This window comes from Collinsella phocaeensis (genome assembly GCF_900119895.1).
Lineage (GTDB): Bacteria > Actinomycetota > Coriobacteriia > Coriobacteriales > Coriobacteriaceae > Collinsella > Collinsella phocaeensis.
The window spans coordinates 56,820-114,490 of record NZ_FQLR01000004.1; the positions used below are offsets into that span (position 1 = coordinate 56,820).

Consider the following 57,671-nt stretch of genomic DNA (forward strand, 5'->3'; position numbering starts at 1 on the left):
CGTGCCAAGACCCACGGCTTCCGTGCCCGCATGGCGACCAAGGGCGGCCGCGCCGTTCTCGCTCGTCGTCGCGCCAAGGGCCGCAAGCGCCTCACCGTCAGCGACAAGTAAACTCGCGCGTCTCGCATGAGGACGATTAAGTCTCGGCAGGATTTCGAACGCGTATTCACGCAAGGCAGGCGCTTCAACCATCCGAACATTCGCATGGTCGTGTCCGATTGCATTCACGAAGGCGACCCCGGACGGGTCGCCTTCGTCGCAGCTAAGCGCCTCGGGTGCGCTCCGCTGCGCAATCGCTCGAAGCGCGTGCTCAGAGAGGTGGCCCGCGCTGTGGGTCTGCCCGCTTCCGGCTGGGATGTCATTCTGCTCGCGACCCCCGCGACGGCATCGTCCTCCCCGCAAGAGATGCAAGATGCCCTGGTGCGCCTGTGTGCGCGAGCCGGTATCGAGCGTACGCATGCTGCGTAATCTGTCGCACCTACCCCGGCGCCTCGTCGTCGGGGCGGTGCGTTTTTATCAACGCGCCCTGTCGCCGCTGTTTCCGCCTGCATGCATCTATACGCCCAGCTGCTCGCAGTACATGATCGAGGCCGTCGCCCGATACGGCGCCCTCCGCGGCATCTGGATCGGGTTGCGCCGTATCGTTCGCTGCAATCCGCTGCACCACGGAGGTTATGACCCCGTGCCGTAAGGGCACGATTCGTATCGGAGGAAACAACACCATGTGGGATTGGATCGTTAACATCCTGTTCGAAATCCTGAAGCTCATCCAGGGTTTCACGGTCGACTGGGGCCTCGCTATCATCATCCTGGTCGTCATCATCCGTCTCCTGCTCACGCCGCTGATGGTCAAGTCGTCCAAGGCTACCGCTCGCATGCAGGTGCTGCAGCCCAAGCTCATGGAGATCCAGGAGCGCTATGCCGACGATCCTCAGCGCCAGGCCGAGGAGATGCAGAAGTTCTATGCGGAGAATCAGTTCTCGCCCCTGGGCGGGTGCCTGCCCCTGCTGATCCAGATGCCCATCCTCGTCGCGCTCTTTACGCTGCTCCGCGACCTGCCGCATTATTTCGGCGGCGAGGTCTCCACCTTCGCCTTCTTTAACATCCTGCCGGATCTTACTGCCACGCCTGGCTCCATGTTCGGCCAAGGTCTTGCCGTCTCCGCGCCTTACATGATTGCCCTGCTGCTGTTCGGCCTGCTCATGATCATTCCGCAGCTGTACATGTCTCGTAATCAGACGGGTGCTCAGGCGCAGACCATGCGCATGACCTCGGTCATCATGACGATCATGATGCTTTGGATGGGCTGGGGCCTGCCCGCGGGCGTTCTCCTGTATTACGACGTATCCTCGACGTGGCAGGTTGTCCAGCAGATCTTCGTCACCCAGAAGGTTATCGACAAGGCCAAGGCCGAAGAGGAGGAGCGACTCGCGAATGCTCCCATTGAGGTCGATGTGGTTCGCCGTGAGCGCAAGGCGCGTCCGCACAAGAAGAGCTAGTCAATACACATACGTGGGATTCGAACTTTGTTTGGTACCTAAGTAATGGAGTTACCATGTCTGAAGAACTCAGCACAGAAGTCGTAGAGGTATCTGGGGCATACCCGGAGATTGCACGTAAGTACAAAGCTGGCGAGGAGCTGACCGATGAAGAGCTTGATACGGTCGCCGATGTTGCCATAACGGTACTTCGAGATTTGCTCGCGTTTTTCGATGCCGCTGATTCCCCTATTGACGAGTATGAAGGCGACGAGGGTGAGCTCATTCTCGATGTTACGGCCCCGGATCTCGCTGTTCTCATTGGACGTCACGGCCGCACCCTTGAGTCTCTGCAGTCTCTGTTCTCTCTTTTAGTGAGCCGTAGGCTTGGATTCCGCTATCCCGTCGCTGTCGATGTTGAGGGTTATAAGTCTCGTCGTCACGACAAGGTTATCTCCATGGCACGGTCTGCCGCTTCTCGTGCTGTCCGTCAGCATGGTTCTGTGAGCCTCCCACCGATGAGTGCGTATGAGCGTCGTCTGGTGCACATTGCTCTGCGTGAGGATGAACGCGTCGATACGCATTCTGAGGGAACCGATCCTGAGCGTCGTGTCGTGATCGTTGCTCTTTAAGCCTCCTTCTATAGTTTCCAAAGGGCGCATCCTTGTGATGCGCCCTTTTTTGTCTCAAGTTCTTGATACACTGATTTCAGTCACTCAACATGGAGAAGGGATCCTTATGGGTGTTACCGATTCACGTCCCATCGTACTTAAAGATCTCGATCAATCACTTGTTTCTTCCTGTACAGACTCCCTGATCTCATTGGTGAAGTACATTTCCCCTACCTGCAATCCTGAGGATTTAAAGGTATGTGTCGAACACTTGCTCTATGTTGAGCAGGTCAATGAATATATCAATCTTACGCGTATTGTTGACTTGGACGATGCGATTGTCTTGCACATACTGGATTCTTTAACCCTTCTTCCGTATGTGCCCTCATCGTCTACCTATATGCTTGATATGGGAACCGGCCCTGGATTCCCTGGTATTCCGTTGGCTGTTATATGTTCGCTTAAGGCTGATCTTCTTGATTCTGTTGGAAAGAAGATCAAAGCTGTCAATGCGATCGTTGATGCGCTCAACATTGATGGTGTTCGCGGTGTGCACGCACGCTTAGAGGATCATGCACGTACGCATCGAAATGCTTATGATCTTGTAGTTGCTCGTGCACTCGCCCCATTAAATGTTCTTCTTGAATATGCATCACCGCTTACCGCCAAAGAAGGGCACCTTATCCTCTCGAAGGGGAACCTTGATGACGATGAGCTCAACCAAGGAGTCAATGCAGCAAAACAGTGCGGTTTCTCCTTGATTGAGCACAATACCTTTGAGTTGCCCGGCGATTACGGACATCGTGAGATTCTTAAGTTCAAGAAGTCTCATCAAGCAGCACTACTGCTTCCGCGTGCCACTGGTCTCGCAAGGAAGAACCCGCTTGCATGATTGTTTCACGTGAAACATAATGATCTGTGATGATCAGTCTGTCTCAAGTGTTTCACGTGAAACATCCAGACATCCAAATACTGCAGAAACATGGGAGGGTGACGTGGGTTTTAGAGACGTCAAGCGATCTAAAAGTGCAAAGGACACCAGAATCATTGCGATCATTAATCAGAAGGGTGGTGTCGGCAAGTCAACGACGGCGGTAAATCTTGCTGCAGCTTTAGGTGAGCAAAACAAGAAGACGCTCGTTGTCGATTTCGACCCACAGGGCAACACGACAAGCGGCTTCGGAATAGAAAAAGAAGAGCTTGAAAACTGTGTATACGATGCCCTGCTTCATGATGTGCCGGCAGAGCAGATCATACAGGATACAGGCTGTAAAAAGGTATTCGTTATTCCAGCAACTATTCAGCTTGCAGGAGCAGAGATTGAGCTGGTCTCCACGATGGCACGTGAGACGCGCTTGAAAGACCTGCTTGGACCGGTTGTTGACGAGTTTGATTTCATATTCATCGATTGTCCGCCTTCTTTGGGCCTGTTGACAATCAATGCGCTTACAGCTGCGGATAGCGTGTTGATTCCGATTCAATGCGAGTATTATGCTCTTGAGGGAGTAACCAAGTTACTTGAATCGATGAGAATGGTCAAAGGCCGAATCAATCGTGAACTCGATACGTTTGGTGTCCTTCTGACGATGTATGATTCGCGTACATCGCTATCGAATCAGGTTGTTGAAGAGGTGCAGAATTACTTTGGAGATAAGGCGTTTAAGACTTGCATTCCGCGTTCGGTAAAGGTCTCAGAAGCCCCATCGTTCGGAATGTCTGTGGTCACGTATGCCCCGAATAATAAGGGTGCGAAAGCCTATGTGGACCTAGCGAAAGAGGTGATTCGTCGTGCCTAGCCCAAAGCCGAAAAAGAAAGCACTTGGACGTGGTCTTGGTTCATTGATACAGGAGGCACAGTCTGAAACAGGCGGTTCAGCGGTGACTGCAGACTCGATGGTGGCCATCGAGTCCATTCATCCGAACCCTAATCAGCCTCGCACACATTTCAACGATGCAGAACTCAATGAGTTGAGTGATTCGATTGCTGAGCATGGTGTGCTGCAACCTCTTCTGGTTCGTAAAGATGCCGAAGGTTATGAGATCATTGCGGGAGAGCGCCGTTACCAAGCTTCCAAAATCGCCGGACTTACAGAAGTACCGGTGATCATCAAAGATGTTGATGATCAGAAAATGCTCGAGATTGCACTGATAGAGAATCTACAGCGATCGGACTTGAATCCCATTGAAGAGGCAAAGGGCTATAAACAGCTCATTAAGCAGAGCGGAATGACACAGGAAGCACTGTCCAAGGCGGTTTCGAAATCCCGTTCTGCAATCACGAATTCCCTGCGACTCCTTGATCTCCCCGAGCCCGTGCAGCAATATCTCTTTGATGGGAGGCTTACGGCTGGACATGCACGTGCAATTCTTGCCGTACCCTATGAAGAGCAGCGTATCAAACTTGCTGAAAAGGTAGTGCAGGAAGGATTGTCGGTTCGTGCGACTGAAAATCTTGCTCCACTGTTTTCAGTCGGAGATACGCCAAAAGCCCCAAGGCCTATCACTCCTCAATCGTTTAAGAAGGCTGCTCGAGTCTTGCGCGGTGTCTTCAATACCAATGTTCGTATCAAGTCGACAAGAGGCAAGAACAAGATCGAGATCGAGTTTAAAGATGAGGATGAGCTGGCTCAAATCCTTGATCGTATGATGAACGGTGAATGATGGTATCGAAGAAGAAGATCATCGGAGCTGGCTGTATCGTGCTTGGAGTTGCATGCGGTGCGGCTGTCGGGTATGCGATTGCAACGAACTCTGAACTTCGTACGGCTATCGGATCGCTAACGCACGGCATATTGAAACGTTCGAAAGATCGGATGAGCGAGATGAGCGAGGAAGTTGCGCTGCATACAGCTCAGGTAACTCGAAATCCAAAATTCAATCAGGATTGGGTTGCAAGCCAGTGGGAATCGATCGGATATTAATACGTCGTTCTTTATAAACAGAGGGGCAGCAATGCCCCTCTGTTTTATAGGATGTCAGGCTTTAGCCCGCGTGCCGTACAGCACGACGCAATATGGGAAGCCACTAGGAGAGATACACTCTTTTCTGTTTGAGCTGACCGCAGGCTGCGTCGATATCGTTACCGCGAGAGTTGCGAATGGTGGTTTCAACGCCATGCATGGTGAGCCTTCTCTGGAGCGTCTCGATTTTGTGGACAGGAGACGGCTTGAGAAGCGAGCCGGGAGTATCGTTAAGCTGGATGAGGTTGACGTGGCAAAGTGTGCCAGCGCAGAAGTCGATAAGGGCATCCATCTCGGGGGTCGTGTCGTTGATGCCATCGATCATGGCGAACTCGTAGCTCGGACGACGGCCGGTCTTTTCCACGTAGGTCTGCAGGGTCTCATGGAGACGTTGAAGGGTGTACTTTCTAACACCCGGCATAAGTTTGTTGCGCGTTGACTGAATGGCAGAATGCAGGGAAATTGCAAGCGTGAATTGTTCGGGAAGCTCCGCAAAACGCTTGATGCCAGGGATAACACCGCAGGTTGAGACCGTAAGGTGGCGCGCACCAATATTGACACCCTCTGGATCGTTGAGCATGCGAAGAGCGGTCACCGTGTTATCGAAGTTGGCGAACGGCTCTCCTTGACCCATGAAGACGACGCTTGTGACGCGCTCGCCGAAATCACGCGCTACATGGTGGACCTGGTCGACGATTTCCTGTGCGCTGAGCGAACGTGCGAGGCCGTTGAAACCGGTCGCACAGAAGACGCACCCCATGGCGCAGCCCGCCTGCGTCGAAACGCAGACGGAGAGTTTGTTTCGCGAGGGCATGCCGACGGTTTCGACAGAGGTCCCATCGGGGAACTCCAACAGATATTTGCGCGATCCGTCGCGGGAGACCTGCTTGACGATTTCCGTAGGCACCCCGAAGGTGAAGCGCTGGGACAGTTCGTCGCGAAGGGTTTTGGGCACATTGGTCATCTCGTCGAACGAACAAACGTTCTTAGAAAAGATCCATTCGTAAATCTGCTTGGCACGGAAGGCTGGCTGATTGAGATCGGCGAGCACCGCTTTGATGTCGTCAAGCGTAAGCGAGCGGACATCCCTCATACGTTTTGTGTGTTCCATAAGCGTCCCTTCAAAGAACGGTCAAGCCATAGTTACCTATACAATAAGGGAATATGACGATCGGCGTACCTGTCTGGTCCATCCGGTCGAGGAAAGAACATCAGCACGTCGCTGGGCGAAAAGGAGCAGGTGATATGGAAAGGGTGAAGCGCGACATCAAGGTTGCGGTCCTTGCAGGAGGGACCTCATCCGAGCGCGAGATCTCGCTTAATTCCGGCAAGAACGCGCAGGCCGCGTTGTGCGAGGCGGGTTACGAGCATGTCGATCTGCTCGATCCGGCCCAGGATCGATTCCTCGATTCCATTCGCTCCGGATACGATGTGGCGTTCCTGGCCTTGCATGGCGCCGGCGGCGAGGACGGCCAGATACAGCATGTGCTCGCATACCTCGGTATCCCCTACACGGGTTCGGATGCCGCGGCGAGCGTGCTCGCTGCGGACAAGGAGCTCTCGAAGGTCATGTATGAACGAGCGGGTATTCCGGTTGCTGCAGGAGTGGCCCTGGAGCGCGACGAGGCATACGACGTAAACGCTGTCGCGCGGGCCGTGGGCGAGCACTCGTTCGTCAAACCAGCCATCAACGGATCGAGCTATGGCGTGAGCAAGGTGGACGACCCCTCTTTGCTGGGGGCAGCTATCGAGCGCGCATTCGAGTACGGTGAGAAGGTGCTGGTCGAAGAGTGCCTCGTGGGAACCGAGATCACCGTCGGTGTCTACGAGGATGGTGATCTGAGGGCTTTGCCGGTCGTGGAGATCAGCTGTCCCGAAGACGCAGACTTCTACAACCTGGATGTCAAGTACGTCGATCCGACGGATATCCATCGCATCCCGGCCCAGATCGACCCGGAGGATTATGCGCGTGCCCAAGAGCTGGCGTGCGCGGCACATCGCGCGCTCGGATGTTACGGGCTGTCTCGCAGCGACTTCATCGTGACCGATCGGGGGCCGGTCATCTTGGAGACGAACACGCTCCCGGGAATGACGGACACCTCGCTGTATCCGGACGAGATTCGCCATGAGGGCATGGTGTTTTCCGATGTGTGCGACGCCCTGATCGCCGGCGCTCTCGCCCGCGCGGGGAGGATGGACGCGGTGCAGGCTTGATGCGCATGGAGGACGCGGTGTGCGCCGGCACGCCGGAAGAGATCGTAGAGCAGTACGGGACGCTCGCCGACCGCGCCCGCACGCGCACGTTCGGCTTGATCGAGGACGATGTCATCGTGCTCGATACCGAGACCACAGGACTGTCGTTTCAGGAAAGCAAGCTGATCGAGATATCCGCCGCGCGCCTGCGCGGACGGGAGGTCGTGGACCGGTTCGACACGTTCGTGCATCCCGGGTGTCCGATCCCCGAGGAAATCACGAAGCTCACGAGTATCACGGATGCGGATGTGGCTTCAGCCCCGTCTGCAGAGGAAGCCGTGGCAGCCTTGGCGGATTTCGTGGGCGGGTGCCCGGTGATCGCGCATAACGCGACGTTCGACCGGACGTTCATCGAATCGGTCCGCGGTGGGGTGAAGGTCAGCGATATCTGGATCGATTCGCTTGCGTTGTCGCGCATCGCGCTCCCGCGGCTGAATTCGCATAAGCTGTCCCATCTCGCCGAGCTGTTCGGCTGTTCTGAGGTGTCCCATCGTGCGAATGATGACGTGGATGCGCTTTGCGGCGTCTGGCGCATCCTGCTCACCGCCCTCGCCGATCTCCCCCGGGGCCTCGCGCGCCGCCTCGCGGATATGCATCCGGAGGTGAGCTGGAGCTATCGACCGATATTCTCCTATCTGGCGGGAGAGGATCCTGATGCCTCGTTCTCCCTCGTGGCGGCGCGGTCGGACATTCTGCGCGCCTCGGCGCCTGTCGAGCGAGCGGATGCCGACGAGCTCCCGAGGACGGATATGCCGACGGGCGATGAGGTCGCTGCGGAGTATGAGCCGGGTGGCCTGGTGAGCCGAATGTATGAAACGTACGAGCCGCGCGCGGAGCAGATTCAGATGGCCTGTGAGGTGCGCGACGCCCTCGCGACCGATACCCACCGCGTAATCGAGGCGGGCACCGGCGTAGGGAAGTCGGTTGCCTACCTCGTCCCCCTCGCCTTCGCCGCCAAGCGAAACAACATAACCGTAGGCGTGGCGACGAAGTCCAACAACCTGGCAGACCAGCTTATGTACCACGAGCTTCCCCGTCTTGCGCGGGAGGTTCCCGGCGGCCTTTCGTTCTGCGCGCTCAAGGGCTACGACCACTATCCGTGCCTGCGAAAGCTGGAGCGTATGAGCAGGGGGACGGCGGAGATCAAGACGACGAAGGACCCTGCCGACACCCTGACGGCGATAGCCGTTATCTACGCGTATGTGTGTCAGTCGCCGTCCGGTGACCTCGACGCGCTCGGAATCCGTTGGAGAAGCGTCAACCGCGCCGACCTCACCACATCGTCGCGCGAGTGTGCGCGGCGCCTCTGCCCGTTTTTCCCCGACCGGTGCTTGGTGCACGGCGCCCGCCGCCGCGCCGCCCGTGCGGACATCGTGGTCACCAACCATTCGCTCCTGTTCCGGAACGTCGCCGCAGACGGCAAGATTCTTCCCCCCATCCGCCACTGGGTGATCGACGAGGCGCATTCGGTCGAGCGCGAGGCGCGAAGGCAATGGGCGTGCACCGTTTCCGCAGATGAGTCGCGCGCGCTGTTCGAGCGCCTTGGCGGAGAGCGCGGCGGGGTCCTCGGCCAGCTGACGACCGCCCTGGCGGGCTCGGATGCCATGACGCTCTACATGGGCCTCTCCGCGAAGGCTGCGGCATCCGCCCATCGCGCGTCGATCGCGATGGGCGGGCTGTTCGACGCCGTCCGGGACGTTTCGCGCGTGGCCCGCGGCGGGTCCTACGACAACGTCAACATGTGGATCGGCCCGGAGGTGAGGGAATCCGATATATGGCGCGATGCGTTTCTGCCCCCGGCGACGGCCGCGGTCGATGCGCTCTACGGGCTGTCTCGCAACCTTGAATTGCTCGTCGAGACCATAGCGCCAGACAAGCCGGAGATGGTCGTGGACGTGGCCGATGCTGCCCGTCGCGTGGCCGAGACGCATGCATCCCTCAAGCTCATCGTCGACGGAGCCGACGAGCGCTATGTGTACTCGCTGCAGGTGAACCGTCGCCTGCGTGCGGGTGGAGAGGCGCTCACGGCCGAGCTGCTGGATATCGGGGAGAGCCTCGCCGCACGTTGGCTTCCCGAGATGAAGAGCGTGATCTTCACGTCCGCGACTCTCTCGATCGCGGGGAAATTCAACCATTTCGCGCGTGCGACGGGTCTTGAGCGGCTGCCCAAGGGGGCGTACCGGGCCCTCCATCTCGATTCGAGCTATAACTTCGACGAGAACATGGCGGTGGTCGTGGCGGGCGACGTGCCCGACCCGCGCGACCGCGATGCATACCTGGCGACGCTCGAGGAGCTGCTGGTCGACGTGCACGTCGCCATGGGGGGCTCGGCGCTCACTCTGTTCACCAACAGGCGCGACATGGAGGACCTGTACGCCCGGGTCCAGCCGCGCCTCGCCGCCGCCGGCCTCGAGCTTGCATGTCAGCAGCGCAACGCCTCGGCACGTCAGCTGCGCGACCGCTTCATCTCCGAGCGATCGAGTTCCCTGTTCGCCCTCAAGGCGTTCTGGGAGGGGTTCGATGCATCGGGCGAGACGTTGCGCTGCGTGGTGATTCCCAAACTGCCGTTTTCGAGTCCGACCGATCCGCTCTCCTGCGAGCGCGGCCTGCGCGAAGAGCGGGCGTGGGCCCAGTATGCGCTGCCTGAGGCCGTGCTCGAGGTGAAGCAGGCCGCGGGCCGGCTCATCCGCACCTCGACCGATGTCGGCGTCTTGGTGCTCGCCGATTCCCGTCTGGTGACCAAGGGATATGGAAAGAAGTTCCTCAACTCACTGCCCACGTCGGGGTATCAGCGCATCGAGAGCGATCGGGTCGGAGCGTATCTCGAGCTGTGGCGCCGATCCCACGGATGATATTCGCCTGTGCCTAGGGGATGAGCAGGTCCCGTGCATAGGCTGCAAACGCGCGCTTCGTCTCGCTCGGGCCCACGAGCTCGATGCGGGGCGAGGCCGCAAGCAGCTGGTCGAAGAGCCAGCGATCCGAGGTGAACGACAGGGATGCCTCGACCGCGCCTTCCACCTCGTGGAGATCGAACAATCCGGCCCATCCCGGAAGGAGCAGCTCCGCGGCGCTCTGCGCCCGTACCGTCGCGATGGACCCGTGGGCCCGTATGCTTTCGGCTACCGCGAGTCCCTCCTCCGCATGCCGCTCCACGGAATCATCCGTGTGGATGACTTCGGCGATCCGGTCCAGTCGGTAGCGGCGCACGCCGTCCTTGTCGATGTCCCAGGCGATCAGATAGGCGTGCTGCCCCGCGCGCTCGATTCGGATCGGGTCGACCGTCCGCGGGACAGCGACGGGGTCGTCTTGGGATCGATACGAGATGCGGCAGCGGATGCCGTAGCCGATGGCCTCCGTAATGGGCAGCAGAAAGTCGCCGTGCTCCCCGCTTTCGGCAAAGGGGGAGGCATCCAGCGCGATTTCGTCGACGGGGCCGAGCGCGGCCTGCACGCGCGCACGCACGTCCTCGGGGACCGAGAGGCTGTCGAGGACGCACGCCAGCGCAAGGGATTCGTTGAGGTCGAGGCGGCGGGGAGCCAGCAGCGAGGCATCGCCGACCAAGACGATGTCGCCGTGCTCGATATAGACGCCGGACCGCGTTCCGGTGCTGAGGTTGGAGAGGGATCCGACGCAATCGACCACATAGGACACCTGCCGCGGGTTGATGCCGAGCGCAGCGCCCGCCTCGTCGAGCGTCATGCGGTGCCCGGGTGCGGCCGTGAGGTCTTCGAGCAGGCGAAGGCTGCAGCGCAGCAGCTCGTCCTGTTTGAGCGTGTCGGATGGTTTAGCCATAGGTCTCGACGACTCCCTTCAGGATATCGTTCCACGCATCGACGAGGGCGCTGGGCGATGCGGGCCTCATGCCCGCGGAGGCGTGGGCGAGTGCGAACCGCGCCGCCGCGTCGATGCTGCGCACGGATATGTTCCACGTGAAAACATCGTGAGGACCGTCAACGATCGTGCCGCGTCCATGCGTGATGTCCTCGATTTCCGCTGCTCCGAGCGTGCGGGGGAAGGAGAACGACACGTTCACCAGCCCCGCGCCGGAGAAGTCGAAGGGGAGGAATCGGTAGTCACGAATGGAGAACCCCTGTGGGATGTCATAGGCTCCCGTCGGCTTGCGCGCCGCGCGCACCCGGTCGCAGCGAAACGTCTTGATGGCGTTGTCCTCGACGTCGCGGCCGACGAAATAGCCGTGACCGGCCTGCGAAAACAGTCCGTAGATCTCGACGGAGTGAGGGCGGGACTCTCCCTTCGAGTCCGTATAGTCGAAGGGCAGGGCCCGGCGCAGGCACCACGCGTTCCATATGGCCTCCAGGCGCGGGTCTATGGAACGCGCGGCGTCTTGCTGCGGAGCGACGTCCATTCGACCCCGTAGGCGCGCCCGGATGGACGATAAGGCCGGCATGAGGGGGCTCGTTCCCCCTTCGGTGGCGGCATCGACTGCGTGGGCGAGAATCTCTGCATCCGAGGCGGATATGAGGCCGAGCTCGGCATGCGTCCTCATCCGGTCCACGGTCCACGTGCTCTGCTCGTTCTGCCTGCCTCCGGCGCCCGTGATCTCGACGATATGGAATCCCTGCTGGGCGAGCTTGTCGCGGTCCCTCTTGAATTTCTTGAGGTCGGAATCGCGAGAACCTGATCCATAGCCCAGGTCTGAGTCGCCGATGATCTCGTCGGTCGTCGGCGGCTCGACGCTCGTGTTGAGGATGAAGAGCAGGTTGAGCAGCCTGCGTGGATAACCGTGCTCCAGGGAGCTCGGAAAAGCTCCGTCCCTATCCTCCATGCGCACCCCTTTCGCGTGGACGAGAAGATACGAACATTCATTCTACGCGATATGGAGATAGAGGGATGAAACGGTCCGATGCCCGGGTTGGTTGGACCTCGAGCGGCCCCGCGCACCGCGCACCGCGCTATACTCTCGACTATATACGGTCAAAATGCGGGACAGCTATGCCCGCGGTACACGATAGATATGATGCGGAGCCCTCATGGCGAACACTCAGAAATATTTGAACCATCTGCTGCAGAACGTCGGCATCACCCCCGCCTGCAGCGAGGAGGAGCGTGCGGCGGCCGACACGATCGCGCGCATCTTTTCGAACCACGGGTTCGAGCCCGAGGTCCAGGAGTTCACGGCGAGCGCTTCGCGCAAGGTGGCTTCGGCCGCGCTGGGTATCGCGATGTTCGTGTCCTGCGTGCTCATGGGGCTCGGCGGCGCGCTCGGTGTCGTGGGCGCGCTCCTGGTCATCGCCTGTTGCGCCGTCTACTTCCTCGAGCGCACCGGGCGCATGAGCTTTCCGCAGATCGGGGGCGGCGGCCTGTCCCAGAACGTGATTGCCTGCCATCGCGCCTCCGGCCCGCTGGCCTCGCCGCGCAACCGCCCGGTCGTCGTGGTCGCCCACTACGACTCCCCGCGTGCCGACCTGTTGAGCCGTCAGCCCTACGCCGGCTACCGCCCGTTCCTCGCGCGCCTGCAGCCGGTCGCCATGGCGGTGCCTGCCGCCGTGGCGGTTCTCGGCCTGTTTCCGTTGCCCGGCGCGGCGAAGGCCGTCCTGTGGATCGCCGCGACCCTGCTGGCCCTCGTCCCGCTCGTTCAGGGTGTGTCCGTCATGCTCAACCGCTTCGTGCTCCCCTACACCTCGGGTGCCGTGTGCAACAAGTCTTCCGTCGCCGCCATGCTCGGCGTCATGGATGCCGTCTCGCCTTCCCGCGCCGCCGTGGAGTTCCCCGACGACCGCCCCTTCGACGAGTACATGGACGAGCAGCGCCGGCTCGTCCACGAGGCAGCGCTCCATGATGAGGATCTTGCCGAGGAAGATGGCAGCGTCGAGGATGAGTGCGAGCCCGTCGTCGAAGTGGCCGCGCGTCCCATGTCCGGAGTCCCTGCCCTCACTGCCCCAGATGACTCGGAGTCCGCGTACGCCGAGGGTGAGCCGCTCGAGGCCCGTTTTGCGTCTACGCCGGCCGACGATACCCCGCTCGCCGAAGACGACATCCCCGCCGAGCCCGGCGCCACGGTCCAGATGGAAGCTCTCCCGGTCGAGGAGGATGGGCTTCCCGTCACGGATTCCATCGAGGAAGATGAGCCCGCGGCTGAGGAAGGGCCCGCACTCGAGGGCCAGTCCAACCCGGAGACCTTCGAGGAGGATTCCCCGGCGCTTCCCGTGAACGCTCAGGGCAACCTCCGTTTCGGCGCCGATGCGATCCGTGCGCTCGGCATGGTTTCCGATACCTGCTCGATCGAGTACGACGAATCGCAGTTCGCATACGATTCCGCCGCTCCCGCAGCCGTTGTCGATGAGGCTTGCGACGACGCGTCGGTTGCCGTCGATGAGAGTCCCGTGGACCTTGGCTTTGAGCCCGCGCTCGATCTCGAGGGCGATTCCGCCCTCGCAGAGCGCCTCGAAGATGGGGACGATTGCGAGAACGCCGTCGAGGATGAGTATCTCGAGGCGGATTTCGAGTCAGCCGACGAGCAGGACGAAGAGCTCTACGCCGAGGACGAAGGCGTTCAGGGCGATGAGGGCGACGCAGATGCATACGATGAGTATTCCGACGACGGGTACCTCGATGAAGAGTATGACGACGGGGAATACGCCGAGGGCGAGTACGCCGAGGATGAGATGACGCTCGGCGAAGACGATATCGAGCAGGCGGAGGAAACTCCCGAAGAGGACTTTGTCGATTGGGGCGTCCTTCCCATGGAAGAGCAGCCCGATGAGGACGACGTCGACATCATGGCAGCTATCTGGGAGCCCATTGAGGATGAAGAGGATGACCAGATTTCCGATGACGTCGATGCCGAGGAGGATATCGAGGGCACGGTGGTCTTCGATGCCGGTCAGCTCGAGCGCACCGTTGAGGCTCCGGTAACCGAGTCGACCGTACAGGTTCCTGCGCTATCGAGTGATGACGAGGTCGCCTACGACGAGGCGGATTCAGATGAAGTCGGCAGCGCCGACGAGGGATCCGAGGCCGTGCTCGAACCCGTTGAGGTTTCCAACACGCTCTTCGACCTCGAGCCTATCGCTCAGGTCGACGAAGAGCCCGCGCCTGCGGATCTCGCCGAAGGCATGTCGGAGGACGGCGGCGAGCAGCCTTGCGCGCCCGAGGCCGAGCGGAAAGCTCCTGCCGATTCGACCATCGCCGCGACCGCGGCGTTCGCGGCTGCGTCTCAGCCGCAGGGAACCCAGGAGTCCAATCCGGTGCTGCAGGGGACGCAGGCCATGCCCGCACAACCCGAGCGGACTGTGGATACCGTGGATGCGCTCATGGCGCAGATCAACGGCGACGTCGCTCCTCAGCGCCCGCTGCGCAAGATAAACGTGCCCTCCGTGAAGGGGCCTGCGGGTATCGATGTGCCCGATCCCGCCGCCCCGGCAAGCCGTGCATCCCTTCTCGACCTGCCGGATCCTGCGAGCGGCGTGACGGACCCCTTCGGTGCCCCGGTGTCCCGTACCGCCGCATCCCGTCCCGCTGCGCCGTCGAAGCCCGCTTCGCCGTCCACCACGCAGTTCACGGTGATCAGCGGCAACACCGGCATGCAGGCTCCCGCGGCCGAGCCGATCGAGACCATCTCGGCGCCCACCCCGGCCCCTGTCAAGAAGAAGCGTGGTTTCGGCGGCCTGTTCGGACGCAAGAAGAAGCAGCGCGAGGACAGCATGAGCGACTGGCTCGGCGTGGAAGACGACTTCGACGCCAAGCGCTCCGGTCGCGATATCGGTTCGTGGGACAACTTCGACGGTGACGATGGCTGGAAGGGCGGTGCGACCTCTTCGGTGGATATGACCGAAGATGAGCTGCGCGATGCCGTGACCTCGATGGGCGACGACGAGCTGCTCGGTCATGACATCTGGTTCGTGGCAGCGGGTGCTTCCGAAAGCGGTAATGCCGGCATCCAGGCGTTCCTCAACACCCATCGAGATCGCTTGCGCGGCGTGTTCCTCATCAACCTGGAGTGCGTCGGCGCCGGTCATCTGGCCATGGTCTCCACCGAGGGCGAGCGTCGCGTGCTCAAGGGCGATAAGCGCATCAAGGGCCTGCTCTCGCGCGTCTCCGCCGATTTCCACCATGAGATCGGTTCGGTTGACATGCCGTACCTCGATACGGACGCCCATGTGGCCATGGAGATGAGCCTGCGCTCCTGCACGCTGGCGGGCGTCGAGGGGACGTCGTTCGCGTTCTCGCACTCCGAGGAGGATATCCCGGCGAACGTGAACGCCGACAATGTCGCGCTTGCCGCCGACATCGTTACCGAGGTCATTCGCCGGTCGTAGGCGAGGGATGTTGAGCATAACAAGAGATCCTATCCACAAGGATGGGACCTCTTGTCTTAACGTGCGGTCAAGGCCGATGGGACGGTCTCTTAGAGCGGGTTGCGTCCCATGTACGCGATGATGTCCGCGGACTCGTATAGGGCCTTGCCGTCGATCACGAGGCAGGGAACCTGTCCCTTGCCGCCGATGGAGATGAGCTCATCGCGCGCGCCGGGCTCGGTGAGAATGTCCTTGCGGGGCAGATCGATCCCGTGCTGCTTCATAAAGGACTCGACGCGACGGCAGAACGGGCACGTGCTCATGGTGTAGAGGGTGTAGCTGTGGGACATGGTGTTCCTTTCAAAGGCAACTCATTTTATACCAGATACCCGCCCCGCACCGTTTCATAATCAATGTACTTCCGCTGCGGCTGCGAGCGTGCAAAGCTGTTAGCATACGGGAAGGTATCCGTCCGGGAGGTTTCTCGTGTTTTCGTTCATGAAGCGTCATAAGGTGGCCTATGCCATCGCCATTGTCCTCGCGCTCGCACTCGGTTTCGGCCTCGCATATGTCGTGGGTGTAAAGGGTTCGACCCCCGAGGCGGAGAGAAGCGAGCATATCTCTCAGGAGCAGCAGGATGTCGACACGAATGACGAGATTGCCGGTACCGTCGATCAAGGCGATGGGACAGAAGACGCCGCCGTCGCATCCGAGTCGGAGTAGGGCCGTCGCGTCTGCCGCGGCGGTGTTTGCGCGCGATTCGTCTACCGCCTCACTTTGCGTCGGCATGCATCATGAACAGGGCGTCGCTGCAGCCCGCTCGACGCTCCGACGGAACCTCCGCTCAACCCAGCTACCCAGCTAGGATGCGAAGATCACCAGTGTGCGCCAGGGTAGCCCAGCCTGTTCGCTCGAGCAGGTAACCAAGGTGAGAATGTGGGTGGCTTTCGCCATAAGGGTTTCGGCGTCGTGTGACCGGGCGGTCGCGTTGCTTACGATGGTCCGGATCCACGAGCGCAGGCCGGCGACCGATATAGTGCCCTGCTCCTGGATGGCCTGGTAGGAAGCGTCGCATCGGAGCGCCGCCAGGGGCCGGTAGGTACGAATCCTACCGGACGGCAGCGCCCACGACGCATCGCCCACGGCGTCGAACGCATCCTGCTCGTAGGCGTCGGACAGTTCGCTAAACATCAGCGTGCTGTCCTGAAGGTGATGTCCGAACACGAGCATGCGGCGGCCGTTTGCCCGCGACCGAGTCCCGAGGTACGGGCAACCGAGGGGATTGGGCTGGTCGAAGATGTCGTGTGTGAGATACCAGCTTTCCTGATCTCTACCGGGTGCCTGGACGACAGGGGAGTCGATGTGCGTGCCCTCGACGGTGAGCCAACCTTTGACATTGGGGTTGATGGACATGATTGCGCTCCAATCGTTTTGAGGTACGTCGGATGGGTTGTGCGATACGGGCGATATCTGGGAAAGATGCGCGCTATGAAGCCCTGCAAGGTCGATGAGGGACGCGTGTACGGCGGAAGCCATGCAGAGCGTGGCCGAGAGCATTGCGGCTGCGCCCGCAAAGGCGCGTCTCGGAGCCGTCCCTCCTCCGACGCTCATCGTTTCCAAGCGGCGATGGCAAGGGCACCGGCGACCGCGGCTCCGGTGACGAGTGCGATGATGAGCGGTTTGACCCCGGTTTGGTCCAAGACCCCGTATGCGGTCTTGGGAGTCTGGACCACGTTGTCGGAATCGTGGTCTTCGAGTCCCTGCCCTCCTCCGTTGCGGAACATATCGAGCCGCGCGCCGTTCTCCAAAGGGGCTCCGTCGCGATATCGGTCGGTGAGCCTCATGTGGAGCAATGCCGGTGCGAGGTCTTTCTCGCCCTGGGCGGTATCGCCCTGGCTCTCATCAAGATGCTCCGCGTCATCGTGGGGATGCTTAAGGTCTTCGCGGTCCCAGCAACCCTCGCGCGTGGTGAAGCCGGCATCGACGCGGCCGTATTCAAGACGGATGGCCGAGACCGTAAGGCCGGGTTCGAGACCGAGGTCCGATACGGAAAGATGGGTCGCAACGGTGCTGTCGATTCCCTTCGCCCAGAGGTGCCAGCCGGAATAGTCGAGCGCCCGTCGGTCATCCCCCAGACCGTTGAGCACCGTCGAATCGTCGAGCCATGGGTTGACGTGTCCGTCATCGGTCGTCGCGTTCGCCGCCGTGTGCTCCACGGTCTCCCCGATAGGCTCCGTCTTGTACCAGACGTTCAGGAGTCCGTCGAAGTCCCCTGTCGCCTGCGGGGTGGTGATGCCCTCAAGAATCACCAGTCCTCCGATGACCCCATCAAGCTCGTCGGTTACCGTGAACTCATCGACCCATGTCTCGCTCTCGTTGCGTGCATCGATCGCGTAATCGAACATGCCCTCTTCCGAGGCGGTGACCTCAGCCCTGTTCTTCCCGTCCCCGTTTTCCGTCGTGTCCTCGGCTACCGGGTCGCCGATTTCCTGACGCTTGTCTATGCTGCCGGAGATTTCCAGGGGTCGGTCGTACATGGTCACGTGCTGGATGGCCCCGGTTTCCTCTACGGTGAAGGCCACGCTGGAGGCCTTGTCGTACGTACGCGGTTCGAGCTCCTCGACAAGGGTGTAGGAACCCGGAGCGAGGCGCTCGATGGGGTGGGGCTCTGTGGTTGAGACCCAGTGCTCGACCACGTTCCCGTCTTCATCGAGGACGGTGAGCCGAGCTCCCTCCAGCTCCTGCTCGTCGGTGATGTCGCGCTTCGATATCATGACGCGCGTGAAATCGTCGTCGACCTCAACCGAGAAGGAGCCTGTTCCCTGAATCGTGCCGTCGTCGGCAACCTCGAACTCGAGGGTATCGGGGGAGACGAGGTATCCCGCCGGTGCGGCGGTCTCGCGAAGTTTCCAAGTTCCCGGTTCAAGATGCGAGTACCGAGCGATACCGGAATCGTCGGTGACGAGCTGCACGGCCTTGCAACCCTCCTTGAGATCGGGTGCCCCCTCACTCGTCTCCGCGTTCTCATCCTCAGCGCGCCAGAGGTGGAACGTGGCGTTGCCCAAGGGGCTGTCGGTGCCCTTGATGGCCTTCTGGATGACGATCTCATTCGGGGTATCGACGCACGTTGCCTGTGCGAAAACGACGGCGCAGGATGAATCTTTGTACGCGAGCGTAAAGGGGATGATTTCCGCATTCAGGGTGTGCCCGGCAGGGGGACGCGTCTCCCTGAAGGCGTAGTGCGCCGTCCCTCCGCCCAAGGGCAGCTCGCGCGTGGTCGCGCGGCCGTCATCATCGGTTTCGACGGTGTCGACGATCTCCCCGGCGTGCGCCTCGACGGATCCGTTCGGGGCCACGATGTCCTCAAGGGCGATGACGTCGAACATGGCGCCCGCAAGGTCGTCACATCCCGCTTCGCAGCGCTTCTCGATGCGGGCGCGTCCCCGCGCTCGCTCGTCTGAGGCCTTTAGGGTCACAAGCGTCTCGTCGTCCTTCGAGGTGACCTCGAACGGCAAATCCTTCGTATTCAAGAGGTAGGGCGCGCTCGCCGCAACTTCCCGCAGGAAGTAGGATCCGGTCTTCAGCCGGTCGGGAAGGATGACGGACCCCGAATCATCTGTTGTGAACGTATCGCTTCCCGACCAGCCGTTCGCCCAGGCGTCGGGGCTCAAGGGCTGCTTGTCCTTATCGAGGATCTGGAACGCGAAGCCTGCGAGCTTGACGGGCTCCTGGCTGGCGGTATCGATTTTCACGATCTGGACGCGCGCCCGCGCTCGATGGTTGTCCACCATGTAGCGAAGGCATGAGCCGTCGGCGATCTGGTCTGCAGAAATGGTCCATGGATCAACGGCTTTGAATCCGTCGGGTACGGTGCTCTCGACCTCGCGCACGGTGTACCCCTTGCGGTCGAAGGGGATGGAGCCCGAGGCGCCTGAGGGGCGAGATCCGCTCCCGAACCAGGAGCCGTCCGTCGACGCGTACCCGTCCTTTCCGGTCGTGATGGTCCCGACAACGTTGCCGGTGGTGTTGGACACGATATCGAAGGATATTCCGGCCAGCGGCTTCTCGGTGCTCTGGTTTCCGGCGGCCCCGCCCTCAAACTTCATGATCTCGATATCGAAGCACACGGGGACCTCCTTGAAATCTTCCGTAGGGGTAAGGGTGATATGGGCTTTTCCGCCCAGCTCATCTGCCGTCACGGTGAAGGAATGGGTCGATGCGTCGAGCACATATCCTTGCGGCGCCTTCGTCTCGGTGACGGCGACGGTTCCAAGAGGGATGTCCGTAAACGTGAGCGTTCCATTTTTGTCGGTCGATCCCGTAGTGGAGAAACCCGGCTTGGATGTGGATATCAGCTTGTATTCGGCTCCCTCAAGAGATGACCCGGGTTGCGCCGGTCCGTTGGTCGCCGCGTCCTTCTTGACGATGGAGAGACGAAACGTCCCGGGCTGATCCTCAAGGGTCACCTCGGTGCCGCCTTGCCCCGTCTTGAATTCGACGCGCTCGTCGTTGAGGAGGTAGCCCGCCGGCGCTTTCGTCTCGACTGCGTAATAATCCGTGTTGGGCGCAAGCGCCACCTGGGCGCTGCCGTTCTCATCGGTTTCGATCGATGCGACCTTGGCCCCATCGTCGCGGCGGAATATGTCGTATCGTGCGCCCTGCGGCGAGTAGGAGGGATTGTCCGCGGTGAGCTCGATCTGGGCGGAGATCTTGGTGAAGCGAACGGTCACCCTCTTCTCGACGGTCACAAGGTCCTGGTAGTCGAAGGTCTGGTTCGATCCGAACGGGGTCTCATTTTTCCACAGGATGGCGCAGCCCTCCTCGATGCCTCCCCCGCCCGCCTGCTTATAGGCGAGTCCTTCTTGGTAGAGCTTCCATCCGGCTTCCTTCGCCTGGGCGTCCCGTGCGTTTTGCCAGCGCTCGAGGTAACCCTTGTTGCCGTGGTAGGTTCCCTCATCGGGGGAGGTGTACGAGAGTACGTCTTCGCGCTGGTCCGCGATGGAAAGCCACGCGGCGTAGGTCGTGGCCGCCTCCGACCGCGTCTCGTTGAGCCCGTATATCGAGGTGACGGTCTTGCCGTCGTAGCCGTGGTAGAGCACGTAATCGAGCTCGGGGATTCCAAGCGCTCCGTATCTCGTGAGCGATTGGCCGACCTTGGGCGTGACAAGCCAGCCCTGGGCGCAGTAGGCGACGGGGGAGGTCGCGCCGTCGACGCGGATGAAGCGGCCCGTGGAGGCGATAGAATGAGGGTTTACCACCAGTTCGCTTACCGTCAGGCGCCCCTCCGCCCCGCCCGCCGCAAGCGGTGCCGTTCCCAATGCGACTGCACAGGCTATGGCCGATATGAGCACGCTCGTCCAACGCGCTCGCCGTGGTGCCGGCAGCCTCCCGAGTACGTTTCGCAGCAGCTGTCTCGCTCGACGCATCATCGCGACCTCCTTCGAATGTGATGGGGTAGCGAGCGTACGTCGCGTGTTGTTACAGGGATGTCGGTGGATCGAACGGGCAGGAGCGATGCGCTGCCGCAGAGTCTCGCCCGCATCGAACAACTGCTGGTCGCTGGCGGACGACCGCTTCGCCTGAGTGGAGGGCCGGTGCGCAGCGCGCCTACAGCGAGGTGGGGTGACCACGAACAAAGCAAAAACCTCTGCCCGGACATCGCCCCGCGTGTCATCAGGGTGCGCCCTTTGGCACGTAGGGCATCGTAAAGAGAGAGTTGCCGTCTCGCGTGTGTGCGCTATACTAGACCCCACGCGGGTATCGCCAAGTGGTAAGGCATCAGCTTCCCAAGCTGACATTCGCGGGTTCGAGTCCCGTTACCCGCTCCAGTGAGAGCCAGGAGCCCGGCGCCATCGCGGTGCCGGGCTCTTTCCGTATATGTGCCGGGGCTCGAACCCGTTGGGGTCGCGAGGCTGAGGAAACGGCGCGAGCCGTTTCCCAGCGAGCGTGCGAGGGCGCGGAGCGCCCGAAGCTGCGGTCGCCGGAGGCGAACGCGAGTCCCTCATGCCCGCTCCAATGAGAGCCAGGAGCCCGGTGCCATCGCGGTACCGGGCTCTTTCCGTATATGCGGGACGAGGCGCCCGCTCTTCATCATCTGCGCCTCGCTCCACCGCGTAAATGCTGCGATACGGTGACAGCACACGTCCGGCGCTCCCCTGCGGGGCGCGTCCAAGTACAATAACGGTGTACCGTCGCGCGCGAACACACACAAAGGAGCCGCTATGATCGATCGCTACACGCGCCCCGAGATGGGCCATATCTTCTCGCTGGAGAACAAGTACGCCATCTGGCAGGAGATCGAGGTCCTGGCTTGCGAGGCCCAGGCGGAGCTCGGCAAGTGCGGCATCACCAAGGAGGAGGCCGCCTGGATCCGCGAGCACGCCGCGTTCGATCGCGCCGAGGTCGATGCCATCGAGGCCGTGACCAACCACGACGTCATCGCGTTCCTCACCAACATGGGCGAGCATATCGACGCCGACGTGCCCGAGGGGGACCCCAAGCCCAGCCGCTGGGTTCACTACGGCATGACCAGCTCCGACCTGGGTGACACCGCCCTGTGCTACCAGCTCGTCCAGGCGACCGACATCATCATCGAGGACGTGCGCAAGCTCGGCGAGATCTGCCGCCGCCGCGCGTTCGAGGAGCGCAACACGCTCTGCGTCGGCCGCACCCATGGCATCCACGCCGAACCCATGACCTTCGGTATGAAGTTCGGCAGCTGGGCTTGGGAGCTCAAGCGCGACCTCGACCGCCTGGTGGACGCCCGCAAGAACGTCGCCTTTGGAGCCATCTCCGGTGCGGTGGGCACGTACAGCTCCATCGATCCGTTTGTCGAGGAGTATGTCTGCAAGCACCTCGGTCTCGTTCACGATCCGCTGTCAACGCAGGTCATCTCGCGCGACCACCACGCGTACCTCGCCGGCGTGCTGGCCACCACCGCGGCGACCTGCGACCGCATCGCGACCGAGATCCGCAACCTGCAGAAGACCGACACCCTCGAGGCGGAAGAGCCGTTCCGCAAGGGGCAGAAGGGCAGCTCAGCCATGCCCCACAAGCGCAACCCCATCACGTTGGAGAAGGTCTGCGGCCTCTCTCGCGTCGTGAAGGCCAACGCCCAGGTCGCGTTCGACAACGTCGCGCTGTGGCATGAGCGTGACATCTCGCACAGCTCCGCTGAACGCGTGGCGCAGGCGGATAGTTTCATCGCGCTGGACCACATGCTCACGTGCCTCATCCGCATCGTTGACGGCCTCATCCTGTACCCGGCGCGCATGCAGGCGAACCTCGACCTCACCCGTGGGCTCATCTTCTCGTCCAAGGTGCTGCTCGCCCTGGTGGACACCGGCATCACGCGCGAGGACGCCTACAAGATCGTCCAGCGCAACTCCATGGCGGTGTGGGACGACGTGCACAACGCCGTCGACGGTCCCAACCTGCGCGAGCGCCTGGAGGCCGATCCCGAGTGCACGGTGAGCGCCGAGAAGCTCGACGAGATCTTCGATCCTTGGGACTTCCTCACCCGCATCGACAGCGTCTTCGACCGTCTGGAGCGTCTCTCCTTCGCGGAGTAGGCGCGCCCGCGCATCACCCATACGCGCGAGATGGCGCCCGCCCGTCCGCTTGCGACGGGCGGGCGCCGTTGCGCCGCCCCGCTTCACCGTGGGTATAATGGCGCACGACGCGAACGATAGGAGGCGTCGGCCGCTGCGTCCCCATGCAGCGGCTTCGTCTTGGGAGGAGAGCCATGCTCACGAACGATTTCAAGCCGCGCGGCGTCTGCTCGCGCAACATCCATGTCGAGCTGTCCGACGACGGCCGCACGATCGAGGCGGTCTCCTTCACGGGGGGCTGCGACGGCAACCTCAAGGCCATCTCGAAGCTCGTCTCCGGCATGGAGGTCGACGACGTCGTGCGTCTGCTGCAGGGCAACACCTGCGGCCCGCGCAAGACCTCGTGCGCAGATCAGCTGACCCGCGCCCTCCTCGAGACCGTTCAGATGGCCGCGCGATGAGGCTTTTCGGCCGCGACGGCATTTCTCGTCGGAGGTTTCTTGCCGGGTCTGCAGCCGCGACGGCGGTGACGGCGGCCTCGCTCGCCCTATCGGGATGCGGCGAGGGCAAGGAGGTCAAGGACACGTCGGGTCAGCCCCAGGTGGTGGATGACGCGTCCCAGATCATCGATGTGCTCGATGAGTACAAAGACGCGGACCTCTCTATCGCCCAGTCGGGCGAGTGGTCCTTGCCCCTCGGTACGCTTCTGTTCCACTGCGAGGGGTCGTGGTCGGCGGCCATGATGACGCCGGAGTCGGCGGCCTCTCCGAACAGCATCGGCGTCCTTTCGCTCGCGAACGGCAGGCTTCTGACGCTGATCGGCTCTCCGACGCTCGGCCGCGCGTACAGCTTCTTCGACGTGCGCTCCGCCTCCGGCGTGTTCTCATGGGTCGAGATCGAGTACGCGACCCTGTCGTGGACCCTGCTCGCCCGCAGCTTCGCAGACGGCTCGCTTTCCGGCGACGCGGTCGAGCTCGACCACGGTGACTCCGATTGGGAGCCTCCGTGCTTCACCTGCACGGGCTCCTCGGTAATTTGGCAGAAGATGCCCAGCACGTCGGGCTCGAAGACCTCGGAGAAAAGTCACTGCTACCGTTGGAGCGTCGGCGACGGTTCATCGAGTGAGGAGATATGGGAATCCCTGGGGCGCTTCGCGACCTCGCCGCGCGTTTCCGAAGGGGTCCTCACCATCGTGCCCCGCGTGCTGAACGACGAGGGGACCTACTACGGTATGACTGCCGTGGATCTGTCGAGCCCCAAGTTCACGAAGCTCGACCAGCTCGTGCTGCCTGCGGGCGTGCGTCCGTTCGAGGCGGTGTACATGGGGGATTCCTTCGCCTTCTCGATCGAGGCGAGCTATGACGGTGTGGGGAGCCTGGGGAACATGGGCACCTTCATCGGTCGAGAGGGAGGGCCGTATGCCTACCTCTCGCGCGAACCCGCCGCCTGCGTGGCGGGTAAGGGCACGCGCTACCTCATGAAGACCCGGGCGTCCCACTGCCTCATCGATACGGCCGAGCAGACGTATGCGCTGCTGGCCTGTCCCGATCGCGCGCTCGACTACGGCGACTACCCTGCGAGCGAGGGCGTGACCGACACGTTCGTGACCTACGCCGCGGTCAAAGACGACCAGGGTGTCCCGGCGAGCGTGACGGCTCGCGCCTTCACGCTCTAGACGTCCCGGTTGCCGCAGGGGAAGGGTCGGAATCCGAGCGCGGTCTGCGCATCGGCCCCTCGACCTTTCGTGCGGGCGGTGGTGCCGCTCGCGTCCTATTCGCAGCTTGGGGAGAGTTGGACGAGGGGTTGCGGCTCCGCATCGCCCGGCGTGATGCGCTTTTCCATCCACGTGATATCGAGCCAGCTGCCGAGTTTGTAGCCACAGGCGGCATGGGTGCCGCAGACGCGGTACCCATGCTTCTCGTGAAACGCGATGGACCCTTTGTTGCTCGAGGTGATGCACGCGATGCTCGTGCGGACGCCTTGAGCCTTCATGCACGCCTCGAGCGTGCCGAGAAGCGTCCCGCCCAGGCCGTTGCCCCGATGCTCCGCTGCGAGGTAGATCGATAGCTCGACAGACCAGGCATATGCCGGGCGCGAGCGGAACGGCCCATAGTACGCGTACCCCGCGATCGATCCGGTCTGCTCGTCGACGGCGACGAGGTAGGCGAACGAGGAGAGGCCCCGCTCGATGCGCGCGCGGAACTCCTCCACGCTGGGGACCTCCGTCTCGAAGCTCACCGTGGTGTCGGTGACGAAGGGTGCATAGATGGCGAGCAGTTCGCCGGCGTCATCGACCCGTGCGGGGCGGATCAGGTAGGGCATGGCATCTCTCCTACTAGAAATCGGCAGATATGGGAATAAGATATCGCACTCGTGCGCAACGGGGCGCCCCGTCCGGCGATGGTTACATTCCCCGGCGCGTCTCGTGCGCTAAAATGAACGGATAGAGCATTTACTCAGGAGATAGGGAGGCCGCCCATGGCTTCGGATGCAAGAAAGATCCTGCTGGTTGAGGATGAGAAGGCGATTCGCGATGCCGTGGCAGCCTACCTGGAGCGCGAGGGCTACTGGGTCGTCGGCGTGGGCGACGGCCAGTCGGCTGTCGAGGAGTTCGAGAAGCACCAGTTCGATCTGATCGTTCTGGACCTCATGCTTCCGAAGCTTTCCGGCGAGCGCGTGTGCCGCGCCATCCGCGACACCTCCGACGTGCCCATCATCATGCTTACCGCGAAGGGAGAGGTCGAGGATCGCATCATCGGTCTCGAGCTCGGTGCGGACGACTACCTGATCAAGCCGTTCTCCCCCCGCGAGCTGGTGGCCCGCGTGCGCGCCCTGTTCCGTCGCACTCACCTGGCCGACGAGCCGCAGGTCGAGGTGCTGGACTTCGGCGACCTGGTGATCGACATCTCCGGTCATAAGATCCTCGTGGAGGGCAAGGAAGTCGACCTGACCGCCTCCGAGTTCAAGCTCCTCACCACGCTCGCCCGTCATCCGGGCCGCGTGTACAACCGCATGGAGCTTGTGGAGAAAGTGCTCGGTTACGATTTCGAGGGCTATGAGCGCACGATCGACAGCCACGTGAAGAACCTGCGCGCCAAGCTCGGCGACGACCCGAAGAAGCCCAAGTGGCTGTACACGGTCCACGGCGTGGGATACCGCTTCGAGGCGCCCGCCGCGCCCGCGGCCGACGGGGGAAGCGCCCAGTAATGCTTCCCGCTCGGTTGGTCATCGATCAGAAGAACAAGCAGCAGAACGAGGCGAGTTCCCGCGCAAGCTGGAACACGCCTCGTTCCGATTCGCGGTCGGGCATGAGCTACGGCTCGCGCATGGCCGTCTCCTTTGCGCTGACGTCCCTCATGACGGTGCTGATTCTCGTATGCGTCGTGTCGGTCGTGTGGGGCAATGCGTTTTCCGACTACACGCGCGCCAACGTGACCGAGATCGCCCACATGGCGGCTTCCCAGCTCGCGGATGGGTACGAGCACGACGGTGGGACCTGGGACCTTGCGACCATCGCCGACCTCGCGGAGTCCGGCCTGGTCTCCGACGACATCGGGATCCAGGTTCTGGATGCATCGGGCAAGGTGGTGTACGACGACACCTGGCCCGCCGCAGCCCTTGCCGCCCAGATCAAGAAAAACGAAGAGCCATCGGGGAGCGAGGAATCCGAATCGGCGTCGGCCGAGGACGTCGCTCCCTCGCACTCGCTGATATCCAGCGCGCCGACCGATAAGGACGGTGCGGTGTCGGCCCCCATCAAGGATTCCTCCGACAGGACGGTCGGTTCGGTCCGGCTATGGATCTTGGGAAGCGATGCACTGCTCACCAAGGCGGATACGGTGTTCAAGGAGAAAACCTTCAACGCCATGTGGTTCGCCTCCGTGGCGGCCGTGTGCATCTCGCTGGTCATCGGCCTGGTGGTGTCCCGTCAGCTGGTTAAGCCTATCCGGCGCATCACGGGCACGGCGAAGCAGATCCGCGACGGCGACCTGTCGGCACGCACGGGCATGCGCGGCGACGACGAGATAGACCAGCTCGGAGAGACGTTCGACGAGATGGCGACCTCTCTTGAGAAGGATATGAAGCACGAGAAGCGGCTTACGTCCGATGTCGCCCATGAGCTCCGCACGCCGCTTATGGCCATGCTGGCGACGGTCGAGGCGATGCAGGACGGTGTGTACCCGACCGATGAGGAGCATCTCGAGACCGTCGCATCCGAGACGCGTCGCCTGGCGCGTCTGGTGCAGCAGATGCTCGACCTTTCGCGTATGGAGAATCGGGCGGCCCCCCTCAACCTCGAGCAGGTGGATATCTGCTCGCTCGTGCGCACGGTGGTCAACGCGCAGGAGCAGCTGTTCTGCCAGCGCGACCTAAGGCTCAGGTTCGCCGATGAGACCCAGGGGCGCAGCGCCGTCCTCGAAGTCGATCCCGATATGATCACGCAGGCGGTCATCAATCTCATGAGCAACGCCATGCGCTACACCCCTGAGGGAGGATGGGTCGTGGTCTCGGTCGCACAGGACCGCAAGCATGTGACGATCTCCGTTTCCGACACGGGGATCGGCATCGCGAAGGAGGACCTGTCGCGCATTTTCGGGCGCTTCTGGCGCGCTGATGCGAGTCGCGCCCGCGAGGCGGGCGGCCTCGGCGTCGGCCTCGCGGTGACGAAGCAGATCGTCGAGCGCCATCATGGATTCATATCAGTCGAGTCCGAGTTGGGCAAGGGAACTAATTTTTCGATACATCTTCCGCGCGAGCGGGTGGGCGAGTCGGTTTCTCCTACAATCAAGCACTAGCCGAAACGGCTGAAGACGACGGCGAAGGTGGCGGGACCTGGTGTCTCGCCGCCGCTCCGTCGGAAGGTGCTGCTCGAGGAGAGACGAGGCAGCGCGTCATCGCGATGTGAGGAGTTGAGCAAGATGGACATGATGGAACGGCGCCCGGATTCTCAGGGCAAGGTGCGCGATATATATGACGCCGGAGACAACCTGCTGATGGTCGCTTCGGATCGTATCTCCGCGTTCGACTACATCCTTCCGAACGAGATCGCGTACAAAGGCGAGGTGCTGAACCGCATTTCTGCATTCTGGTTCGACAAGTTCGCGGACCTGTGCCCGAACCACATGGTCTCCATCGATCCGGATCAGTTCCCGGAGGAGTTCTCCGAGTATCGCGATTACCTGGCCGGCCGCGCGATGCTCGTCCGCAAGGCGGAGCCTATTTTGATCGAGTGCATCGTGCGCGGCTACCTTACCGGCTCGAGTGAGAAGAACTACGAGGAGAGCGGAACCGTGTTCGGCATCAAGCTGCCGGAAGGCCTGCAGGAGGCCTCCAAGCTTCCCGAGCCGCTGTTCACGCCGACCACCAAGGCCGCCCTCGGCGGACACGACGAGAGCATCTCCTATGCCGAGTGCGAGAACCTGGTGGGTAGCGATATCGCGTCCCAGATTCGCGACCTGTCCATCAAGATTTACACCGCCGGCGCGGAGTACGCGGCCTCGCGAGGCATCATCATCGCCGATACGAAGTTTGAATTCGGGCTCATCGATGGTAAGGTGACCCTTATCGACGAGTGCATGACTCCCGATTCCAGCCGCTTCTGGCCCGCCGCCGAGTACGAGGTGGGCAAGACCCAGAATAGCTACGACAAGCAGTTCGTGCGAAACTGGCTGCTGGACCATTGGGACTTCGAGGGTGACGCCCCGGAGCTCCCGGCCGAGGTGCTCGACGGCACGTCGGCGCGATACCGTGAGGCTTTCGAGCTGATCTCAGGTGAGAAGTTCGTGTCCATGAAGGAGATTGAGTAAGTGAGTACCCGCAGTCCGATGAACAAGCGCACCCAGGCCGTCCAGGCAGGGGAGGTCGCCGGCTACAAGCGTAAGTCCGCCGGTTCGGTGAAACCTGCCCGCCAGGCCGCTGCATCCGTTCGCGTGGTCCCCGCTTCCGCGAAGGCGAAGCGAGAGCAGATCGAGCGCGGCGAGTCCCTTGAGGGCCTGACCCGCGAGGAGAAGCGCGCCCGCAAGCGCGAGCGTCGCATGCTCGAGGATAGGCTGTATGCCGCCTCGGGCGAGCTGCTGAAGGACGATCCGGATTACAAGCCCCGCCGTCGCTTCTTCTGGGTGCTGCTGGGCATCGGTCTGTTCGCGACCATCGCCGTTTGGGTCATGCTGTTCGTGGGCGATGCGAAGCAGGCCGGCGTTCCCGAGTATGTTCTGCTGGGCGTCGCGTACGCGGCGATCATCGCCTCGTTCATCTACGATCTGGTCCGCATTCGCCCGCTGCGCAACGATGCGCGCGCCCGTGCCGAGGGCATGTCCGACAAGAAGCTGGACGAGCTGCTCGAGGCCGCTGCCGCGAAGAGCGTGAAGAAGAAGTAGCGCGACGGAGCGCTTCGCGGAATGCGGACAGCTCAACATATGTGCAAGGGAGGGCGAGGTGCGGCTACGTGGGTCGCCCTCGCCCTTCATGTGGCAGCCCTGCCCGAAAGGGTCGGGGCGGCCGTTATTCTCGAGAGGACTGACGATGATCAGAAGCGATCTGACGGTGGAGGATGCCCGCGCGGGCATGAAGGCGCTCGCTCCCTCGATCGAGGGCTATGCGCGGCTCATCGTGCGCACCGGCGCGCACGTTAAGCCCGGGCAGGAGGTCGTGGTGCAGGCTCCGGTCGAGGCCGCGCCGTTCGCGCGCACCCTCACCGCGCAGGCGTATGAGGCGGGCGCGGGCCATGTAACGGTGATTTGGGGCGACGACGCGCTGACTCGCCTGGAGTACGAGAACGTGGAGACGGCGTATTTCGAGACCGTTCCGGAGTGGAAGCGCGTGCAGCTCGATTCCCTTGCGGAGGCGGGAGCGTGCTTCATCTTCCTCGAGGGGTCGGATCCCTCGGCGCTCGTGGGCATAGACCCCGCTAAGCCCGCGGCGGCGGGCAAGGCGCGCAACATGCAGTGCCGCAGGTTCCGCCGCGGCCTGGACTACAATATCAATCCCTGGTGCATAGCCGGCGTTCCCACCGCCGCCTGGGCCGAGCGCGTGTTCCCCGGCATTCCCGGCGAGGTCGCGGTGTATCGCCTGTGGGGAGCCGTTCTGTCCGCCGCCCGCGCCGACGGCGAGGACCCCGAGAGCTCATGGGAGCTGCATAACGCCACGTTCGAGAAGAACCTTCGCTTCCTGAACGAGCATCATTTCAAGGAGCTGCGCTATCGCGCCGGCAACGGCACGGACTTTTCCGTGGGCCTGACCGACCGTCATCTATGGGCGGGAGGCTGCTGCGAGACGCCTGACGGCCACTCGTTTTTCCCGAACATGCCGACCGAGGAAGTGTTCACCTCTCCGGATTGCGAGACGACCGAGGGTATCGTGTACTCGGCGATCCCTCTGATCCATCACGGCAACAAGGTGGACCGTTTCTGGATGAGGTTCGAGAAGGGGTCCGTGGTGGACTTCGGTGCCGAGCAGGGTTACGAGACGCTGAGAAGCATCCTCGACACCGATGAGGGGGCGCGCCGCCTGGGTGAGGTCGCGCTCATCTCGAAGAATACGCCGATCCGTGAGAGCGAGACCCTGTTCTACAGCACGCTGTACGACGAGAACGCGAGCTGCCACCTGGCGCTGGGAATCGGGTTCGCGGAGTGCTACGAGGGCGGCTACGACATGACCGTCGAGGAGCTGCGGGAGCACGGCGTGAACTCCTCGAGCACGCATGTTGACTTCATGATCGGCACGGACGACCTCAATATCACCGGCGTCTGCGATGACGGTATCGAGGTTCCCGTATTCGTAAACGGACAGTGGGGCTGGGAGTAGCCTGCGCTCTCCGCGAGCGCCCGGGCGTGGTACAATGCCACACGCGGGCCGTTAGCTCAGCTGGCAGAGCAGGGGACTTTTAATCCCAAGGTCTAGGGTTCGAACCCCTAACGGCCCACCCTTTTTGGATTGAGACGGCTCTCGAGGACGAGGGCCGTTTTTCATGTACGGGCGCCCGTTGCGCTCGCTGGGAGCGAGGAGGCCGCATGACGCGGGACGAGGCTTTGAGCGTTTTTGGACTTGATGCCGGCGCGAGCGCCTTCGAGGTCTCCGCGGCGTATCGCGAACTCGCCCAGATGCTGCATCCTGACAAATACGGCGACAACAAGCGCTTGCGTGCGCGTGCGGAGCAGCACATGCGCTCGCTCAACGAGGCACGTTCCGTGCTGACGGGCGGCCGTCCGCCCGTCGCGGGGTCCTCCCGCTCACATACCCCGGCGGACACTCCCGAGCAGATCGCCCTCGAGGCCGCAGCGCGCGCACGCGCCGCGGAGACCGCGAGGCTGGCGATCGTTGTGCAGCTGCGCACCCTGCGCGAGCGGCGGCGTGGATTTATGTCCCTGCTCGTGTTCTCGGCTGCGGCGATGCTCATATGTTCCAGGCTTCGTGGTACAGTTGCCATGCTCGGGTTTTCCGTATCATCGATGCTGGTGATTTGGGGAGCGGCCGATACGATCGCGCTGGGGAACCAGATTTCCGTGCTTCGCCGGCGCTCGCTCGAGCTGATGAAGACACGTGATGCAGCGCGCGATATCGCGCGCCAGGCGCGCGACCTGTGAGGAACGGCGGCGCGCAGGCGAGAGGAACCGAGCCATGGACGATACTATGCAGAACCCCGGCGCTGTTTCGCCCGAGCTCGATGAGATGGTCGGGCGGCTGCTCGACAACATGCTCGGATCGCTTGCGGCAGGTGAGGACCCGGGTGTCGCGATCGTCGTCGAGGATGCCGGCGCGCATGCATATGAAGCGCTCTTCTGCGACGATGGCGCCGAGCAGTGCCTTGAGGCGGCGACCGCGTTCGTCGCCGAGCACACGGGCGGCGTCCCCGACGAGGGCGTGGCGCGCGTCGAGCGTTATGCCATCGCCTATGCGGGATGTGTGCAGCTCGATGGCGTGTACGAGGACGCTGTCCTCGTGAGTTTCTGCGAGCGCTCGATGCCGTGCGGGTATTCGGCGTTTGTCGCCTTCCACGGCATGGGCCAAGGAGACGACTTTATGTGGAGCGACCCTGAACCTGCAGGTGAGGAGCCTTCGCTCTTCTAAGGTCGTTTACAATCTATGGGCGTTTTGCACCGATTACCGAATATTTGCGCGTGCCCGCCGATTCCGCGCCCGCACGTTGCCTGAGGGATACGAGAAGGACGGGAAGACCCATGCGAGTAGAGAACCTGAGGAACATTGCCATCATCGCCCACGTCGACCACGGCAAGACCACCATGGTCGACAAGCTGCTGCGCGCCACGGACGCGTTCCGCGCCAATCAGCAGGTCGAGGATCGCGTGCTCGACTCCAACGACCAGGAGCGAGAGCGCGGCATCACCATTCTCGCCAAGAACATCTCCATCGAGTACAAGGGCATCAAGATCAACGTCCTCGACACCCCCGGCCACGCCGACTTCGGCGGCGAGGTCGAGCGCGTGCTGCGCATGGCCGACGGCGCCCTGCTGCTCGTCGACGCCTTCGAGGGCCCCATGCCGCAGACCCGCTTCGTGCTGCGTCACGCTATCGACACCGGCCTCAAGATCATGATCGTCATCAACAAGATCGACCGTCCTGGCGCCGAGCCCGAGCGCGCGTTCAACGACTGCCTCGACCTCATGGCCGACCTCGGTGCGTCTGACGACCAGCTCGAGTTCGCGATGGAGCACGTCGTCTACGCCTCCGGTGTGAACGGCTACGCGCGCCTCGATCCCGAGGACGGCAACATGGACATGTACCCGTTGCTCGACATGATCGTCGACGAGCTTCCCGCGCCCGACGTCGACGTCGACGGCCCGCTCGCCATGCAGTGCGTCACCATCGACCACTCCAACTTCGTGGGCCGCATCGGCATCGGCCGCGTGTACTCCGGCACGATCCACCAGGGCGACAGCATCCTGGTGGTCAAGAACGGCGGCGAGCGTTCGATGGCGACGGTCAAGCAGCTCTTCACGTTTGACTACCTGGGCCGCACCGAGTGCTCGGAGGTCGGCGCCGGCGATATCGCCGCCGTGGTCGGTGTCGACTCCACCGATATCGGCGACGTCTACACCGACCCCGAGAACCCCGTCGAGCTCGATCCCATCGAGATCGATCCGCCGACCCTTTCCATCGTTTTCGAGGCTTCGACGTCTCCGCTGGTCGGACGCGATGGCGACATCGTCGGCGCACGCCAGCTCAAGGAGCGCCTGTTCACCGAGGGCGAGAACAACGTGACCATGCGCATCGAGGAGCTTCCCGACAAGAGCGGCATAGAGGTTTCCGGCCGCGGCATCCTGCATCTTTCCGTTCTCATGGAGACGCTGCGCCGCGAGGGCTACGAGTTCCAGGTTGGCCGCCCGCGCGTCCTCTTCAAGAAGGACGATGCCGGCAACACGATTGAGCCTATCGAGCAGGCTGTCGTCGAGTGCCCGGACACCTATGCCGGCAAGGTCATCGAGGTGTTCGGAAACGCCGGCGGCACCATGACCGACATGCAGCCCGGCAGCACCGTCACCCATATCGAGTTCCGCATCCCCACGCGCGGCATCATGGGTCTCAAGAACCGCGTGCTCAACGTTACCCACGGCGAGGGCGTGTTCTACCACACCTTCCTGGAGTACGGCCCTTACGCAGGGGAGATCGGTGGGCGCAAGAACGGCGCCATGATCTCCATGACCACCGAGAAGGCCGTCGCCTACGCGCTGGGTACGTTGCAGGAGCGAGGGAGCCTGTTCGTCGAGCCCGGCACCGAGTGCTACGAGGGCATGCTCGTGGGTGAGCGCAACCAGCCCGGTGATATGGTCGTCAACATCGCGCGCACCAAGAACCTGGGCAACCAGCGTTCGTCCACCTCGGATATCTCCGTGCAGCTGGTTCCGCCCCGCACGTTCTCCCTCGAGGAGGCGCTTGAGTATATCATCGATGACGAGCTCGTCGAGGTCACGCCCAAGAATATCCGTCTGCGCAAACGCCTGCTCAACGCGATCGACCGCAAGAAGGCTGCCGCCCGCGCGATGAACGCCAAGTAAGCCGCCTTTCGTAGAGTTCCGCCGCGAAAGCGAAGCGAGGCCCCATCGTCCCTGCGATGATGGGGTCTTTTTTGCGTTGCGCGGATGGGCAAGTCCCCAGCGGGGTTAAAAGTGGGTTGGTAAACTATGCGTCGCGGTGAGGGTGGCACGAAACCGCGTCGAGTCGGTATCGCAGAGGGTCTGTAAAACGCGTGTATACGCGAGGATCGGCGTGTTTGCCCTCCAGATGCCCGGAATCGTCTCGAAAAACAAGGGTTTCATATATAGAAACCCACTATATGGCGGATGCGGATACCGACTCGACGCGATTTCTGACCAGCTTGGCCGCATGCCGCGCCGGCAGTTGGGCAATCGGGGCGTCATGAGTCGGATTATGTGCAGGACAGTTGCAGGAATATGCATATCGACATCCGGTGCGGGGTCCTGCGCCGTGGATGGGCATCGCGCGCGACGGGTTTTGCGGAGCGGGCGCCTCTTGCGGTGGGGACGGCCTTCTTCGCGCGTGTCGGTTTGCAACGAGACCGACTCCCTCGCCCGCTCTCTGCGGTTTTGTCCGTTGCATGGCCGTACAGAAATGTAAGCTTGCCCTCATCGGGAATTCATCTCGGGACGGTATTCTCGACAGACCGTAGAAAAGGAGTCCTGATGGTCGGTCCGCACCTCATTCGAAACGCGCTGTCGGCGGTGCGCCGCGCTTCGACCGCATCGCTCGTCGCGATCGCCGTCGTGGCGGTGGCATGTGCGTTCACCCTTGCCTATCGGTATGTTCAGGAGCGTCGCGGCGTGGGTGCGGTCGCCTCGCCGTCGCTGCCGACCGAGGTGTTCGCAGAGGAGATGCCGCCGACCGGATCGTTTACGGCCCGACTCGACTACACGTGTTTCGGGGTGCCGGGCTCGGGAGAGGTGTCATCGGACGTCTTTTGGGACGATGCCTGGTTCTTCTCCGATCCCAGCAGCTACAATCACGGCATCGCCCGGGCGGCATCCGTTCTCTCGGCGCTCGCCTACTCCGAGTCGGAATACTACAAGGAGGGAAGCGACAGCCCCGCCTATATGGAGCATGCGCTTGCGGGCCTGGGATTCACGCAGGTGGACAGTTCGTCCTATCGCTACCGGAGCGAGGTCGTCGACGAGGTTCTCGACATGGTGACCGATGAGTCGGACGGCGTCGCCTACACGGTTGCGACCAAGAGGATCGCAGACGGGGAGGGTCGCGAGCGCACGCTCATCGCGGTGGCGGTTCGAGGGAGCTACGGCTCGGAATGGCTGAGCAACTTCGACGTGGCCGGCTCGACGGAGGGCGCCTCCGCAGAGGAGCTCGAGCTGCGCCGCTCGCAGGACCATGCGGGATACAAGCGCGCCGCCGCCGAGGTCGAGGAAGCGGTGAGGGCGCGCCTTGCCGCCGCGGAGGTGAACGGGGAGGAGGCCTCGGTGCTGCTCTGCGGCCATAGCCGCGGCGGGGCGGTCGCGGGCCTCGTCGCCGCAATGCTCGACGATGAGGCGGCGCGGGGCGATCGCTCCGTTTCCGCCGACTCGGTGTTCGCCTACACGTTCGCGTCCCCGCGCACGACGATGAGCGTCGAGAACGACCGCGCGCGCTACGGGAACATCTTCAATATCCTGAACCCCGCCGACCCCGTGACGCGCCTTCCTCTCGAGAGCTGGGGTTACGCCCGCTATGGCGTTGACCTGACGCTGCCGTCCGTGGACGATGAGGGGTTTGCTGAGCGCTACGCGGCGTTCGAGGGCCGCATCGGCACCCTCACCGGCGAGGGGAGCCCGTACGTTCCGGAGACCAAGCGCACGCTCGATACGGTTATCGAGGAGATGTCGGCGGCGGTGGAGACTCCCGCGGAGCTGGTGACGCCATCGGGTGCGGCCAGGCTCGCGGCGACCCTGGTGACGCGCATAGACCCGCTCACCGTGCTCGGTGGACATTACCCGAGCGTCTATATCGCCTGGATGCAGGAACTCGACGCGAACGACCTGGTGTTGGCCTCCGCGGTCTAGGGGCTCCGGCCTTGCTCCTGAGCGGTGCCGCATCTTGACTGCGGGCCCCAACGATGGGCGCGTCGGGGAGGGGGGCGCGCCAAAAGGGTACGTCCCTTTTGGCACGCGGGAGGGCTGTCGCGGTCCGTAGGCCTGTAGCCCCCGCTACCGCTCGAGCACCGCCACGGTCTCGATATGCGGGGTGTGCGGGAACATGTCGACCGGCGTGAGGCGGGTGAGCTTCCATCCGCGTCGGGCGAGATGCTCGATATCCCGAACCTGCGTGGAGGGCCCGCAGCTCACGTACACGATGCGCCGCGGGCCGAGGGCGCAGGCGGCTTCGAGGAACTCAGGCGTGGAGCCAGCCCGCGGCGGGTCGATGGAGAGCACGTCGATGCGCTCTCCGCGCCGGGCCGCCTCGACCATGAAGGCCGTGGCGTCCTGCGCGACGAAGCGGCAATGTTCCGAGAGGTCGTTGAGCCGGGCGTTGCGCTTCGCGTCGCGGATGCCCGCCTGGTTGCGCTCGACGCCGATGAGCTCCACGTCCGCGCCGTCAGAGCGCGCCTGCGCAGCTGCGGCGATTCCGATGGTGCCGCTGCCGCAATAGGCGTCCATGAGGACGTCGCCGTCGCGAAGCTCCATGCCGTCGATGGCGAGGCGGTAGAGCGTTTCGGTCTGCTGGGGGTTGGTCTGGTAGAACGCTCCGGGCGAGATGGCGAACGTGCATCCGAGCAGCTCGTCGACCATGTGGTCGGTGCCGTCAAGGATGCGCGTCTCGTTGCCTAGGATGGCGTTGCCGGGGCGCGGGTTGACGTTTTGGGCTATGCAGACGATGCGCGGGTCGAGCGCGCGGAGCGCCGCGACGAACTCGGCCCGGCGCGGGATCTCGCGCCGGGACGTGACGACGGTGAGCATCGCCTCGTCGCGCTTCCAGCCCATACGCAGGACGGCGTAGCGGAGGAGGCCGCGCCGCCGGTCCTCGTCGTATGCCGGGATGCCCAGGCGCTCCGCCGCCGCGGCGACCCCGTTCAAGATCGCCCGCGATCCGTCCGCCTCGACGATGCAGGACCCGACGGGAACGATGGCATGCGTTCCGCGGGAGAAGAACCCGCAGCGGACCGCGCCGCAGGCCCCGGGCGCGAAGGGCGTCGACGCCTTGTGCCGGAACGCGCGTGGAGCGGGGATGGCCCCGGTATCTCCACCGATCCCGCCCATGCCGACGATGGGGTCCACGGTCACATCCCAGCGGTTGCGTTCGATGAGCTCGGCGAAGAGGTCCTGCGACGCCTCCTGCTTGAGCGCGAGCTGCTTGCGGTAGGGCAAGCCGAGCCAGGCGCAGCCCCCGCATGCGTCCATGATGGGGCATGGGCCGTCCGTGCGCGGGCGCTTCCTCTTCCCGGGATGCGCGCCGTCCGCTCCCGGCTTCATGCGCCTGCGGTCGCCGACGCGCCTGTCGCCGCTGGCGGCGGCATGGCGCCCGCCGCCCTTTCCGCCCGTGCCGCGGCGCTTGCGCTCCCGCGAAGGATCGGGCTGCTGGTTGCTGTTTTTCTGAGAGGCCATGGGTGTTCGCGCTCCGGGGTGCCGCGCGGGCTGGCGGCGTCGTGGTTCGTGCGGGTCAAGGATACCATGCGTCCGTTCTCGCCCCGGTTTGCACATGGTGGGAACCCGCCTCTTTGGCACCTCGCAACTCCCGGCTGCCCGCATCGCCGCTTGCGCGCAAGGCCGTTTCGGTCGGCATGCTTTGATAGGATGGAACGAGTGCCGGCGGCGCGCGGCCGCGGGACGGGATGAAAGCGGTGCATCATGGCAGACAACGTCGTCAAACTCCCTCTTTTCGCCAAGGTGAGGGCGCTCAAGGCCCTGCCCGGATTCGAGCGGGGCCGCACGTTCGCTCTCACGGATGCCATAGCCCCGCAGCCGGAGGGCGGCATGGGCTACCTGGTCGAGGTCCTCGCTCCCCGGCGTGCGCGCATCATAGCCTGGCTTGCGCTCGGAGGCGCCATCTTCGCCTGCGACGAGCCCCTTGCGGCGCGGCCCGACCGAGCGGGCGACGGCGGGATCACCAGGTACGACGATGACAAGCTCGGGTTCTACGTTCGCGATGGCGGGCGAACCTCCATCGTCGGGCGCTTCTCCCAGCGGGAGGCCGATGGGCGCTTCACCGTGACCTCGGCGCAGCGCGACATGGGGCCCTATGGTACGGGGGCCTACGATATCGACGAGATGGGCGCCGCCTGCTTCCTGGTCAACTGGGTCGCCCCGCGCGAGAACGGGGAGGAGCTCACCACGACCACCGTCGGCGACCTGCTCGACGAGCTCCTGCAGGCGCCCTATCCGGATGCCCTGGATGTGCTGGCGTTTCGCGGACAGGGCGAGCAGGCGACCCCCTTCGAGCGGTTCGCGGCGCAGTCCTTGACCGATGCGGGCGCCGAGTACGTCCGCCCGATCGCCGCGGCGCACGAGGTGGACCTGCGGCGCCTGAGCTCGACCGGCCTGTTCTGGACCGGGTGCGACAAGAGCGACCTGGTCGACCGCGAGCTGGACACCCTGCAGGCGGTCGAGGGAGCGCTCAACCGCCTCGTGTTTCTTGAGCGCTATCTCGGCGCGGACTCGTCCCCGGCGATCTGCGGCCTCTCCATGGAGCAGTGCGAGCGCGCCGCCATGTCGGCGCTGATCGATTTCGCCGCCGTCGCCGCGGACCTGCCGAGAACCTGCGAGCGCCCGAGCGACTACACCTCCATCGCGGGCGCGACGGCGTCCCGCGGCGGCGAGTGGGACGTGCGCACCCGTTTCGCCGCGGCCGCGGAGCGCCTGCGCGCCCCCTTCGGCTTCGACTACGACTTCGACTGCGACGCCCGCGGCGGCGTGTTCTCCATCCAGGCGACGGTGCCTGTGGCCTCGGCGTTCCCCGTCGATGGGGAGGCTGCCCGCAACGATGCGCGCACCGCCTATGCGCTGCGTCTCGCCATGGTGCTCGCCGCGGCGGCGTTCGGCTCGAGCGTCGGCATCGTCCGCGCGGTCGTGACCGTGCGCGAGCGCGAGCTCGGTGGCTCCGCGATCGCATCGATCGAGTTCGGCCGGCAGCCCTTCACGATGGTGACGACGCCGCACATCCAGTCCGGCGACATCCTGGCCGCCGACGTGCCCGTCGACGGAATCATCGAGATGCTCTCGCCGCGCGCCCTGCGCCTCGAGCGCGCCGAAGACGGGTGCCTGGCGACCATCGAGCCGATATCGGTCGACCTGCCGGACCGCTCTGCCAAGATGGCCGACGACGGTCGTCCGCTCCCTGCCGCCCTCGTCGGCCCGCTGCGGGCGGACAGGGCTTCGGACCTCGATATATTCTCCGCGGCAGACGACCCGCTCCGCGATCGCTACCACGAGGTGACGGCGCATATCGAGGACGGGGGGTCCAGCGTCGCGAGGGACGTCGCGGACATCGTGGACGCCTACGACGCCGCCGACGCGCTGCAGGATTCCGACGCGCGCCCGCTCTACTGCGTCAACATGGTCGCGCGCGTCATGGCGGGCAGGCTCGAAGGCGACGAGGCGACGAGGTACCGGAAGCTTCCCGACACGGCGTTCGATGCGCGCTCGACGCTTTGCCGCCTGCTGCGCGACCAGGGGGACGGTCAGGCCGCGCTCCGGATCGCCGAGCAGCTGGTCGAGCTCGCCCCCACATCGTTCACCGCGTATCACTCGCTCGCAATGACCTATCGGGAGCTCGACCGCGGCGAGGACGCCGTCCGCGCGCTCATCGAGGGCCTCAAGGTCGCCGTCGCGCCCACCGATATCGCGGCGGGCTACTACCGTTTGGGCTTCCTGCTTTGGCAGGCGGGCGATGCCGCCCTCGGGCTCGCGTGCTACGCGCTCGTGCCGCGCGGCACCTACTTCTACGGGGAGGCCCAGGTCGAGATGGGCGACCTCATGCGCGGGGCCCATATCTCCCATGCGCCCTCGGCGGACGATGCCCGCGGTGCGCTCCGCTCCGCGGGGATCCCGGTCGCCCCGGTGCCCGCGACCGTCGAGGCGGCCGCGTCGGCGGCCATCGGGCTGGTCGACGCCGGATTTTTCGACGCTGCGGGCGCGCTGGTGCACTTCCTCGCGACGACCGGCGTCGCGCCGAACAGCCGCGATGTCCTCCCCGCCGTCCTGCGGTCGCTCTCGTAGCCCCGCCCTTTACCGCGCGCGAGTGTGCGCTGGGCGATATGCGGCTTTGCGGCGGGCGCTCGATGGGTAGGCTCGGGGCATACGGCTGTCGTGCGGGGTTGCACAAGGCGCCCCGTCACGCGTTTTCGGCGCGCGTCGCTGCGTGCCGGGAAAGGGAGGTGTCCCATGGGTGCGCCCAAGACTGGCAATGTGAGGAACGTGGTGCTCGTAGGCCAAGGCGGGGTGGGCAAGACCTCGCTCGCGGAGGCCATGCTCCACCTGTCCGGCAAGACCGCTCGCCTGGGTGGGCACGCAGGCACCAAGCCCACCCTCGATTACGACGCCGAGGAGGTCAAGCGCGAGTTCTCGATTTCGACCTCCATCGCGCCGATCGATTGGAAGGGTGCCCGCATCAACGTGCTCGATGCGCCTTGCTATCCCGATTTCATCGGCGATGCCTACGCGGCCATGAGCGTGTGCGAGACCGCGCTGTTCGTGGTGGATGCCGCCGAGGGCCCGCAGCCCACCACCGTCAAGCTGTGGTACGCCGCCGAGGACCTGCGCCTGGCGCGCGCGGTGTTCGTCAACCGCGTCGACAAGGAGAACGCCGATTACGCCATGTGCATGGAGATGCTGCGCGAGCGCTTCGGCATGCGCCTGGGTGCCGTGACCCTGCCCTGGGGCACCGGCTCCGATTTCCATGGCATCATCGACCTGGTCCGCATGAAGGCGCGCACGTGCGACGGCACGAAGCAGACCGAGTTCGACATCCCGGCCGAGCTGCTGCCCGAGGCGGAGGCCGCGCACGAGACGCTGTGCGAGCTCGTCGCCGAGGCCGACGACGCCCTCATGGAGAAGTACCTCGAGGGCGAGCCCCTCACGCAGGACGAGGTCGAGGGCCTGCTCTCGACCGCCATCGCCAAGCGCCTCTTCGTTCCCGTGTTCGCCGGCAGCTGCACGCAGGAGCAGGGCGTCAACTCGCTCATGGACGACATCGCCACCTACTTCCCGGCGCCCACCGACTACGGCGAGATGCCGCTGATCGACGGCGACACCCTCAAGATCTCCTCCGACGACGACCGCCCAGTGGTGTTCGTCTTCAAGACCCTGAACGACCCGCAGCAGGGCCGCATTTCCTTCATCAAGGTCCTCACCGGCACGATCGAGCCGGGCATGGAGCTCGTCAACGCGCGCACCCGCCGCAGCGAGCGCCTCGCCCATCTCAACGTGATGTGCGGCCGCGAGATGACCGAGGTCGGCCATGCGTACGCCGGCGACATCGTGGTCGTGCCCAAGCTGTCCGCCGAGACCGGCGACACCCTGTCCGTCACCGGCAAGGTCGAGGCGGCGGCGTTCAAGTTCCCCAACTCGCAGTACCGCATCGCCATCGAGGCGGAGAACCGCTCCGAGGAGGACAAGCTCTTCACCTTCATCGACAAGGCGTGCGAGGCCGACCCCACCATGAGCATCGACCGCGACGAGGAGACGGGGCAGACCGTCATCTCCGCCGTGGGCGAGGCCCAGGTCTCGGTCCTGCTCAACCGCCTGGAGGAGCGGACCAAGGTCGCCGCGCACATCGTGCCGCTTCGCATCCCGTACCGCGAGACCATCCGCCGCGTCGCCTCCGCCCAGGGCCGCCACAAGAAGCAGACCGGCGGCGCCGGCCAGTTCGGAGACTGCTTCCTGCGCGTGGAGCCGCTGCTCGACGGCACCGAGTACGAGTTCGTCGACGAGGTCGTGGGCGGCCGCATCCCGCGCGCGCTGATCCCCGCCGTGGACAAGGGCGTCCAGGAGACCATGAAGGAGGGCGTGATCGCCGGATACCCGCTGACGGGCATCCGCGTCGCCTGCTACGACGGCTCCTACCATCCGGTCGATTCCAACGAGATGGCCTTCCGCACCGCCGCGCGCATCGGTCTCAAGAAGGCCTGCGAAGACGCCGACCCCGTGGTGCTCGAGCCCATGGAGAACATCACCGTGACGATCCCCGAGAGCTACGCCGGCGCCGTGATGGGCGACGTGTCCGGATCGCGCGGCCGCGTGACCGGCATGGACACCAACGAGCGCGGCGAGACCGTGATCATGGCGACCGTGCCCTATGCCGAGCTGGTGGATTACGCCACGCGTCTGCGCTCGCTCACGCGTGGAACCGGCGACTTCACGATGGAGCCCGCGGGCTACGAGCAGGTCCCCTACGACGTCCAGCAGAAGCTCGTGGAGATCTACGAGCACATGCGCGCTCAGGGCAGGTAGTCGTTTCCTGACCCGCTCGGTTCGAGGCGGCCCTCCGGAATGCATGGGAATGCGCTCCGGAGGGCCGTTTTCTATGCGCGGCCCTCCAACCCGGACCATCTCAAATTGGTGCCTGTCCCTAAATTGAGGTGGGCGTCGCCGGTGGAAAGTGGGAGAAGAAATCCACAGGTCATCACCGTGGGGCTTGAAGGACCCGCGGCCGAGCGGCTTGAAGGCTGTATAGAGGCGCTCCTTCTGGTGTATACCTCTTTCAAGCCCGTTACCTGCGGAATGAATACAGCGCCTACTGCTACCTGCGACTTCACTAAATCTTCAAGTTAAGAAATGTAAAAATACCTGTAAACGTACGCACAAGAATGAATAACTGCAGGTAGATGCTTTCATGTGGAAAACTCACTCAGCTGATGCTGAAAAAATGTGGAAAACGTTGAAAAGCGTCATATGCCCACGCCCGCGGCGTGAGGTTTTCACCATGCCTTGTGAATGCCCGAAACAGGGAAGATAGCCCTTGACATGCCTTGCCGACATGCCTTGTCTGCCGATACCATGGAGGTCCGTCGCACGCCGCCGCCCGCGAGGGCGCCGCGTCGTGCCGAGCACACAGGCAAGGAGAGTCATGGATTCTGCTTCGAGCGATTATTCCTGGTCGCCCGCCGGCGGCTCCGAGCGAGGGGCGCGCGGGGGGCTGCCCAACAACCCGGAGGCGGAGGAGAAGGTCCTCGCGGCCATGCTCCTGTCGTCGGAGGTGGTCGAGGGGGCCCTCGTGGAGCTCGTCCCCGACGACTTCTACCGCCCCGCCAACAAGACGTTGTTCTCCGCTATGCAGGAGATGTACAGCCGCACCCTGCCGATCGACGCCGTCTCGCTCATCGACTTCCTGAAGTCGATGGAGAAGCTCGAGGTGGTCGGGGGCGAGGCGTATATCCTCGAGCTCATGGGCCAGACGCTTTCCCTGGTCAGCTGGCAGCACCATGCCGGCATCGTCCGCCGCGACTCCATGCTGCGCGAGATCATCGGTGCCACCAACCAGATCAACGCGCTCGCCTACAGCGCCCCGACCGACACCAAGGAGGTCATCGAGCGCGCCGAGTCGATGCTGCTCTCGGTCACGTCCCGCGAGGTCAAGAGCAGCTACAAGTCGCTGACCGAGTTCATGATCGAGGCCTACAACGAGGCCGAGGAGGTGTGCGCCGCCGGGGGAGAGGCCCACGGCGTGCCCACCGGGTACCCCAGCCTCGACCGCATGCTCATGGGCCTGCGCGAGGGCCAGCTGGTCATCATCGGCGCCCGCCCGGCGGTCGGCAAGACGTCGTTCGCCCTGAATCTCGCCCTCAACGCCGCATCCGAGGGCTACACGGTCGCCTTCTTCTCGCTCGAGATGTCGGGCAAGGAGATCGCGCAGCGCTTCATCTGCGCGCACGCCCAGATCAACATGTCCAACTTCCGCACCGGGCGCATCTCGCCGCAGGAGTGGGCCAACATCAACGAGGCGACCCAGGACCTCTCGCGCCTGGACATCCTCATCGACGACACGCCCGGCACCACGGTCACCGAGATCCGCGCCAAGGCGCGCCGCATGCTCCACAACAAGGAGAAGGCCGTCGTCATCCTGGACTACCTGCAGCTCGTGAGCCCGCCGGCGGGCCGCCGCGCGGAGAACCGCTCTGTCGAGGTCTCCGAGATGAGCCGTGCGCTCAAGATCATGGCCAAGGAGCTCGCTGTTCCCGTCATCTCGCTGTCTCAGCTTTCCCGTGCCGTCGAGTCGCGCACGGGCAAGCGCCCGCAGCTGTCCGACCTGCGTGAATCGGGCTCCATCGAGCAGGACGCCGACATCGTCATGTTCCTGGACCGCTCGAGCAACGAGCAGGAGGCGGGCCGCGACGACCGTCCGCCCGAGGGCATCACGCGCATCATCGTCGCCAAGAACCGTTCGGGCCCGGTCGGCGACGTGGACCTCGTGTTCCTGCCCGCCTCCACCAAGTTCTACGAGCTCAACGAGCACGCCGACGAATAGGCGCGTCCTGCACGAGCTTCGCCGGGGAAGCGCCCCGCCGGCCGCCGCGCGCCGGCCGTGCCAAGAGGGACGTACCCTAACGGCACGCTGAACGTTTAGCCGTGCCATTGGGGTACGTCCCTCTTGGCGAGGGCCTGTCCCTTTTGGCACGCGGCCACGCCCCGTCGGAGCTCCTGCCCGTGCCCGTGCCAAGGGGGCGCGTCCGCAAGGGCGCGCTGCGACCCCGGGGGCGTTTCTCTCCGGCGTTTTGTGAGCTTACGGAGCATGCTGCCGAATAGCCGTCCCGCCTGCATGGCGCGGCGCGCGCGAGCGCCTATAATACCGATGTTTAGGCGCTTGCACGGAACAGCGCGTTCTCGAGATTTATGAGGAGAAGACATGGCGTCGACAGTGTTGGTCGGTACCCAGTGGGGCGATGAGGGCAAGGGCAAGATCTGCGACCTGATCGCCGGGGATTTCGACTGCGTGGTCCGCTACCAGGGCGGTAACAACGCGGGGCACACCATCGTGGTGGGCGATCGCAAGTACGGCCTGCACCAGGTTCCCTCGGGCATCATGTACCCGGACTGCGTCTCGGTGATCGGCAACGGCTGCGTCGTCAACCCGGCCGTGCTGCTCGAGGAGATCGATATGTTCGAGCGCGACGGCATCACCACCGCCAACCTCAAGGTGTCCGGCAACGCGCATGTGATCATGCCGTACCACATCGACCTCGACGGCGCCTACGAGGAGCTGCTGGGCAAGAACAACATCGGCACCACCAAGCGCGGCATCGGCCCCTGCTATCAGGACAAGATGGCTCGCATCGGCCTGCGCATGCAGGACCTTCTCGATGAGGGGACCTTCCGCGCCAAGCTCGAGGTCGCCCTTGCCCGCGTCAACCCGCAGCTCGACCGCATCTTCGGCATGCCCACCTACACGGTGGATCAGATCTGCGAGACCTACCTCCCCATGGCCGAGCGCCTGCGTCCGTACATCTGCGAGACGGGCATCCTGCTCAACGACCTCGTGGAGGAGGGCAAGTCCATCCTGTTCGAGGGCGCGCAGGCCACGCTTCTGGACATCGACCACGGCACCTATCCGTTCGTGACCTCGTCCAACTGCACCGCCGGCGGCGCCGTGACGGGCTCGGGCGTGGGCATGAAGAACGTCGACCGCGTGCTCGGCATCATGAAGGCCTACATCACGCGCGTCGGCTCCGGCCCGATGCCCACCGAGCTCTCCTACGAGGAGGAGGCCGGCCACACGCTTACGGAGGTCGGCGCCGAGTACGGCGTCACGACGGGTCGCCGCCGCCGCTGCGGCTGGTTCGACGGCGTCATCGCCCGCTACGCGACCCGCGTCAACGGCCTGACGGACATCGCGCTCACCAAGCTCGACGTGCTGTCCGCCTTCGATACCATCAAGGTCTGCGTCGCCTACGAGTGCGACGGGGCTCGCTACACGAGCGTCCCCGAGCATCAGGCCGTCTTCGCGAACGCCGTCCCGGTGTACGAGGAGCTTCCCGGCTGGAAGTGCGATATCACGGGCTGCCGCACCTTCGAGGAGTTGCCCGTCGAGGCCCAGGATTACGTTCGTCGCCTCGAGGAGATCGCCGGCTGCCGCATCTCGTTCGTCGCCGTCGGCCCCGATCGCGAGCAGACCATCAACCGCTTCTGGAAGTAGCGCATGAATCCGTTCGCCATCGTCTGCGATAGCGCTGCGGATCTGCCGGAGCTCGTGGTCCAGCACTGTGATGTCCGCGTCGTCGCCCTGGATGTTCGGGGCGGCGACGCGTCTTTGCCTGAAGAGCGCACGGAGGGCCGCGGCGCCCTGCGCGCTCCGCTGGGCGCGCCGGTGTCCTCGGCGTTTTTCAAAACCTATTCCGACCTTATCGGCGAGGGGTATCGCGAGATCCTCTCGCTGCATGTGGCCGCCGAGCTCTCGCGCACGTACCTCATGGCGAGCGCTGCCGCGCGTGCGCTCGAGTCGTCCCGCGCCCGCATCCTCGCGGTGGACACGCGGAGCGTGTCGATCGGGGAGGCGATGGCCGTCGTGGAGGCGGCCCTTGCGCGCGAGCAGGGTGCCTCGATGGATGAGGCCGCGCAACGTGCGGTGCAGGTGGGGTCCACCGGCGTGCTTCAGTTCATCCCGGCGTCGGCCGGAAGCCTGATGCGCGCGATGCCGGCCTCGCGCGCCGAGCGCCTCTCCGCTGCGATCTTCGGCGCCAACATGGTGGCCGAGGCCCGCCTCGACGGACAGGGTGCGTTTCGCGTAGAGCCCCCGCGCAAGGCATCGAGCATGAAGCACGCCTGCGCGCTGGTCGCGCGGCGGTTGGCGCGTCGGTCCCAAAACGACGGTCCGCTCGCCTTCGTGACCATGGGTTCGGACGAGATGGCCCTGCGCGCGCTGCGCAAGCCCCTGGAAACCAACGAGCTCGAGGCGACCGATGCGGGCGTGCTGCCCCTCGGCCCCTGCGCGCTCCGTTCGTTCGGCTCCGCGACGGTCGGCGTGTTCAGCTGGCCGGAAACGTATCATAATCCCAAGGTAGACACCCTGATCGCGACGCTTGCAGACCGCATGCGCGCATAGGTCCAAGGAGGAACCCCATGAACGCTGACTCCCGCATCGATATTCTGCTGCTCGGCTCCGGCGGCCGCGAGCACGCGATCGCGAAGAAACTCTCCGAGAGCCCGCGCTGCGGCACGCTCTACGTCGCCCCGGGCAACGGCGGCACCCTCGAGGTCGGCGAGAACGTCGCCCTCGACGCCGAGGACCCCGCCGCCGTGGCAGACTTCGCCCGCGAGACCGGTTGCGGCCTGGTCGTGATCGGCCCCGAGGCCCCGCTGGTCGTCGGCGTCGCCGACGCCGTTCGGGAGGTGGGCATCCCGTGCTTCGGCCCGGGTGCCGCCGGCGCGCAGCTCGAGGGATCCAAGCGTTTCTCCAAAGAGCTCATGGCCCGCGCGGGCATTCCCACGGCGTCCTACGGCTCCTTCACCGACGAGGAATCCGCCCTTGCCTACGTGCGCGAGCAGGGCGCTCCCGTCGTCGTCAAGGCCGACGGCCTGGCGGCGGGCAAGGGCGTCGTGGTCGCGCTCACGCTCGACGAGGCGCTTCGGGCCGTGCACGAGTGCTTCGACGGCGCGTTCGGCTCCGCCGGCAGCACCGTCGTCATCGAGGAGATGCTCACCGGTCCCGAGTGCACGCTGCTCGCCTTTACCGACGGGAAGACCGTTCGCCCGATGGCGACCTCGCAGGACCATAAGCGCGCGCTCGAGGGCGACCTCGGCCCCAACACCGGCGGCATGGGCGTCTACAGCCCCGTGCCGATCGTCACGGACGAGGAGCACGCCGAGATGTGCCGCATCCTCGACGAGACCATCGCCGAGGCGCAGCGCGAGGGCATCGACTTCCGCGGCTGCCTGTACGGCGGCTTCATGCTGACGCCGGCCGGCCCCAAGGTCATCGAGTACAACGCTCGGTTCGGCGACCCGGAGACCGAGGTCTTGATGCCCCGCCTGGAGAGCGACCTGGTCGAGGTCATGCTCGCCTGCGCAGAGCAGCGCCTGGACGAGATCGAGCTGAAATGGCGCGACGAGTGGGCCGTCTCCGTGGTGCTCACGAGCGCCGGGTATCCCGGATCCTATGAGAAGGGCAAGGCTATCAGCGGCATCGATGACGCGGCCGCTATGGAGGGCGTCACCGTCTACCACGCCGGCACCGCCGTCAACGAGGACGGGGAGGTCGTGACCTCCGGCGGCCGCGTGCTCGACGTCACCGCGCTGGGCGACACCTTCGAGGCCGCCCGCGAGCTGGCCTACGCCGCCTGCGACAAGATCGAGTTCGAGGGCAAGACCCTTCGCCGCGACATCGGCCTGCGCGCGCTGCGCGGCCGCTCCGCCTGGGAAGCGTAGCGTCGACGCTTCTGGCGGTGCGGGGCCTTGGGGCTCGAAGCGCCGCATCGAGGCGTTTGGATAGCGGACGGGATCCGTTCGCACTGTTGGATTTCAAGCGTGGTGACGGGATGGCCCGTCATCACGCTTTTGGCACGATGGGAGAGATGATGGAGAACGAGGAGACATGCGGCGAGGTCACCGAGGTCGAGGCTCAGGAGACCGAGCCCATGGAGGGCGAGCAGGCGGTTGAGTCGACGCTGGTCTTGGGGGACGACGACCCGCGCGACCCCGGCCTGCGCGAGCGCGCGCTCTCCGAGGAGATCGCGTGGAAGGGCAAGATATTCGACGTGAGCACGCTTGAGGTCGAGCTGCCGAGCGGGCGACGCAGCCGTCGCGACATCGTGCGGCACCCCGGTGCGGCCGCCGTCGTCGCGCTGACCGAGTCGGGCAAGATCGCGCTCGTTCGCCAGTACCGCACCGCGCTTGACCGCGTGACGGTGGAGATCCCCGCCGGCAAGCTGGACCCGGGCGAGGATCCGCTCGATTGCGCCCGGCGCGAGCTGCACGAGGAGACGGGCTTTATCGCGCACCGCCTGCGGCACCTCACCACGATCGCGAGCTCGGTGGGGTTTTCAGACGAGCTGATCCATATCTACATGGCGACCCAGCTTGAGTTCGATCAGGCATGTCCGGATGAGGACGAGTTCATCAATGTGGACCTGGTGCCGCTGACGGAGCTGATCGACGCGGTGCTCGACGGCAAGATCGAGGATGCGAAGACCGTGGTCGGCGCGCTCGCGTGCGATGCGATCGCGCACCGGCTGTAGGTGTTCATGGCGGGCCGGAAGGGGTATGCCCCCTGCTCAGCTTCGCTTCGCTCAGAAATCGCAGGGGGCGTACCCCTTCCGGCCCGACACGACTCCCGCCGTGCGCCCGGCTGAGGAGGGGGTTGGTGCATCCGGCGTCCGCCGGATGCGGTTTTGGAGCGGGGCTCGGCTTCGCTTCGCTCAGAAATCGCAGGGAGCGTACCCCTTCCGGCCCGACACGACTCCCGCCGTGCGCCTGGCGGCAAGGGGAGGTTGGCGCATCCGGCGGGGCCGGATGCGGTTATGAGGTGGGGGAGGTGGGGGCGCTCGGCGGCGTCTTTGGGTTGTTGGCTGTATCGGGGGAATGGACGATATGTTTAAACGGTTTTTGTCATATTACGGCCCTGAAAAGGGCTTGTTCATAGCGGATACGCTTTGCGCGCTCACATATGCGGGCATCGATTTGGCGTTTCCCATCATCCTCCGCGCGTTGACGGGCGGGTTGTTCACGCAGGGCGCCGCGGCGATCATGGACGGGTTGCTCTTCCTGGGCGTCGGGCTCGTGGTCATGTACCTGGTGCGCACGGCGTGCGTCTACTTCGTGTCCGCCCAGGGACACATCATGGGTGCGCGCATGGAGTCGCGGATGCGCGAGGACCTCTTCGACCAATACGAGCGCTTCAGCTTCGGCTACTTCGATGCGCACAGCTCGGGCGACATGATGAGCCGCGTCGTGAACGACCTGTTCGATATCTGCGAGGGGGCCCATCATCTCCCCGAGTGGATCATCATCTGCGGCATCAAGATCGTGGGCGCCCTGGTCATCCTGTTCACGATCTCGTCGTCGCTCGCCGCCGCGCTCACGCTGGTGACCGTGGTGTTCGCCGTCATCATGATCCGCCAGAACTTCCGCATGCGCGAGGTGTTCGCCGAGAACCGCACGAAGATCTCGGAGGTGAACTCCCAGCTCCAGGATTCGCTGGGCGGCATGCGCGTGGTGAAGTCGTTCGCGAACGAGGAGACCGAGCGCGCCAAGTTCCGCGCGGCAAACGACCGCTACCTCGAGTCCAAGGTGAACCAGTACCACGCGATGGGCGCCTATCAGGCGACGAGCGCCTGCATGACGGCCGTGCATTACCTGACGATCGTGCTCCTCGGCGGTTATCTGGTGGCAAACAACCAGATGACGGCGGTGGACCTGGCGACCTTCGCGCTCTACATCAGCCTGTTCACCAGCCCCATCGAGACGCTGGTCAATTCGACGGAGACGTTCCAGAAGGCCATCGCCGGCTTCCGCCGCATGGACGAGGTCCTGGCGACTCTGCCGGATGTGCAGGACGCCCCGGACGCCCGTCCCCTTGAGGTCGGATCCGGCGCCATCGCATACCGCGACGTGTGCTTCTCCTACAAGGATGTCGAGCTTGGAGGACGCGCGGAGGGCAAGCCGGTCATCGACCATCTCAACCTGACCATCGAGCCGGGCGAGACCGTCGCGCTCGTGGGGCCGTCGGGCGGCGGCAAGTCCACGACCTGCGCGCTGCTCCCGCGGTTCTACGACATCGATGCCGGCTCCATCGAGATCGACGGGCAGGACGTGCGCACGGTGACGCAGGAGTCCCTGCGCCAGGCCATCGGCTTGGTCCAGCAGGACGTGTACCTGTTCGACGGCACCTTGCGCGAGAACATCGCTTACGGCAGGCCGGGGGCTTCCGACGATGAGATCGTGGACGCCGCCCGTCGCGCCAACATCCATGAGTTCATCGCGTCGCTGCCGGAGGGGTACGACACCGTGGTGGGGGAGCGCGGCGGCCGCTTGTCGGGCGGTCAGAAGCAGCGCGTCGCCATCGCCCGCGTATTCCTCAAGAATCCGTCCATCCTCATCCTCGATGAGGCGACGTCGGCACTGGATAACGAGAGCGAGGAGGCGGTGCAGGAATCTTTGGAGCGCCTCGCCGCGGACCGCACGACGATCATCATCGCCCATCGCCTTTCGACCATCAAGAACGCCGACCGCATCGCGACGGTCGAAGATGGCCGCGTTGTGGAGCACGGGACGCACGAGGAGCTTCTCGCGCGCGGCGGCATCTACGCCCGCTACTATCGGATGCAGTTCGAGGGCGTCCGCGCGGACGCCGCACGGTAAGCACAGCAAGACGATCGCGTAAGGTGCACGATGGCTAAGAACAACCTGCTGGCGCCCGAGGAGGCGGAAAAGCTCTTTTCCGAGCTGGACGCATCGGGCGTGGTCGCGTCCGACCGCCCCGCGTCCGATCGCGCGCGGTTCGCGCGCCGCGCCCGCTCCGCGAAGGTGGACCCGCTTTCGGGCGACGACCCGTCCGGCTCGCATGTCGGCGAGACCATCTCGCGCACCGCGATCGCCTGCATCGTGCTCGTGCTCGTGCTCGTCGTCGGCATGCAGGTCGCCTACGGCGTGGTGCGCCGCCTCAACACCGCCAACCTGTCCGAGCGGGTCGACATCGAGACGGTCTCGCACGCCATGGAGAGCGGCGTCGAGTGGGGAGACGGCTTCACGCAGTTTCCCGGCGAGTTCGTCGTCGACGAGGCGGACGAGCGCGCGGGTGTGCTCGAGGTGTCCGTGACGGACGTCACCAGCAAAAACGAGCTCGAGCTCCTCTCCAACTCCCAGATCCAGGCCTCCGCGCTTTCGACGAACGCACTGCTCAACGAGCATATCGACCGCGTCGTGTACAACGTCTTCGTGCTCGTGGACGATGCGGGCAACTTCGCGCACGATCGGTTCTTCGGGTTCGTCAAGGCGAAGGGCACGCGCCGCGCGATGCTCACCTTCGTTTGGACGAAGGACGATTCCTCGGTGAGCAACTACATCGACTGGCAGCTGAGAATCATCGGCATGGATGACGAGACGACCGCGAAGATCCAGGAGCAGGTGAACTCGGTGTCGTCGCTTGCCGCCCCGACTGGCATTGCGCAGGGCGAGATCGAGGACAACCGCGATGAGCTCCGCCGCGAGCAGCTGTTGCACGGAACCGAGATCTTCCGCGGCGGTCCGGCGGAGAAGGATCCGAAGGATCTGACCGAGAAGGGGAAGTGACGCCCGGCGCCGCGGCATGGCGCGCCTGCGCTTCCTGCTGCCCCGCCTTGGCATAACCGTTAGATGCAGCGAGCCCACTTCGGCCGTTCGGAGTGGGCTCGCTGCATAAGCGCGCCCAGCGGCCGCTGGGGTGGGGCGCATGGAACGGCCCATCGGGGGCGAAGGCGCATGGCGCGTGGATGGTTGCGGGCGTGTTAACACGGTGAGATCGCTCGCGCGTTCGGACCGGACGGGGTATGGTAGGCATTGTCGCTGGTCCATAAGTCCGCGTGAGAAAGAAGGATACCCATGTCTAACGGAATCACCAGCTCCGCACCCCTCTACCATCGCGAAGGGGGCTACATTCCGCGCGTCGCGGCCGTGCACGATATGTGCGGGTACGGCAAGTGCTCGCTGGGCGTAGCCATCCCCGTGCTCTCGGCTGCCGGGTGCGACGTCTGCCCGGTGCCGACCGCGCTGTTCAGCGCTCACACCAAGTTCCCCGTCTTCTACATGCACGACACCACTTCGATGCTCAATGAGTATCTTGACGCCTGGAAACAGGAAGGCATCGAGCTCGACGGCGTGTACTCGGGCTTTTTGGGTTCCGCCGAGCAGGTCGCCGTCATCCAGCGCCTCTACGCCGAGTACCCTTCGGCCCTGCACATCGTCGACCCGGTGATGGGCGACGGCGGCGCGAAGTACCCCACCTATACCGATGAGATGTGCGGGGCTATGGCGGCTCTCGTCGACGGGGCGGACGTCCTCACCCCCAATCTCACCGAGGCCTCCATCCTGACGGGCATCCCGTATCGCGGTCAGGACGTGGATACCGCCTTCATCCAGCAGAACGTTGATGCCCTGCTCGCCATGGGCGCACGGTCCGTGGTCATCAAGGGCGTCGTGCACGAGGGCGAGGATGTGATCCGCAACTACGTGGCGACGGCGGCCGAGCCCGCTGCGGCCGAGATCGCGAGCGAGCTTCTGCCCTACATGCTGCACGGCACGGGCGACCTGTTCGCGAGCGGCCTCACCGCGGCGATCTTCGCGGGCCGCTCGCTGGCGGAATCCGTGGAGTTCGCCGGCACGCTCGTGCGCGACGCGATGCGCATCACGCGCGAGCAGCCCGACTTCGAGGTGCGCGGCGTATCGTTCGAAACGGTCTTGGGCGAGGTGACGGAGCTGCTCAAGTAGCTCCTGCGCTGGGGATCCCTTCGGCCGGTGTGCCCATGGTTCGATTGGTGGAATGGCTGTGTTCCCGGTAGGGGACGACGTTCCCTCGGTTGGCGATTTACAGAGCGGCTACGTCCCCGGTTGGAAATCGGCGGGACGCGGTCGATAGGCTTGGGAACCCCGGTCAAGGCTTCGCCTTGACCGGGGTTCTCTGTCACGGCTGCGTCGCGACGGGGGCAACGCGGACCGGTTATGCCGTAGTGGGGGTTGGTCAATTCGAAATAAAGAACAACCCCCTGAGTTTTTGGACAAATCTGCCAGATAATGACGATGGCCTCGGACATGTTAGCGCAAAAGAGGGGTCTGTAAATAGAAAAGACGCTATACAGGGGCCATACGGAGACGTTTTGGGCAAGAGATGGCCCGGCATCATGAATAAGAAACCCTTGCATTCGTCATTTTCTGGCAGATTTGTCCAAGAACTCAGGGGGTTTCTAAATATATTATAATTACAGACCCTCATTTTCAGCTATTTCTGGGGCACGGGCGCCGATCCGGGACACCGGCTCATGGGGTGGCAGGTGCCGTTTCGAATAAAACAACAAAAATACCTTTACAAGATGAATAAATCGAGTTTCAACTCTCAAAACTGAAGGAATGCGCCTACAATACCGCACAGGCCATTGACCTTTAAGCCGGTACGGAGAGACCGAAAAGGAGAGAACATGGGGCTGAAGAGCACCGCGGGCAACGCGTCCCGCAAGGCTGCTGCCAGCGATTTGGCGCAGCGCATCCTCGCATCGACAAGCAAAGGGAATAGGGGTCCGGCGATTCTCGCGCTGGAAGACGGTACCGTCTTCTACGGGCGCGCGTGCGGCGCGTCGGGAACCGTCACGGGCGAGGCGTGCTTCAACACGTCGCTCGAGGGCTATTTCGAGGTCCTGACCGACCCTAGCTATGCGGGACAGATCGTTACGATGACGTATCCGCAGATCGGCAACTACGGGATCGATTCCGCTGACGTCCAGAGCGCCTATCCGGGCGACGCCCGCCGCCCCGCCGCGTCGCCGGCGCTTCGCGCCCTCGTGGTGCACGACCTGTGCGCGACCCCGTCCAATTGGAGGTCGGCCCTGTCCGTTCCGGACTATCTCGAGCAGCAGGGCGTCGTCTCGATCGAGGGCGTGGACACCCGCGCGCTCGTGCGGCACCTGCGCGACCACGGGGCCCAGAAGGCGATCGTTTCCACAGAGGTGTTCGACCTCGACGAGCTCGGGGCCCTTCTGGACAGAGCGCCGTCTTTGGTGGGGGAGAACCTCGTGCAGACGGTGAGCTGCTCGGTGCCCTATGCGTACGGTGCGGACGATGTGCCGGCATGCCGCGCCTTCGCCCGGACGCCCGCTACCCCCGCCCGCCATCGCGTCGTCGTGTACGACTGCGGAATCAAGCGGGGAATCCTCGAGGGGCTCGTCCATACCGGTTGCGAGCTCACGGTCGTGCCGTGGGACACTCGCGCCGCCGACGTGCTCGCCCTCGACCCCGACGGCGTCTTCCTCTCCAACGGCCCGGGCGACCCCGATGCGGTCGAGGGCACGTACACGCAGGTCGAGCAGCTTCTCGGCAAGGTGCCGGTGTTCGGCATCTGCCTGGGACACCAGATGATCAGCCTCGCCGCGGGCGCTCGGATCGAAAAGCTGAAGTTCGGCCATCGCGGCGGCAACCAGCCCGTGATGAACCTTTTGACCGGGCGCGTGGAGATCACCGCGCAGAACCATGGCTTCGGCGTGGTGTTCCCGAGCCTCGGCACGCTTGTTCCGGAGCTCTCGGCCGGCATGTCCGAGCATCCCGCCGACGGCGACCTGCGCACCTGGGTGCGCGCCGGCGTCGCGCCCGTCGTGCGCAACGAGCGGCTCGGGCGCATCCGCCTCACCCATGTCAACCTCAACGACGGGACCGCTGAGGGCATCCAGCTGCTCGACGCGCCCGCATTCAGCGTGCAGTACCACCCCGAGGCCTCGCCCGGCCCCACCGATTCGCACTATCTGTTCAGCGCGTTCTCGCGCCTCATGGACGGCGACGCGGACTACCTGAACATCGACATCGCCAAGGATCGCCTGGCGGGTTGGAATTTCGCCGAAGCCGAGTAAGCCGATAACGGAGACGGCTTGCCCCGGTGCCGAAGAGCGGTCTGGGGGGCGCCCGCGTGCGCCTCCCAGACGACTGAGAGCCGATCTTCGGCGCCCGGGCAGCCTGCAGGGATGGACGCCCATGCGGGCAGTCAACGAATAAGCGGAGGTACCCATGCCCAAACGTGAAGATATCAACCGAATCCTCGTCATCGGCTCCGGCCCGATCGTCATCGGCCAGGCGTGCGAGTTCGACTATTCCGGTGCTCAGGCCTGTAAGGTCCTCAAGGAGGAAGGTTATGAGGTCGTGCTCGTCAACTCGAACCCTGCGACCATCATGACCGACCCGGGTCTTGCCGACCGCACCTACGTGGAGCCGATCACGGCCGAGTTCATCGAGAGGGTGATCGAGCGCGAGCGCCCCGACGCCCTGCTGCCCACGCTGGGCGGGCAGACGGGGCTCAACGCCGCCGTCGACCTCGCCCGCGCCGGCGTGCTCGAGCGTTTCGGCGTGGAGATGATCGGCTGCGACCTTGCCGCCATCGAGCGCGGCGAGGACCGCAAGCTGTTCAACGAGGCGATGGCCGAGATCGGCCTGGAGGTCGCCCGCTCCGGTTACGCCTACTCCGTGGACGACGCGCGCGCCATCGCGGGCCGCGTGGGCTACCCCTGCGTGCTGCGCCCGAGCTTCACGCTCGGCGGCGCGGGCGGCGGCATCGCGCACGACGAGGCCGAGCTCGTCTCGATCGTCTCCCAGGGCCTCGAGCTTTCCCCAGCGGGCGAGGTGCTGGTCGAGGAGTCCATCGAGGGCTGGAAGGAATACGAGATGGAGGTCATGCGCGACCGCGCCGGCAACGGCATCATCGTGTGCTCCATCGAGAACCTCGACCCCATGGGCGTGCACACGGGCGACTCGATCACCGTCGCCCCGGCGCAGACCCTGTCCGACCTCGAGTATCAGCGCATGCGCGTGGCATCGCTCGCCATCCTGGAGAAGATCGGCGTCGAGACGGGCGGCTCCAACGTGCAGTTCGCCGTCAACCCCAAGACCGGCCGTCTCATCGTCATCGAGATGAACCCGCGCGTGAGCCGCAGCTCCGTGCTCGCGTCCAAGGCCACCGGCTTCCCCATCGCCAAGGCCGCCGCGCGCCTGGCCGTGGGCTACACGCTCGACGAGATCGTGAACGACATCACCCGCGCCACGCCGGCCTGCTTCGAGCCCTCGATCGACTACTGCGTGGTCAAGGTCCCGCGCTTCGCCTTCGAGAAGTTCAAGGGCACGGACACCTCCCTCACCACCCGCATGAAGGCGGTGGGCGAGATCATGGCGATCGGCCGCACGTTCGAGGAGGCCTTCGGCAAGGCGATGCGCTCCCTCGAGGACGGCCATGTGGGCCTGCTCGCCGACGGCAAGGAGGGCGCCGCCGGGCTCGATGACGATCAGCTGGCCGCGCACGTCGCACAGGCGACCGAGAACCGCATCTTCTTCGTGGCCGAGGCCCTGCGCCGCGGCTGGACCGTCGAGCGCCTCTACGAGCTTACCCGCATCGACCCGTGGTACCTCGCCCGCATCGGCGACATGGTCGCGGTGCAGGAGGGCGTGCGGGGCCTGCGCGTGGAGGACATCGATGCCGACGTCATGCGCCTGCTCAAGCAATACGGAACGAGCGATGCCGAGATCGCGCTGCTCACGGGCAGCGACGAGCGCTTCGTGCGCGCGTACCGCAAGGGTCTGGGCGTGGTTCCGTGCATGAAGACGGTGGACACCTGCGCGGCCGAGTTCGCGAGCGCGACCGAGTACCACTACAAGACCTACGAGGGGCTGATGCGCACCGCGCCGACCGCGCACCGCGCCGCCGCCGTCGACGAGGTGAGCCCGTGCGCCAAGCCCAAGGCCATGATCCTGGGTGCGGGCCCCAACCGCATCGGGCAGGGTATCGAGTTCGACTACTGCTGCGTGCACGCGAGCTACGCGCTGGCCGAGCGGGGCTTTGAGACCATCATGGTCAACTGCAACCCCGAGACGGTCTCGACCGACTACGACACGAGCGATCGCCTGTACTTCGAGCCGCTCACCTACGAGGACGTCATGGACGTGATCGACGTCGAGCGCCC

General features: G+C 64.1%; 45 protein-coding genes and 2 tRNA genes (2 of these 47 cut by a window edge). 39 read left to right on the forward strand and 8 right to left on the reverse strand.

Annotation, left to right across the window (positions count from 1 at the left end; genetic code table 11):
- The 9 genes from rpmH to BQ7355_RS02475 all read left to right on the forward strand — a co-directional run.
- Positions 1-111: the 3' portion of a 50S ribosomal protein L34 gene (gene rpmH, locus BQ7355_RS02435; protein ID WP_022387171.1), read on the forward strand. It extends 33 nt beyond the left edge of the window; the window shows 111 of its 144 coding nt (coding positions 34-144); the start codon falls outside the window, past its left edge; it ends in the stop codon at positions 109-111.
- Positions 112-126: 15 nt separating this feature from the next.
- The gene (gene rnpA / locus BQ7355_RS02440; protein WP_072414782.1) at positions 127-468 is read left to right on the forward strand and encodes a ribonuclease P protein component; all 342 of its coding nucleotides are present in this window, start codon (positions 127-129) and stop codon (positions 466-468) included.
- Entirely contained in the window at positions 458-691 is a 234-nt protein-coding gene (gene yidD, locus BQ7355_RS02445) for a membrane protein insertion efficiency factor YidD (protein ID WP_072414783.1), read from the forward strand. Before rnpA ends, yidD begins: the two co-directional genes overlap by 11 nt.
- A 31-nt stretch (positions 692-722) precedes the next feature.
- The gene (locus tag BQ7355_RS02450) at positions 723-1,499 is read left to right on the forward strand and encodes a YidC/Oxa1 family membrane protein insertase (RefSeq protein ID WP_072414784.1); all 777 of its coding nucleotides are present in this window, start codon (positions 723-725) and stop codon (positions 1,497-1,499) included.
- A gap of 56 nt (positions 1,500-1,555) precedes the next feature.
- The gene (locus tag BQ7355_RS02455; protein ID WP_072414785.1) at positions 1,556-2,110 is read left to right on the forward strand and encodes a Jag family protein; all 555 of its coding nucleotides are present in this window, start codon (positions 1,556-1,558) and stop codon (positions 2,108-2,110) included.
- Between the two features lie 106 nt (positions 2,111-2,216).
- Complete coding sequence (gene rsmG / locus BQ7355_RS02460; protein ID WP_072414786.1) at positions 2,217-2,981, forward strand: 16S rRNA (guanine(527)-N(7))-methyltransferase RsmG; 765 nt, start codon at positions 2,217-2,219, stop codon at positions 2,979-2,981.
- A gap of 103 nt (positions 2,982-3,084) precedes the next feature.
- Positions 3,085-3,885: a ParA family protein gene (locus tag BQ7355_RS02465; RefSeq protein WP_072414787.1), complete on the forward strand. Its 801-nt coding sequence runs from the start codon at positions 3,085-3,087 to the stop codon at positions 3,883-3,885.
- A 46-nt stretch (positions 3,886-3,931) separates the two neighbouring features.
- Positions 3,932-4,750, forward strand: coding sequence for a ParB/RepB/Spo0J family partition protein (locus BQ7355_RS02470; RefSeq protein WP_072415860.1), 819 nt, complete (start codon positions 3,932-3,934; stop codon positions 4,748-4,750).
- Entirely contained in the window at positions 4,747-5,010 is a 264-nt protein-coding gene (locus BQ7355_RS02475; protein ID WP_240307295.1) for a hypothetical protein, read from the forward strand. The genes BQ7355_RS02470 and BQ7355_RS02475 overlap by 4 nt, the downstream gene beginning before the upstream one ends.
- Positions 5,011-5,113: 103 nt before the next feature.
- On the opposite strand, the gene rlmN is transcribed toward BQ7355_RS02475, so the two are convergent.
- Positions 5,114-6,160 carry a dual-specificity RNA methyltransferase RlmN gene (gene rlmN / locus BQ7355_RS02480; protein WP_072414788.1) on the reverse strand — a complete coding sequence of 349 codons (1,047 nt, stop codon included), beginning with the start codon at positions 6,158-6,160 and terminating at the stop codon, positions 5,114-5,116.
- A 134-nt stretch (positions 6,161-6,294) separates the two neighbouring features.
- Between rlmN and BQ7355_RS02485 the strand changes: the two genes are divergently transcribed.
- Positions 6,295-7,263 (forward strand): D-alanine--D-alanine ligase family protein, encoded by a 969-nt coding sequence (locus BQ7355_RS02485; protein ID WP_072414789.1) that lies wholly within the window; start codon positions 6,295-6,297, stop codon positions 7,261-7,263.
- On the forward strand, positions 7,263-10,154 hold the full coding sequence (locus tag BQ7355_RS02490; protein WP_072414790.1) for a helicase C-terminal domain-containing protein: 2,892 nt from the start codon (positions 7,263-7,265) through the stop codon (positions 10,152-10,154). Before BQ7355_RS02485 ends, BQ7355_RS02490 begins: the two co-directional genes overlap by 1 nt.
- A 13-nt stretch (positions 10,155-10,167) precedes the next feature.
- Here the strand turns inward: BQ7355_RS02490 and BQ7355_RS02495 are convergent, their stop codons facing one another.
- A complete protein-coding gene (locus BQ7355_RS02495; protein ID WP_072414791.1) occupies positions 10,168-11,094 on the reverse strand; it encodes a helix-turn-helix transcriptional regulator in 927 nt (308 codons plus the stop codon).
- Positions 11,087-12,088, reverse strand: a complete 1,002-nt coding sequence (locus BQ7355_RS02500) for a helix-turn-helix transcriptional regulator (protein WP_072414792.1) — start codon at positions 12,086-12,088, stop codon at positions 11,087-11,089. Before BQ7355_RS02500 ends, BQ7355_RS02495 begins: the two co-directional genes overlap by 8 nt.
- Before the next feature lie 205 nt (positions 12,089-12,293).
- Here BQ7355_RS02500 and BQ7355_RS02505 point away from each other — a divergent pair, with 205 nt between their 5' ends.
- On the forward strand, positions 12,294-15,581 hold the full coding sequence (locus tag BQ7355_RS02505) for a hypothetical protein (protein WP_072414793.1): 3,288 nt from the start codon (positions 12,294-12,296) through the stop codon (positions 15,579-15,581).
- Positions 15,582-15,670: 89 nt separating this feature from the next.
- Here BQ7355_RS02505 and BQ7355_RS02510 read toward each other — a convergent pair whose 3' ends face one another.
- The gene (locus tag BQ7355_RS02510; RefSeq protein ID WP_072414794.1) at positions 15,671-15,910 is read right to left on the reverse strand and encodes a glutaredoxin family protein; all 240 of its coding nucleotides are present in this window, start codon (positions 15,908-15,910) and stop codon (positions 15,671-15,673) included.
- Between the two features lie 136 nt (positions 15,911-16,046).
- On the opposite strand from BQ7355_RS02510, the gene BQ7355_RS02515 reads away from it, so the two are divergent.
- Entirely contained in the window at positions 16,047-16,283 is a 237-nt protein-coding gene (locus BQ7355_RS02515) for a hypothetical protein (protein WP_072414795.1), read from the forward strand.
- 138 nt (positions 16,284-16,421) lie between these two features.
- On the opposite strand, the gene BQ7355_RS02520 is transcribed toward BQ7355_RS02515, so the two are convergent.
- Both BQ7355_RS02520 and BQ7355_RS02525 read right to left on the reverse strand, forming a co-directional pair.
- Positions 16,422-16,973 (reverse strand): class B sortase, encoded by a 552-nt coding sequence (locus tag BQ7355_RS02520; protein WP_072414796.1) that lies wholly within the window; start codon positions 16,971-16,973, stop codon positions 16,422-16,424.
- Positions 16,974-17,167: 194 nt separating this feature from the next.
- Entirely contained in the window at positions 17,168-20,818 is a 3,651-nt protein-coding gene (locus BQ7355_RS02525; RefSeq protein WP_083581481.1) for an MSCRAMM family protein, read from the reverse strand.
- A 495-nt stretch (positions 20,819-21,313) separates the two neighbouring features.
- On the opposite strand from BQ7355_RS02525, the gene BQ7355_RS02530 reads away from it, so the two are divergent.
- From BQ7355_RS02530 to BQ7355_RS02545, 4 genes are all read left to right on the forward strand, one after another.
- A tRNA-Gly gene (locus tag BQ7355_RS02530) sits at positions 21,314-21,388 on the forward strand.
- Between the two features lie 393 nt (positions 21,389-21,781).
- Complete coding sequence (gene purB / locus BQ7355_RS02535; protein ID WP_072414797.1) at positions 21,782-23,131, forward strand: adenylosuccinate lyase; 1,350 nt, start codon at positions 21,782-21,784, stop codon at positions 23,129-23,131.
- 173 nt (positions 23,132-23,304) lie between these two features.
- A complete protein-coding gene (locus BQ7355_RS02540) occupies positions 23,305-23,571 on the forward strand; it encodes a TIGR03905 family TSCPD domain-containing protein (RefSeq protein WP_072414798.1) in 267 nt (88 codons plus the stop codon).
- Complete coding sequence (locus BQ7355_RS02545; protein ID WP_072414799.1) at positions 23,568-24,785, forward strand: hypothetical protein; 1,218 nt, start codon at positions 23,568-23,570, stop codon at positions 24,783-24,785. The genes BQ7355_RS02540 and BQ7355_RS02545 overlap by 4 nt, the downstream gene beginning before the upstream one ends.
- A 95-nt stretch (positions 24,786-24,880) precedes the next feature.
- Here the strand turns inward: BQ7355_RS02545 and BQ7355_RS02550 are convergent, their stop codons facing one another.
- Entirely contained in the window at positions 24,881-25,432 is a 552-nt protein-coding gene (locus BQ7355_RS02550) for a GNAT family N-acetyltransferase (protein ID WP_072414800.1), read from the reverse strand.
- A gap of 156 nt (positions 25,433-25,588) precedes the next feature.
- Between BQ7355_RS02550 and BQ7355_RS02555 the strand changes: the two genes are divergently transcribed.
- From BQ7355_RS02555 to BQ7355_RS02600, 10 genes are all read left to right on the forward strand, one after another.
- Positions 25,589-26,317, forward strand: a complete 729-nt coding sequence (locus tag BQ7355_RS02555) for a response regulator transcription factor (protein ID WP_072414801.1) — start codon at positions 25,589-25,591, stop codon at positions 26,315-26,317.
- Positions 26,317-27,906, forward strand: a complete 1,590-nt coding sequence (locus BQ7355_RS02560; RefSeq protein ID WP_072414802.1) for a sensor histidine kinase — start codon at positions 26,317-26,319, stop codon at positions 27,904-27,906. The genes BQ7355_RS02555 and BQ7355_RS02560 overlap by 1 nt, the downstream gene beginning before the upstream one ends.
- 123 nt (positions 27,907-28,029) lie before the next feature.
- The gene (locus tag BQ7355_RS02565; RefSeq protein WP_072414803.1) at positions 28,030-28,917 is read left to right on the forward strand and encodes a phosphoribosylaminoimidazolesuccinocarboxamide synthase; all 888 of its coding nucleotides are present in this window, start codon (positions 28,030-28,032) and stop codon (positions 28,915-28,917) included.
- A complete protein-coding gene (locus BQ7355_RS02570) occupies positions 28,918-29,487 on the forward strand; it encodes a hypothetical protein (RefSeq protein ID WP_072414804.1) in 570 nt (189 codons plus the stop codon). It begins immediately after the preceding gene.
- Positions 29,488-29,632: 145 nt separating this feature from the next.
- Positions 29,633-30,913: an aminopeptidase gene (locus tag BQ7355_RS02575; RefSeq protein ID WP_072414805.1), complete on the forward strand. Its 1,281-nt coding sequence runs from the start codon at positions 29,633-29,635 to the stop codon at positions 30,911-30,913.
- 45 nt (positions 30,914-30,958) lie between these two features.
- Positions 30,959-31,031 (forward strand) — tRNA-Lys (locus tag BQ7355_RS02580).
- Positions 31,032-31,119: 88 nt separating this feature from the next.
- A complete protein-coding gene (locus BQ7355_RS02585; protein ID WP_072414806.1) occupies positions 31,120-31,692 on the forward strand; it encodes a J domain-containing protein in 573 nt (190 codons plus the stop codon).
- 34 nt (positions 31,693-31,726) lie between these two features.
- Complete coding sequence (locus tag BQ7355_RS02590; protein WP_072414807.1) at positions 31,727-32,176, forward strand: hypothetical protein; 450 nt, start codon at positions 31,727-31,729, stop codon at positions 32,174-32,176.
- Positions 32,177-32,286: 110 nt separating this feature from the next.
- Complete coding sequence (gene typA, locus BQ7355_RS02595) at positions 32,287-34,122, forward strand: translational GTPase TypA (protein WP_072414808.1); 1,836 nt, start codon at positions 32,287-32,289, stop codon at positions 34,120-34,122.
- A 645-nt stretch (positions 34,123-34,767) separates the two neighbouring features.
- Complete coding sequence (locus BQ7355_RS02600; protein ID WP_072414809.1) at positions 34,768-36,132, forward strand: lipase family protein; 1,365 nt, start codon at positions 34,768-34,770, stop codon at positions 36,130-36,132.
- A gap of 144 nt (positions 36,133-36,276) precedes the next feature.
- Here BQ7355_RS02600 and rlmD read toward each other — a convergent pair whose 3' ends face one another.
- Positions 36,277-37,671, reverse strand: a complete 1,395-nt coding sequence (gene rlmD, locus BQ7355_RS02605) for a 23S rRNA (uracil(1939)-C(5))-methyltransferase RlmD (protein ID WP_083581487.1) — start codon at positions 37,669-37,671, stop codon at positions 36,277-36,279.
- A 243-nt stretch (positions 37,672-37,914) separates the two neighbouring features.
- Here rlmD and BQ7355_RS02610 point away from each other — a divergent pair, with 243 nt between their 5' ends.
- From BQ7355_RS02610 to carB, 12 genes are all read left to right on the forward strand, one after another.
- Positions 37,915-40,281, forward strand: a complete 2,367-nt coding sequence (locus BQ7355_RS02610; RefSeq protein ID WP_072414810.1) for a tetratricopeptide repeat protein — start codon at positions 37,915-37,917, stop codon at positions 40,279-40,281.
- Positions 40,282-40,446: 165 nt separating this feature from the next.
- On the forward strand, positions 40,447-42,513 hold the full coding sequence (locus BQ7355_RS02615; RefSeq protein WP_072414811.1) for an elongation factor G: 2,067 nt from the start codon (positions 40,447-40,449) through the stop codon (positions 42,511-42,513).
- A 616-nt stretch (positions 42,514-43,129) separates the two neighbouring features.
- Positions 43,130-44,527: a replicative DNA helicase gene (gene dnaB, locus BQ7355_RS02620; protein WP_072414812.1), complete on the forward strand. Its 1,398-nt coding sequence runs from the start codon at positions 43,130-43,132 to the stop codon at positions 44,525-44,527.
- A 378-nt stretch (positions 44,528-44,905) separates the two neighbouring features.
- Complete coding sequence (locus BQ7355_RS02625) at positions 44,906-46,192, forward strand: adenylosuccinate synthase (protein WP_072414813.1); 1,287 nt, start codon at positions 44,906-44,908, stop codon at positions 46,190-46,192.
- Positions 46,193-46,195: 3 nt separating this feature from the next.
- On the forward strand, positions 46,196-47,098 hold the full coding sequence (locus BQ7355_RS02630; protein WP_072414814.1) for a DegV family protein: 903 nt from the start codon (positions 46,196-46,198) through the stop codon (positions 47,096-47,098).
- Between the two features lie 17 nt (positions 47,099-47,115).
- On the forward strand, positions 47,116-48,420 hold the full coding sequence (purD, locus tag BQ7355_RS02635; protein WP_072414815.1) for a phosphoribosylamine--glycine ligase: 1,305 nt from the start codon (positions 47,116-47,118) through the stop codon (positions 48,418-48,420).
- 209 nt (positions 48,421-48,629) lie between these two features.
- Entirely contained in the window at positions 48,630-49,229 is a 600-nt protein-coding gene (locus BQ7355_RS02640) for an NUDIX domain-containing protein (RefSeq protein ID WP_072415864.1), read from the forward strand.
- Positions 49,230-49,581: 352 nt separating this feature from the next.
- On the forward strand, positions 49,582-51,351 hold the full coding sequence (locus BQ7355_RS02645) for an ABC transporter ATP-binding protein (RefSeq protein WP_072415865.1): 1,770 nt from the start codon (positions 49,582-49,584) through the stop codon (positions 51,349-51,351).
- A gap of 30 nt (positions 51,352-51,381) precedes the next feature.
- Positions 51,382-52,281, forward strand: a complete 900-nt coding sequence (locus tag BQ7355_RS02650) for a hypothetical protein (RefSeq protein WP_072414816.1) — start codon at positions 51,382-51,384, stop codon at positions 52,279-52,281.
- A gap of 288 nt (positions 52,282-52,569) precedes the next feature.
- Complete coding sequence (locus BQ7355_RS02655; protein WP_072414817.1) at positions 52,570-53,454, forward strand: PfkB family carbohydrate kinase; 885 nt, start codon at positions 52,570-52,572, stop codon at positions 53,452-53,454.
- Between the two features lie 704 nt (positions 53,455-54,158).
- Positions 54,159-55,577, forward strand: a complete 1,419-nt coding sequence (gene carA, locus BQ7355_RS02660; RefSeq protein WP_072414818.1) for a glutamine-hydrolyzing carbamoyl-phosphate synthase small subunit — start codon at positions 54,159-54,161, stop codon at positions 55,575-55,577.
- A gap of 154 nt (positions 55,578-55,731) precedes the next feature.
- Positions 55,732-57,671, forward strand: partial view of a carbamoyl-phosphate synthase large subunit gene (gene carB / locus BQ7355_RS02665; RefSeq protein ID WP_072414819.1) — the 5' portion only. The gene runs 1,360 nt beyond the window's last position; 1,940 of the gene's 3,300 nt are visible here — the first part of the coding sequence; the start codon lies at positions 55,732-55,734; the stop codon falls past the right edge of the window.

What these genes read in the sequence shown, in the direction of transcription:
- rnpA (WP_072414782.1), top strand. Translation starts at nt 127, where the DNA reads ATGAGGACGATTAAGTCTCGGCAGGATTTCGAACGCGTATTCACGCAA.
- yidD (WP_072414783.1), top strand. Translation starts at nt 458, where the DNA reads ATGCTGCGTAATCTGTCGCACCTACCCCGGCGCCTCGTCGTCGGGGCG.
- BQ7355_RS02450 (WP_072414784.1), top strand. Translation starts at nt 723, where the DNA reads ATGTGGGATTGGATCGTTAACATCCTGTTCGAAATCCTGAAGCTCATC.
- BQ7355_RS02455 (WP_072414785.1), top strand. Translation starts at nt 1,556, where the DNA reads ATGTCTGAAGAACTCAGCACAGAAGTCGTAGAGGTATCTGGGGCATAC.
- rsmG (WP_072414786.1), top strand. Translation starts at nt 2,217, where the DNA reads ATGGGTGTTACCGATTCACGTCCCATCGTACTTAAAGATCTCGATCAA.
- BQ7355_RS02475 (WP_240307295.1), top strand. Translation starts at nt 4,747, where the DNA reads ATGATGGTATCGAAGAAGAAGATCATCGGAGCTGGCTGTATCGTGCTT.
- rlmN (WP_072414788.1), bottom strand. Translation starts at nt 6,160, where the DNA reads ATGGAACACACAAAACGTATGAGGGATGTCCGCTCGCTTACGCTTGAC.
- BQ7355_RS02485 (WP_072414789.1), top strand. Translation starts at nt 6,295, where the DNA reads ATGGAAAGGGTGAAGCGCGACATCAAGGTTGCGGTCCTTGCAGGAGGG.
- BQ7355_RS02490 (WP_072414790.1), top strand. Translation starts at nt 7,263, where the DNA reads ATGCGCATGGAGGACGCGGTGTGCGCCGGCACGCCGGAAGAGATCGTA.
- BQ7355_RS02495 (WP_072414791.1), bottom strand. Translation starts at nt 11,094, where the DNA reads ATGGCTAAACCATCCGACACGCTCAAACAGGACGAGCTGCTGCGCTGC.
- BQ7355_RS02500 (WP_072414792.1), bottom strand. Translation starts at nt 12,088, where the DNA reads ATGGAGGATAGGGACGGAGCTTTTCCGAGCTCCCTGGAGCACGGTTAT.
- BQ7355_RS02505 (WP_072414793.1), top strand. Translation starts at nt 12,294, where the DNA reads ATGGCGAACACTCAGAAATATTTGAACCATCTGCTGCAGAACGTCGGC.
- BQ7355_RS02510 (WP_072414794.1), bottom strand. Translation starts at nt 15,910, where the DNA reads ATGTCCCACAGCTACACCCTCTACACCATGAGCACGTGCCCGTTCTGC.
- BQ7355_RS02520 (WP_072414796.1), bottom strand. Translation starts at nt 16,973, where the DNA reads ATGTCCATCAACCCCAATGTCAAAGGTTGGCTCACCGTCGAGGGCACG.
- purB (WP_072414797.1), top strand. Translation starts at nt 21,782, where the DNA reads ATGATCGATCGCTACACGCGCCCCGAGATGGGCCATATCTTCTCGCTG.
- BQ7355_RS02540 (WP_072414798.1), top strand. Translation starts at nt 23,305, where the DNA reads ATGCTCACGAACGATTTCAAGCCGCGCGGCGTCTGCTCGCGCAACATC.
- BQ7355_RS02545 (WP_072414799.1), top strand. Translation starts at nt 23,568, where the DNA reads ATGAGGCTTTTCGGCCGCGACGGCATTTCTCGTCGGAGGTTTCTTGCC.
- BQ7355_RS02550 (WP_072414800.1), bottom strand. Translation starts at nt 25,432, where the DNA reads ATGCCCTACCTGATCCGCCCCGCACGGGTCGATGACGCCGGCGAACTG.
- BQ7355_RS02555 (WP_072414801.1), top strand. Translation starts at nt 25,589, where the DNA reads ATGGCTTCGGATGCAAGAAAGATCCTGCTGGTTGAGGATGAGAAGGCG.
- BQ7355_RS02560 (WP_072414802.1), top strand. Translation starts at nt 26,317, where the DNA reads ATGCTTCCCGCTCGGTTGGTCATCGATCAGAAGAACAAGCAGCAGAAC.
- BQ7355_RS02565 (WP_072414803.1), top strand. Translation starts at nt 28,030, where the DNA reads ATGGACATGATGGAACGGCGCCCGGATTCTCAGGGCAAGGTGCGCGAT.
- BQ7355_RS02575 (WP_072414805.1), top strand. Translation starts at nt 29,633, where the DNA reads ATGATCAGAAGCGATCTGACGGTGGAGGATGCCCGCGCGGGCATGAAG.
- BQ7355_RS02585 (WP_072414806.1), top strand. Translation starts at nt 31,120, where the DNA reads ATGACGCGGGACGAGGCTTTGAGCGTTTTTGGACTTGATGCCGGCGCG.
- BQ7355_RS02590 (WP_072414807.1), top strand. Translation starts at nt 31,727, where the DNA reads ATGGACGATACTATGCAGAACCCCGGCGCTGTTTCGCCCGAGCTCGAT.
- typA (WP_072414808.1), top strand. Translation starts at nt 32,287, where the DNA reads ATGCGAGTAGAGAACCTGAGGAACATTGCCATCATCGCCCACGTCGAC.
- BQ7355_RS02600 (WP_072414809.1), top strand. Translation starts at nt 34,768, where the DNA reads ATGGTCGGTCCGCACCTCATTCGAAACGCGCTGTCGGCGGTGCGCCGC.
- rlmD (WP_083581487.1), bottom strand. Translation starts at nt 37,671, where the DNA reads ATGGCCTCTCAGAAAAACAGCAACCAGCAGCCCGATCCTTCGCGGGAG.
- BQ7355_RS02610 (WP_072414810.1), top strand. Translation starts at nt 37,915, where the DNA reads ATGGCAGACAACGTCGTCAAACTCCCTCTTTTCGCCAAGGTGAGGGCG.
- BQ7355_RS02615 (WP_072414811.1), top strand. Translation starts at nt 40,447, where the DNA reads ATGGGTGCGCCCAAGACTGGCAATGTGAGGAACGTGGTGCTCGTAGGC.
- dnaB (WP_072414812.1), top strand. Translation starts at nt 43,130, where the DNA reads ATGGATTCTGCTTCGAGCGATTATTCCTGGTCGCCCGCCGGCGGCTCC.
- BQ7355_RS02625 (WP_072414813.1), top strand. Translation starts at nt 44,906, where the DNA reads ATGGCGTCGACAGTGTTGGTCGGTACCCAGTGGGGCGATGAGGGCAAG.
- BQ7355_RS02630 (WP_072414814.1), top strand. Translation starts at nt 46,196, where the DNA reads ATGAATCCGTTCGCCATCGTCTGCGATAGCGCTGCGGATCTGCCGGAG.
- purD (WP_072414815.1), top strand. Translation starts at nt 47,116, where the DNA reads ATGAACGCTGACTCCCGCATCGATATTCTGCTGCTCGGCTCCGGCGGC.
- BQ7355_RS02640 (WP_072415864.1), top strand. Translation starts at nt 48,630, where the DNA reads ATGGAGGGCGAGCAGGCGGTTGAGTCGACGCTGGTCTTGGGGGACGAC.
- BQ7355_RS02645 (WP_072415865.1), top strand. Translation starts at nt 49,582, where the DNA reads ATGTTTAAACGGTTTTTGTCATATTACGGCCCTGAAAAGGGCTTGTTC.
- BQ7355_RS02650 (WP_072414816.1), top strand. Translation starts at nt 51,382, where the DNA reads ATGGCTAAGAACAACCTGCTGGCGCCCGAGGAGGCGGAAAAGCTCTTT.
- BQ7355_RS02655 (WP_072414817.1), top strand. Translation starts at nt 52,570, where the DNA reads ATGTCTAACGGAATCACCAGCTCCGCACCCCTCTACCATCGCGAAGGG.
- carA (WP_072414818.1), top strand. Translation starts at nt 54,159, where the DNA reads ATGGGGCTGAAGAGCACCGCGGGCAACGCGTCCCGCAAGGCTGCTGCC.